Annotated in this window: 53 protein-coding genes, 1 tRNA gene and 1 other RNA gene (1 of these 55 only partly in view); 12 read left to right on the forward strand and 43 right to left on the reverse strand. The window is 63.0% G+C overall.

Annotated features, from left to right (window positions below; translation table 11 throughout):
• Nucleotides 1-13: 13 nt before the first annotated feature.
• A non-coding RNA gene (gene ssrS / locus CK228_RS28115) (6S RNA) lies at nt 14-168 on the reverse strand.
• A gap of 136 nt (nt 169-304) precedes the next feature.
• Here ssrS and CK228_RS28120 point away from each other — a divergent pair.
• From CK228_RS28120 to msrB, 4 genes are all read left to right on the forward strand, one after another.
• Entirely contained in the window at nt 305-1,144 is an 840-nt protein-coding gene (locus CK228_RS28120) for a MoxR family ATPase (RefSeq protein WP_027047501.1), read from the forward strand.
• Between the two features lie 91 nt (nt 1,145-1,235).
• On the forward strand, nt 1,236-1,682 hold the full coding sequence (locus CK228_RS28125; RefSeq protein ID WP_095789917.1) for a GNAT family N-acetyltransferase: 447 nt from the start codon (nt 1,236-1,238) through the stop codon (nt 1,680-1,682).
• A 7-nt stretch (nt 1,683-1,689) separates the two neighbouring features.
• Nucleotides 1,690-2,880 carry a VWA domain-containing protein gene (locus CK228_RS28130; RefSeq protein WP_095789918.1) on the forward strand — a complete coding sequence of 397 codons (1,191 nt, stop codon included), beginning with the start codon at nt 1,690-1,692 and terminating at the stop codon, nt 2,878-2,880.
• 222 nt (nt 2,881-3,102) lie between these two features.
• The gene (gene msrB, locus CK228_RS28135; protein WP_095789919.1) at nt 3,103-3,507 is read left to right on the forward strand and encodes a peptide-methionine (R)-S-oxide reductase MsrB; all 405 of its coding nucleotides are present in this window, start codon (nt 3,103-3,105) and stop codon (nt 3,505-3,507) included.
• A gap of 54 nt (nt 3,508-3,561) precedes the next feature.
• On the opposite strand, the gene CK228_RS28140 is transcribed toward msrB, so the two are convergent.
• The 15 genes from CK228_RS28140 to CK228_RS28210 all read right to left on the reverse strand — a co-directional run bounded on the left by CK228_RS28140 (nt 3,562) and on the right by CK228_RS28210 (nt 20,708).
• Nucleotides 3,562-3,858: a hypothetical protein gene (locus tag CK228_RS28140; RefSeq protein ID WP_095789920.1), complete on the reverse strand. Its 297-nt coding sequence runs from the start codon at nt 3,856-3,858 to the stop codon at nt 3,562-3,564.
• Nucleotides 3,859-3,868: 10 nt separating this feature from the next.
• On the reverse strand, nt 3,869-4,309 hold the full coding sequence (locus CK228_RS28145; RefSeq protein WP_095772016.1) for a hypothetical protein: 441 nt from the start codon (nt 4,307-4,309) through the stop codon (nt 3,869-3,871).
• Nucleotides 4,310-4,522: 213 nt separating this feature from the next.
• Nucleotides 4,523-5,251, reverse strand: a complete 729-nt coding sequence (locus CK228_RS28150) for a haloacid dehalogenase type II (RefSeq protein ID WP_095789921.1) — start codon at nt 5,249-5,251, stop codon at nt 4,523-4,525.
• A gap of 80 nt (nt 5,252-5,331) precedes the next feature.
• Nucleotides 5,332-6,084, reverse strand: a complete 753-nt coding sequence (locus CK228_RS28155; protein WP_095789951.1) for an AraC family transcriptional regulator — start codon at nt 6,082-6,084, stop codon at nt 5,332-5,334.
• A gap of 417 nt (nt 6,085-6,501) precedes the next feature.
• Entirely contained in the window at nt 6,502-6,762 is a 261-nt protein-coding gene (locus tag CK228_RS28160; protein WP_095772329.1) for a DUF2312 domain-containing protein, read from the reverse strand.
• A gap of 159 nt (nt 6,763-6,921) precedes the next feature.
• On the reverse strand, nt 6,922-10,380 hold the full coding sequence (pyc, locus tag CK228_RS28165) for a pyruvate carboxylase (RefSeq protein WP_095789922.1): 3,459 nt from the start codon (nt 10,378-10,380) through the stop codon (nt 6,922-6,924).
• A gap of 293 nt (nt 10,381-10,673) precedes the next feature.
• Nucleotides 10,674-11,789, reverse strand: a complete 1,116-nt coding sequence (locus CK228_RS28170) for a branched-chain amino acid ABC transporter substrate-binding protein (protein ID WP_095789923.1) — start codon at nt 11,787-11,789, stop codon at nt 10,674-10,676.
• A 137-nt stretch (nt 11,790-11,926) separates the two neighbouring features.
• Nucleotides 11,927-12,274: a DUF6867 family protein gene (locus CK228_RS28175; RefSeq protein WP_010912085.1), complete on the reverse strand. Its 348-nt coding sequence runs from the start codon at nt 12,272-12,274 to the stop codon at nt 11,927-11,929.
• A 110-nt stretch (nt 12,275-12,384) separates the two neighbouring features.
• Entirely contained in the window at nt 12,385-13,113 is a 729-nt protein-coding gene (locus CK228_RS28180; RefSeq protein ID WP_095772012.1) for an ABC transporter ATP-binding protein, read from the reverse strand.
• Entirely contained in the window at nt 13,113-14,588 is a 1,476-nt protein-coding gene (locus CK228_RS28185; protein WP_095789924.1) for an ATP-binding cassette domain-containing protein, read from the reverse strand. The genes CK228_RS28180 and CK228_RS28185 overlap by 1 nt, the downstream gene beginning before the upstream one ends.
• Nucleotides 14,588-16,183, reverse strand: coding sequence for a high-affinity branched-chain amino acid ABC transporter permease LivM (livM, locus tag CK228_RS28190; RefSeq protein WP_095789925.1), 1,596 nt, complete (start codon nt 16,181-16,183; stop codon nt 14,588-14,590). The genes CK228_RS28185 and livM overlap by 1 nt, the downstream gene beginning before the upstream one ends.
• Before the next feature lie 4 nt (nt 16,184-16,187).
• Nucleotides 16,188-17,090 carry a branched-chain amino acid ABC transporter permease LivH gene (locus tag CK228_RS28195; RefSeq protein WP_095772009.1) on the reverse strand — a complete coding sequence of 301 codons (903 nt, stop codon included), beginning with the start codon at nt 17,088-17,090 and terminating at the stop codon, nt 16,188-16,190.
• 336 nt (nt 17,091-17,426) lie between these two features.
• On the reverse strand, nt 17,427-18,428 hold the full coding sequence (locus CK228_RS28200) for a 4-hydroxyproline epimerase (protein WP_095789926.1): 1,002 nt from the start codon (nt 18,426-18,428) through the stop codon (nt 17,427-17,429).
• Between the two features lie 16 nt (nt 18,429-18,444).
• Entirely contained in the window at nt 18,445-19,758 is a 1,314-nt protein-coding gene (locus CK228_RS28205; RefSeq protein WP_179296070.1) for an FAD-binding oxidoreductase, read from the reverse strand.
• Nucleotides 19,759-19,772: 14 nt separating this feature from the next.
• On the reverse strand, nt 19,773-20,708 hold the full coding sequence (locus CK228_RS28210) for a dihydrodipicolinate synthase family protein (protein WP_095789927.1): 936 nt from the start codon (nt 20,706-20,708) through the stop codon (nt 19,773-19,775).
• A 69-nt stretch (nt 20,709-20,777) separates the two neighbouring features.
• Here CK228_RS28210 and CK228_RS28215 point away from each other — a divergent pair, with 69 nt between their 5' ends.
• A complete protein-coding gene (locus CK228_RS28215) occupies nt 20,778-21,470 on the forward strand; it encodes a GntR family transcriptional regulator (protein ID WP_179296071.1) in 693 nt (230 codons plus the stop codon).
• A gap of 8 nt (nt 21,471-21,478) precedes the next feature.
• Here CK228_RS28215 and CK228_RS28220 read toward each other — a convergent pair whose 3' ends face one another.
• The 3 genes from CK228_RS28220 to CK228_RS28230 all read right to left on the reverse strand — a co-directional run bounded on the left by CK228_RS28220 (nt 21,479) and on the right by CK228_RS28230 (nt 24,102).
• The gene (locus tag CK228_RS28220) at nt 21,479-21,790 is read right to left on the reverse strand and encodes a hypothetical protein (protein ID WP_095789929.1); all 312 of its coding nucleotides are present in this window, start codon (nt 21,788-21,790) and stop codon (nt 21,479-21,481) included.
• A 261-nt stretch (nt 21,791-22,051) separates the two neighbouring features.
• The gene (locus tag CK228_RS28225) at nt 22,052-22,357 is read right to left on the reverse strand and encodes a hypothetical protein (RefSeq protein ID WP_095772005.1); all 306 of its coding nucleotides are present in this window, start codon (nt 22,355-22,357) and stop codon (nt 22,052-22,054) included.
• Between the two features lie 248 nt (nt 22,358-22,605).
• Nucleotides 22,606-24,102: a CoA-acylating methylmalonate-semialdehyde dehydrogenase gene (locus CK228_RS28230; protein WP_095789930.1), complete on the reverse strand. Its 1,497-nt coding sequence runs from the start codon at nt 24,100-24,102 to the stop codon at nt 22,606-22,608.
• A 160-nt stretch (nt 24,103-24,262) separates the two neighbouring features.
• Here CK228_RS28230 and CK228_RS28235 point away from each other — a divergent pair, with 160 nt between their 5' ends.
• Nucleotides 24,263-25,144, forward strand: coding sequence for a LysR family transcriptional regulator (locus tag CK228_RS28235; RefSeq protein ID WP_095789931.1), 882 nt, complete (start codon nt 24,263-24,265; stop codon nt 25,142-25,144).
• 30 nt (nt 25,145-25,174) lie between these two features.
• Here the strand turns inward: CK228_RS28235 and CK228_RS28240 are convergent, their stop codons facing one another.
• The gene (locus CK228_RS28240; protein WP_095789932.1) at nt 25,175-25,747 is read right to left on the reverse strand and encodes a hypothetical protein; all 573 of its coding nucleotides are present in this window, start codon (nt 25,745-25,747) and stop codon (nt 25,175-25,177) included.
• Nucleotides 25,748-25,936: 189 nt separating this feature from the next.
• On the opposite strand from CK228_RS28240, the gene CK228_RS28245 reads away from it, so the two are divergent.
• Together CK228_RS28245 and CK228_RS28250 are read left to right on the forward strand one after the other, a co-directional pair.
• Nucleotides 25,937-26,380 carry a hypothetical protein gene (locus tag CK228_RS28245; protein WP_095789933.1) on the forward strand — a complete coding sequence of 148 codons (444 nt, stop codon included), beginning with the start codon at nt 25,937-25,939 and terminating at the stop codon, nt 26,378-26,380.
• Nucleotides 26,377-28,530 (forward strand): phosphatidylserine/phosphatidylglycerophosphate/cardiolipin synthase family protein, encoded by a 2,154-nt coding sequence (locus CK228_RS28250; protein ID WP_095789934.1) that lies wholly within the window; start codon nt 26,377-26,379, stop codon nt 28,528-28,530. The genes CK228_RS28245 and CK228_RS28250 overlap by 4 nt, the downstream gene beginning before the upstream one ends.
• Before the next feature lie 16 nt (nt 28,531-28,546).
• On the opposite strand, the gene CK228_RS28255 is transcribed toward CK228_RS28250, so the two are convergent.
• The 10 genes from CK228_RS28255 to rsfS all read right to left on the reverse strand — a co-directional run bounded on the left by CK228_RS28255 (nt 28,547) and on the right by rsfS (nt 38,156).
• Nucleotides 28,547-29,803 (reverse strand): D-amino acid dehydrogenase, encoded by a 1,257-nt coding sequence (locus tag CK228_RS28255; RefSeq protein ID WP_095771999.1) that lies wholly within the window; start codon nt 29,801-29,803, stop codon nt 28,547-28,549.
• Between the two features lie 124 nt (nt 29,804-29,927).
• A complete protein-coding gene (locus CK228_RS28260) occupies nt 29,928-30,470 on the reverse strand; it encodes a nucleoside-diphosphate kinase (protein WP_095789953.1) in 543 nt (180 codons plus the stop codon).
• 14 nt (nt 30,471-30,484) lie between these two features.
• The gene (rnk, locus tag CK228_RS28265) at nt 30,485-30,907 is read right to left on the reverse strand and encodes a nucleoside diphosphate kinase regulator (protein ID WP_095789935.1); all 423 of its coding nucleotides are present in this window, start codon (nt 30,905-30,907) and stop codon (nt 30,485-30,487) included.
• 273 nt (nt 30,908-31,180) lie between these two features.
• Nucleotides 31,181-32,326 carry an alanine racemase gene (alr, locus tag CK228_RS28270; RefSeq protein WP_095789954.1) on the reverse strand — a complete coding sequence of 382 codons (1,146 nt, stop codon included), beginning with the start codon at nt 32,324-32,326 and terminating at the stop codon, nt 31,181-31,183.
• Nucleotides 32,327-32,391: 65 nt separating this feature from the next.
• A complete protein-coding gene (locus CK228_RS28275) occupies nt 32,392-32,913 on the reverse strand; it encodes an RNA pyrophosphohydrolase (protein ID WP_095789936.1) in 522 nt (173 codons plus the stop codon).
• Between the two features lie 30 nt (nt 32,914-32,943).
• On the reverse strand, nt 32,944-34,125 hold the full coding sequence (locus tag CK228_RS28280; protein WP_095789937.1) for a divergent polysaccharide deacetylase family protein: 1,182 nt from the start codon (nt 34,123-34,125) through the stop codon (nt 32,944-32,946).
• A gap of 190 nt (nt 34,126-34,315) precedes the next feature.
• Nucleotides 34,316-35,647 carry a S41 family peptidase gene (locus tag CK228_RS28285; protein WP_095771995.1) on the reverse strand — a complete coding sequence of 444 codons (1,332 nt, stop codon included), beginning with the start codon at nt 35,645-35,647 and terminating at the stop codon, nt 34,316-34,318.
• 1 nt (nt 35,648) lies between these two features.
• Complete coding sequence (locus CK228_RS28290; protein WP_095789938.1) at nt 35,649-37,004, reverse strand: murein hydrolase activator EnvC; 1,356 nt, start codon at nt 37,002-37,004, stop codon at nt 35,649-35,651.
• Nucleotides 37,005-37,210: 206 nt separating this feature from the next.
• Nucleotides 37,211-37,693, reverse strand: coding sequence for a 23S rRNA (pseudouridine(1915)-N(3))-methyltransferase RlmH (rlmH, locus tag CK228_RS28295; protein ID WP_095789939.1), 483 nt, complete (start codon nt 37,691-37,693; stop codon nt 37,211-37,213).
• Between the two features lie 85 nt (nt 37,694-37,778).
• Nucleotides 37,779-38,156, reverse strand: a complete 378-nt coding sequence (gene rsfS, locus CK228_RS28305; RefSeq protein WP_010912111.1) for a ribosome silencing factor — start codon at nt 38,154-38,156, stop codon at nt 37,779-37,781.
• A 242-nt stretch (nt 38,157-38,398) separates the two neighbouring features.
• Between rsfS and CK228_RS28310 the strand changes: the two genes are divergently transcribed.
• Complete coding sequence (locus CK228_RS28310; RefSeq protein ID WP_095771992.1) at nt 38,399-39,250, forward strand: mechanosensitive ion channel domain-containing protein; 852 nt, start codon at nt 38,399-38,401, stop codon at nt 39,248-39,250.
• Between the two features lie 55 nt (nt 39,251-39,305).
• On the opposite strand, the gene CK228_RS28315 is transcribed toward CK228_RS28310, so the two are convergent.
• The 5 genes from CK228_RS28315 to obgE form a co-directional block, all read right to left on the reverse strand.
• On the reverse strand, nt 39,306-40,604 hold the full coding sequence (locus CK228_RS28315; protein ID WP_095789940.1) for an MFS transporter: 1,299 nt from the start codon (nt 40,602-40,604) through the stop codon (nt 39,306-39,308).
• Nucleotides 40,605-40,705: 101 nt separating this feature from the next.
• Nucleotides 40,706-41,293: a nicotinate-nucleotide adenylyltransferase gene (locus tag CK228_RS28320; RefSeq protein WP_095789941.1), complete on the reverse strand. Its 588-nt coding sequence runs from the start codon at nt 41,291-41,293 to the stop codon at nt 40,706-40,708.
• Nucleotides 41,294-41,365: 72 nt separating this feature from the next.
• The gene (locus tag CK228_RS28325; protein WP_095789942.1) at nt 41,366-42,652 is read right to left on the reverse strand and encodes a glutamate-5-semialdehyde dehydrogenase; all 1,287 of its coding nucleotides are present in this window, start codon (nt 42,650-42,652) and stop codon (nt 41,366-41,368) included.
• 3 nt (nt 42,653-42,655) lie between these two features.
• Nucleotides 42,656-43,792, reverse strand: a complete 1,137-nt coding sequence (proB, locus tag CK228_RS28330; RefSeq protein WP_095771988.1) for a glutamate 5-kinase — start codon at nt 43,790-43,792, stop codon at nt 42,656-42,658.
• 4 nt (nt 43,793-43,796) lie between these two features.
• On the reverse strand, nt 43,797-44,828 hold the full coding sequence (obgE, locus tag CK228_RS28335) for a GTPase ObgE (protein ID WP_095789943.1): 1,032 nt from the start codon (nt 44,826-44,828) through the stop codon (nt 43,797-43,799).
• 132 nt (nt 44,829-44,960) lie between these two features.
• Between obgE and CK228_RS28340 the strand changes: the two genes are divergently transcribed.
• Nucleotides 44,961-45,830 (forward strand): endonuclease/exonuclease/phosphatase family protein, encoded by an 870-nt coding sequence (locus CK228_RS28340; RefSeq protein ID WP_095789944.1) that lies wholly within the window; start codon nt 44,961-44,963, stop codon nt 45,828-45,830.
• Nucleotides 45,831-45,993: 163 nt separating this feature from the next.
• On the opposite strand, the gene CK228_RS28345 is transcribed toward CK228_RS28340, so the two are convergent.
• The 3 genes from CK228_RS28345 to CK228_RS28355 form a co-directional block, all read right to left on the reverse strand.
• Nucleotides 45,994-46,581 carry a GNAT family protein gene (locus CK228_RS28345; protein ID WP_179296072.1) on the reverse strand — a complete coding sequence of 196 codons (588 nt, stop codon included), beginning with the start codon at nt 46,579-46,581 and terminating at the stop codon, nt 45,994-45,996.
• 120 nt (nt 46,582-46,701) lie between these two features.
• Entirely contained in the window at nt 46,702-46,971 is a 270-nt protein-coding gene (rpmA, locus tag CK228_RS28350) for a 50S ribosomal protein L27 (protein ID WP_095771984.1), read from the reverse strand.
• A gap of 98 nt (nt 46,972-47,069) precedes the next feature.
• Nucleotides 47,070-47,741: a 50S ribosomal protein L21 gene (locus CK228_RS28355; RefSeq protein ID WP_095789955.1), complete on the reverse strand. Its 672-nt coding sequence runs from the start codon at nt 47,739-47,741 to the stop codon at nt 47,070-47,072.
• Between the two features lie 416 nt (nt 47,742-48,157).
• Here CK228_RS28355 and CK228_RS28360 point away from each other — a divergent pair.
• Nucleotides 48,158-48,247, forward strand: a tRNA-Ser gene (locus CK228_RS28360).
• A gap of 114 nt (nt 48,248-48,361) precedes the next feature.
• Nucleotides 48,362-49,684: an integrase gene (locus CK228_RS28365; protein ID WP_063169217.1), complete on the forward strand. Its 1,323-nt coding sequence runs from the start codon at nt 48,362-48,364 to the stop codon at nt 49,682-49,684.
• Nucleotides 49,685-51,137: 1,453 nt separating this feature from the next.
• On the opposite strand, the gene CK228_RS28370 is transcribed toward CK228_RS28365, so the two are convergent.
• From CK228_RS28370 to CK228_RS28390, 5 genes are all read right to left on the reverse strand, one after another.
• The gene (locus tag CK228_RS28370) at nt 51,138-53,039 is read right to left on the reverse strand and encodes an EAL domain-containing protein (RefSeq protein ID WP_082826564.1); all 1,902 of its coding nucleotides are present in this window, start codon (nt 53,037-53,039) and stop codon (nt 51,138-51,140) included.
• 175 nt (nt 53,040-53,214) lie between these two features.
• Nucleotides 53,215-54,396, reverse strand: a complete 1,182-nt coding sequence (ubiM, locus tag CK228_RS28375) for a 5-demethoxyubiquinol-8 5-hydroxylase UbiM (RefSeq protein ID WP_024502870.1) — start codon at nt 54,394-54,396, stop codon at nt 53,215-53,217.
• A 280-nt stretch (nt 54,397-54,676) separates the two neighbouring features.
• Nucleotides 54,677-55,294: a hypothetical protein gene (locus CK228_RS28380; protein ID WP_063169219.1), complete on the reverse strand. Its 618-nt coding sequence runs from the start codon at nt 55,292-55,294 to the stop codon at nt 54,677-54,679.
• Nucleotides 55,295-56,022: 728 nt separating this feature from the next.
• A complete protein-coding gene (gene ccoS / locus CK228_RS28385; RefSeq protein ID WP_081714250.1) occupies nt 56,023-56,178 on the reverse strand; it encodes a cbb3-type cytochrome oxidase assembly protein CcoS in 156 nt (51 codons plus the stop codon).
• A 5-nt stretch (nt 56,179-56,183) separates the two neighbouring features.
• Nucleotides 56,184-56,720, reverse strand: partial view of a cation-translocating P-type ATPase gene (locus tag CK228_RS28390; protein WP_063169220.1) — the final stretch only. Its footprint extends 1,743 nt past the window's final position; only the last 537 of its 2,280 coding nucleotides appear in the window; the start codon falls outside the window, past its right edge; its stop codon occupies nt 56,184-56,186.

Consider the following 56,720-nt stretch of genomic DNA (forward strand, 5'->3'; position numbering starts at 1 on the left):
GCGCAACAAGAAGTGACGATCCACACAACCGGTGGAGAGAGCGATCCCGGGAACCTACAAAGTAGGTGGGCGCCGTGTGAGAAAACCCACGGGTCTTCCCAGGGACAGCTCCCTAAGGATCGTTAAGGCCCCGGGGAAATGTTCTCCTGCCGGGAAGCACAGACCGTCGTGACCAATATAGGCCGCTCATCGGTCAAGCGCCAGTGACGCAGGCAGTCTCGGCGGCTTTATTCGCCATCCGCGCCGCACCCTTGCGCAGGCCGGGCGGCGTCCTTACGGTCACCGGGTGAACCAAGGAGCAACAATGCGTTTCGAAGGTACGGCGGCCTATGTCGCCGACAAGGATCTGATGGTGGCCGTCAACGCAGCGATCGCGCTGGAGCGGCCCCTGCTGGTCAAGGGCGAGCCCGGCACCGGCAAGACCGAGCTTGCCCGCCAGGTGGCGGCGGCACTTGGCCTCGATCTCATCGAATGGCACGTCAAATCGACGACGCGAGCCCAGCAAGGCCTTTACGAGTATGACGCCGTGTCGCGGCTGCGCGACAGCCAGCTCGGCGACGCCAGGTTCAACGACATCAAGAACTACATCAAGCGCGGCAAGCTCTGGGAGGCGTTCGCTGCGGGCAAGAAGGTCGTGCTCCTCATCGACGAGATCGACAAGGCCGACATCGAGTTCCCCAACGACCTGCTGCAGGAACTCGATCGGATGGAGTTCTTCGTCTACGAGACCGGCGAGACCATCCGCGCTGCTATCAGACCGATCGTCATCATCACCTCCAACAATGAGAAGGAACTGCCGGACGCCTTCCTGCGCCGCTGCTTCTTCCACTACATCCGCTTTCCCGACGTCGACACGCTGCACAGGATCGTCGACGTCCACTATCCCGGCATCAAGCAGAATCTGGTGCGCGCGGCCCTCACCCAGTTCTACGAGATCCGCGAGGTACCGGGCCTGAAGAAAAAACCATCGACCTCCGAGGCGCTCGACTGGATCCGCCTGCTGGTCGCCGACGACATCGCGCCCGAGGATTTGCGCGCCGACCCGAAGAACGCATTGCCCAAGCTGCATGGCGCGCTGCTGAAGAACGAACAGGACGTGCATCTGTTCGAGCGGCTGGCTTTCATGGCCAGAAGGCAGCAATAGGGCCGCAGCAATAGCGCTTTCCCTTCCGTGGACCGTTGCCGCCGGCCGGACGGGAAGGCAGCTTCGGCCGCAATCTTTCGCAGGAGATGAAATGTCTGAGATTATTGTCCGCCCGCTCGCGCAGTCCGACCACGCCGACTGGAAGCGCCTGTGGACCGACTACCTGACCTTCTACGAAACCAGGCTGCCGGAAGAGGTCTATGCTGTCACCTGGAAGCGGCTGTTCACGGCAGGCGAATTCGAGCCGAAGGGTTTTATCGCCACGCTCGACGGCAAGGCCGTCGGCCTCACCCACTATCTCTACCATCGCTCGGGCTGGTCCGAGAAAAACAACTGCTATCTGCAGGATCTGTTCGCCGACCCGGACGTGCGCGGCAAGGGCATCGGTGCCGCGCTGATCAATGCCGTAAAGCAGGAAGCGGCAAAGATCGGCGTCAAGAACGTCTACTGGATGACGCACGAAACCAACACCACGGCGCGCAAGCTCTACGACCACGTGGCGCGCCGCACCGGCTTCATCGAGTATGATCTGCTATAAATAGAAAATGTTCATCCCTTTCTTCCTCGAACTGAAGGCTGCACGCGTTCCCGTCTCGCTCAGGGAATATCTGTCGCTGCTGGAAGGGCTGGAAGCCGGGCTGGTCGACTATGACGTCGAGGGTTTCTATTACCTGGCCCGCGCCGCTCTGGTGAAGGATGAGCGCCACATCGACCGCTTCGACCAGGTGTTCGCGCATGTCTTCAAGGGCATCGAGGCGCTGGGCGGACCGGATGCGGTCGATGTCGCCAATATTCCCGAGGAATGGCTGCGCCGGCTTGCCGAAAAGCACCTGACCGAGGAGGAGAAAAAGCTGGTCGAGGCGCTCGGCGGCTTCGAAAGGCTGATGGAGACCCTGAAGCAAAGGCTCGAGGAGCAAAAAGGCCGCCACCAGGGCGGCTCGAAATGGATCGGCACCGGCGGCACCTCGCCCTTCGGCGCCTATGGCTACAATCCCGAAGGCGTGCGCATCGGCCAGCACGAAAGCCGCAACCGCCGCGCGGTGAAGGTCTGGGACAAGCGCGAGTTCCGCAATTTCGACGATGCCGTCGAGCTCGGCACCCGCAACATCAAGATCGCGCTGAAACGCCTGCGCCGCTGGGTGCGCGAGGGTGCCGAGGAGGAATTCGACCTGCCCGGCACCATCCACGCCACCGCCGAACATGGCTATCTCGACGTGCAGACGCGGCCCGAGCGGCGCAACGCGGTGAAGCTTTTGATGTTCTTCGATGTCGGCGGCTCGATGGACGACCACATCAAGAGCGTCGAGGAGCTGTTTTCAGCGGCCCGCGCCGAATTCCGCCAGCTCGAATATTTCTACTTTCACAACTGCCTCTACGAGGGCGTGTGGAAGGACAACCGGCGCCGCCATGCGGAGGTGATGCCGACCTTCGACCTCCTCCACAAATACGGGCCGGACTATAAGGTGATCGTCGTCGGCGACGCCTCGATGAGCCCTTACGAGATCGCCCACCCCGGTGGGTCCGTGGAGCACTGGAATCCGGAGGCCGGCGTCGTCTGGCTCGGCCGCCTGCTGCGGCAATGGCCGAACGCGGTATGGCTGAACCCCGAGAGCGAAAAGAACTGGGGTTTCACCCATTCGATCGCCATGATCCGCGATATCTTCGGCGGCCGCATGTTCCCGCTGACGCTGGCCGGACTCGAAGGCGCGACGAAGCAGCTTTCCAGAAAGCATTAGTTCAAGACGTGCGGGACTATCGCTCCAGGGATCACCAATCGTGGAAGTTGGCGCTGCCCCTCACCGTCCTGCCGGCGAGGGGCGGCGCCGACGCCTGAAAAAGGCCAAAGGGGCGAATTCGACTTTGGAATGCCAGGCACTGGGCAGGTCTGTAACAAACGCCTATCTTCAGGCGAACATAGCTTGCAACCAAGAACGAGCCGCCAAGGCTGAGGAGATCAAATGGACACCCAAACCTACCCCGTCACCCGCACCGATGCCGAATGGCGCGCCCGGCTGACGCCGGAGCAATATACGGTCATGCGCAATCACGGCACCGAGCGGCCGGGCAGCTGCGCCTTGCTCTACGAGAAGCGCGCCGGCACATTTTCCTGCGTCGGCTGCGACCAGCCGCTGTTCGAATCCAAGCTGAAGTTCGAGAGCGGCACCGGCTGGCCGAGCTTCAACGACCCGGTGCCCGGCTCGATCGAGACCACCGTCGATCGCAGCTACGGCATGGTCCGCACCGAGTGCCATTGCTCGCGCTGCGGCAGCCATCTCGGCCACGTCTTCGAGGACGGCCCGCCGCCGACCGGCCTGCGCTACTGCATCAATGGCGTGGCGCTGAAATTCGAACCGGCGGCTTGATGCCTCGGAAAAGACTTCGCAAAGGGCGGCTTCAGCCGCCCTTTTTCGTTTGGCTCATGCCACGACCGTCGCGATCAGCCAGAGCGCCGCACCCAGCATCATCAGCTGCGCCTTCAGGCCGCCGCCCTTCTCCACCGTCCACCAGACGGCGATGGTGAGGAAGATATTGTAGGGAACGGGGAGGAAATGCACCACCAGCACCAGCCAGAGCGGCAGCTTCAATCCAAGCAGGATCAGCGCCAGCGCCGAAGAGGCGATGCTCAAGATCGTCCCGACGAGCAGCATGTCGCGCCAGAACAGCCGGTCGAGCGGCGCTTCACCTCTCCAGCGCGTACGGAAAAAGTCCGTCATCGCCGAAGCGTCACCCCTGCCCCAGAACGTCGGTCACGGCCTCTTCGAAGCGTGTGCACTCCCTCACCAGCCAGTCGGTCATGGCCGGCCAGTTGTCTTCGGCGTAGCAGTTCACCCGCCACACCGAGTTGATGCCGAGACCCTGGCAACTCTGTTCGGGCTTGAGCTTCAGCCTGGCCTCGATCGCCGGCTGGAACGGCTTCAGCCGCGACCAGGACTCCGTGGCGCCGAACTTTTCGTTGCGCCCGAAGAAGACGCCGACTTGGTTCTGCGCCGGCGCGACATACATCGAAAGCACCAAAGCGAAATCCGGCAGCCCGCGCTGCCAGAACCACGGCCCCCGCCTTGCAAGCGTGGCTCTTTCTTGCGGATGCCGCTCGGCGAACAGCGCCCAGAAGCCGCGATGGCGGAACTCCGAGGCACGGCGGCCACCGAAGTCGAATTCGTTCATGGCCGGCTGCCCCGCTGCCCGAGGCTGTTTCGAAATTCGTTCTGGCGAGTCATATGGTGGCGTTTTGAGAACGTAGCGTAGCGGACATTTGGGTCCGCACGCAACGCAGGCGCAGAAAACGCCAGGACAGCCAATGCGGCAGACGCCGCATTTGGTCGCGGCCGAGGACGGCGTGTACCGTCAGATCTCGTCGCCCGTATCTGGCGAACGGGATCAATGCTTCTCCTTCGCTGCGCGATGCATGGCGGCAAAGTCTGCCAAGGTTGGAAAATGACCTCCGACCTTCGGCTGGGCAAGAGGCCGCTTCGTTGCACCTGACCCCTCCATCCCAAACCTGCGGTCGATCCAAACGCTGGCGAGCCCGATGCTCTCTGCCGGCGCATGATCATGAAACAGACTCTGGGCCACATGAAGGACTTCGTCCTGCTGAATGCCCAGATCCTGCTTCAGCCTGCCGAACAGGAAACGGAAGTTGCCCAGATCCGGCTTGTAGCTGCCTATGTCTTCCGCCGTGTAAACGGCATCGAAGCTCACACCGAGCTTGCGGTTTGAAGCCGCGAAACTCTGGCCGTCGACATTGGACAATACGACCAAACGGAAGTGCTGGTTCAGATAGGCCAGCGCCTCCCTGGAATCCGGAAAGGCGGGCCAATCGGGCACCGAGGTGCCGAAACGTTCATGCAGATCAGCCTGCGCGGTGATCTCCCAATGTCGAGCCAGCCTTGCGTGCACTGCCGCCAACAGTGTTCTGTAGTGCAAGGAAGGAGTCTCGGCTTCCTGCCGCGTCTCTATTTCCCCATAGGTTTCCAACGCTTCGTTTCGGCTGATTTCGCGATTTGCCATGCTCAAAAGCGGCTGAAGCGCGTTCCAGATGCCGGTTTCCCAGTCGATGAGCGTGCCATAGACATCGAATGTCAGCGCTTTGAAACGAGTCAAATCCATATCGGTGATCCTCACACACGCGTAATTTCCGTATCCGTAGCGCCGCGCGAGGCCGATATCTCGGCAGAACCTTCCGGATTTTAGGCTTTTCCTCCCGTTCTTCCGAGCAGATTTCGGCGAACTTCGGCCGGGGTTGAGTTTCGCTCCCGCCGCATTGCGCGCGTCAAGGCGCTCTGGTCAGAGTGACCACTGAACATCGCGATATCCGCGATGGAAAGGCGCGGATCGGCAAGCATCCGTTCAGCCGCATTGAGGCGCATCGCAACCAAATGCGCGTGCGGCGTGGTCGCGCGCCGTCTGGTGAAGGCTTCATGCAGACGGGTTGGGCTCATCCCTGCCGCTTCCGCGATATCCGCAATGCGGATTGGGTCGGCAAGCTTTCGTTGCATGAACGCCGTGGCTCTTCTGACAGCAAGCTCTGCGCGATCCGGACGATCCCTTGCAGGAGCGATGCGATCCAGCAGCAATGTGGACCAGGCGTGTCGAAGCGAGGCGGAAAGCTCCTGCGATGTCGCCAGCACCGCCATGTAGTCGATCAGGCCGTGAACCTCCCGGCCGATCGCAAAAAATGCGGGTATGTCTTCATCCGGCTCCCGGATGCCGAGGCGGGACGGCAGGTCGAGGACAACGAAAGAGTCCGTTTGTTTGGCGTAGAACGCGTGCTGGCAACCGGCAGAAACAAAGACGCCAGTGCTGCCCGAAACCCGTCCTGAACGGTGCCCCAGATCGATTTCGAGTGCTCCGGAAACCGGTAGGACCACTTGGGGATAGTCATGCTGGTGCCTCTCGACCTCCCCGGAATATCTTCGGATTTCAACGACGGTCTCGTTCATCGACAAGTCCTGCGTAAGCGTGGGCATCGCTCTCGGTGATGCGACGCCGCCGAAGACGGTTCGTTTGGATTTAAACCCCGTGTGCTGAACGACCAGTCTTTTGTGGAGAACATCACTCGGCTCCGTTGTAGCGGAGCACAGCGCCGGCGCGAAGAGCGTTTATCCGCGCACAACTTTCAAGACTTGCTCACAGCCCGAAGGATCGCGACGCGCTTTAAGCAGCGGTCCAAATTTAGATGCGCTCCGCCCTCGATATGCCGATCCGAAATCGAGGGGCCTCGGCTTCACGCGGCGGCCAGGATCGATTTCGTCATCCTGAGCCGCCCGGCCTGCTCATGTGACGCCACCGCCATCGCTGGCCGAGGCGCGGCGGCCGCCGACGTCAAACCACTCATGGCCGGTTTGCGGCCACGCGCCTTACACCATGCCGAGCGCGGCCATGTACAGATCGAGGATCGCATCCTCTTCCTGGCGCTCGGCCTGGTCCTTCTTGCGCAGGCGGATGATGGTGCGCATCGCCTTGGTGTCGAAGCCGGTGCCCTTGGCCTCGGCGAACACTTCCTTGATGTCGTCGGCGATCGTCTTCTTCTCTTCCTCGAGCCGCTCGATGCGCTCGATGAAGGCACGCAGCTGGCCGGCGGCAACAGTCTGGCTGGTCTCGGTGATATCGTCGGCCATGTTTTTCTCCAAAAGGGTTCGGCGCCGCGACTCGGCGAAAGACGGCGGCAAATTTGAGCCGGTTCGATGCCCGACCGGCGGCGGCGGGTCAAGCCGTTATCGAACAAGGCATGGGGGCTGCCGACAGAAGCCGACAGCCTGCCCGCCCTTTGCCGCTTCTCAAGCGAAGGCGATCAGCAGATCCTTGGCATCGATCTGGTCGCCGGCCTTGACCAGCACCTCGGCGACGGTGCCGTCGCGCTCGGCATGCAGCGCCGTTTCCATCTTCATCGCCTCGATGGAGAGCAGCACGTCGCCGGCCTTCACCGCCTGGCCGGTGGCGACCGAAAGCGCGGAGACCACGCCCGGCATGGGCGCGCCGACATGCGCCTCGTTGCCAGGCTCGGCCTTGCGGCGCGCCTTGGCGGCGGAGGCGCCATGCGCCCGGTCCGGCACCTTCACGCGCCGCGGCTGGCCGTTGAGCTCGAAGAACACGGTGACCAAGCCCTTCTCGTCGACATCGCCGATGGCGAGGCACCGCACGACCAGCGTCTTGCCCTTCTCGATGTCGATGAAGATCTCGTCTTCGGACTTCATGCCGTAAAAATAGGTCGGCGTCGGCAGGACGCTGACCGGGCCGTAGGTCTCTTGCGCGCCGGCGAAGTCGGTGAACACCTTCGGATACATCAGCCAGGAGGCGAATTCGTATTCCGAGAGCTTGCGCTCCAGCTTCTCCTCGATCTCCTTGCGGCTGGCCTTGAGATCGGCGGGCTTCAGCAGCGAGCCGGGCCGCGCCGTGATCGGCCTGTCGCCTTTCAGCGCCTTCTTCTGCAGCGCCGCCGGCCAACCGCCGGGCGACTGGCCGAGATCGCCGCGCAGCATCGAGACGACCGAGTCAGGGAAGGCGATATCCCTGGCCGGGTTCTCGACATCGGCGACGGTGAGGTCCTGGCTGACCATCATCAGAGCCATGTCGCCGACGACCTTGGATGACGGCGTCACCTTGACGATGTCGCCGAACATCAGATTGACGTCGTGATAGGTCTGCGCCACCTCGTGCCAGCGCGTTTCCAGCCCGAGCGAGCGCGCCTGTTCCTTGAGGTTGGTGAACTGTCCGCCCGGCATTTCATGCAGATAGACTTCCGAGGCCGGCCCCTTGAGATCGCTTTCGAAGGCGGCGTACTGGTTGCGCACCGCTTCCCAGTAGAACGAGATCTTGCGGATCCATTGCGGGTCGAGGCCGGGGTCGCGCTCGGTGCCCTTCAGCGCCTCGACGATCGAGCCCAGGCAAGGCTGCGACGTGTTGCCGGAGTAGGCATCCATCGCCGCGTCGATCGCGTCGACGCCACTCTCCACCGCCGCCAGCACGGTCGCCGCCGACAGGCCAGACGTGTCGTGGGTGTGGAAATGGATCGGCAGGTCGGTCGCCTCGCGCAGCGCCCTGAACAGCACGCGGGCGGCGGCCGGCTTCAACAGGCCCGCCATGTCCTTGACGGCGATGATATGGGCGCCGGCAGCCTGCAATTCCCCGGCCAGGCCGACATAGTATTTCAGATCGTATTTGGCCCGCGCCGGATCGAGAATGTCGCCGGTGTAGCACATCGCCGCTTCGATCAGCTTGCCTTCGGCACCGACGGCGTCCATGGCGACGCGCATGTTCTCGACCCAGTTCAGGCAATCGAAGACGCGGAACAGGTCGATACCGCCGGCAGCCGCCTGCTTGACGAAATGCTGCACGACATTGTCGGGATAGTTGGTGTAGCCGACGCCGTTGGCGCCGCGCAGCAGCATTTGCAGCAACAGGTTGGGCGCCGCCTCGCGCACCAGCGACAGCCGCTCCCAAGGATCCTCGGTGAGGAAGCGCATGGCGACGTCGAAGGTCGCGCCGCCCCAGCATTCGAGCGACAGAAGCTGCGGCAGGGCGCGGGCATAGGTGCCGGCAATATTGGCAATGTCATGCGTGCGCATGCGTGTCGCCAGCAGCGACTGGTGGCCGTCGCGCATCGTCGTGTCGGTGACCAGAACTTGCCTTTGCTCGCGCATCCAGCCGGCGAATTTCTCAGGACCGAGCACGTCCAGCTTCTGCTTGCTCCCGCCCGGCACATTGCCGTTGAGGTAGGGCACGACCGGTGCCGCCGCATCGGCCTTCGGCATCGGCCGGCCGCGCGTCTCGGGGTGGCCGTTGACGCTGACATCGGCCAGATAGTTGAGCAGCTTGGTCGCGCGGTCCTGCCGCTTGACCTGCTGGAACAGTTCCGGCGTCGTATCGATGAACTTCGTCGTATAGGAATTGTCGGCGAAGCTCGGGTGGTTGATGATCGCTTCGAGGAAGGTGAGGTTGGTGGCGACGCCGCGGATGCGGAATTCGCGAAGCGCCCGGTTCATGCGGGCAATCGTCTCGGCCGGCGTCGGTGCCCACGCCGTCACCTTCTCCAGCAGCGGATCGTAGAAGCGAGTGATGACCGCGCCGGAATAGGCAGTGCCGCCATCCAGCCGGATGCCGAAGCCGGTGGCGCCGCGGTAGGCGGTGATGCGGCCATAGTCCGGAATGAAATTGTGCTCGGGATCCTCGGTGGTGATGCGGCACTGCAAGGCGTGGCCGTTGAGCCTGATGTCCTTCTGCGCCGGCACGCCCGATTGCGGTGTGCCGATGGCGAAGCCGTCGAGGATGTGGATCTGCGCCTTGACGATGTCGATGCCGGTCACCTGTTCGGTGACGGTATGCTCGACCTGGATGCGCGGGTTGACCTCGATGAAATAGAATTTTCCGGTATCGGCATCCTGCAGGAACTCGACCGTGCCGGCGCCGATATAACTGGTCTCGCGCGCGATCTTCAGCGCGTGGCCGCAAAGCTCCTCGCGCTGCGCCATTTCGAGATAGGGCGCCGGCGCCCGCTCGACGACCTTCTGGTTGCGGCGCTGGATCGAGCAGTCGCGCTCGAACAGGTGCACGGCATTGCCATGCGTGTCGCCAAGCACCTGCACCTCGACATGGCGGGCGCGCTCGATCAGCTTTTCGAGATAGACCTCGTCCTTGCCGAAGGCGGCCTTCGCCTCGCGCTTGCCTTCCGTGACCTCTCGGGCGAGATCGGCCTCGGAACGGATGGCGCGCATGCCGCGCCCACCGCCGCCCCACGAGGCCTTCAGCATCACCGGATAGCCGATCTCCTTGGCCAGTTTCTTGACCGCCTCCATATCGTCCGGCAACGGATCGGTGGCGGGAATGACCGGCACGCCGACCTCAATGGCGAGATTGCGCGCCGCGACCTTGTTGCCGAGACGGCGCATCGTGTCCGGCTTCGGCCCGATGAAGGTGATGCCCGCTTGCGCGCAGGCTTCGGCGAATTCGGGGCTTTCGGACAGGAGCCCATAGCCGGGATGGATGGCATCGGCGCCGGAAAGCCTGGCGACGCGGATCACCTCCTCGATCGACAGATAGCTCTCGATCGGCCCCATATCCTTGGCGAGATGCGGACCACGCCCGACCTGGTAGCTCTCGTCGGCCTTGAAGCGGTGCAACGAATATTTGTCTTCCTCGGCCCAGATCGCCACGGTTTTGAGGCCCAGCTCATTGGCCGCGCGAAAGACGCGGATGGCGATTTCTGACCGGTTGGCGACGAGGATCTTCGTGATGGCCAAGGACTGGGCTCCAGCAGCGGCAGGGACAGGAAATCGGTGCAATGATTAGCGTGAAAATGCTGCAGTGCAAACAAAATCAACGCCGGTTTAAACCGATTTAAATCAATTATCCGGCCAACACTCGCATGCCTTGGCCCGAACGGACGGAACAATGACGACAATTTCGATCCTGGATGCGATCTCTCCGCCCGAGAGGTGCCGGCAAGAAAGATCATCGCCGACCCGAACGCACCAAAAGAAAATGCCCGGCGCGTCGCGCCGGGCATCTTGGATTTCAGACCTGCCAGAGCAGCTTATTTCGGGAACCAGGAATACTTGCCGTCGTCCTTCTTCTTCCACTCGTACATGATGTAGCCCGGCAGCTTCGGGTCGCCCTTGGCGTCATAGGCAAGATCGCCCAGCACGGTCGGGAACGGGCCGCTTTCATGCATCGCCTTGGCGACGGCCTGCGGGTCGTTCGTCTTGGCGGCAGCGGCCGCCTCGGCGACCACCTGCACGGCAGCGTAGGCGTAGAGCGTGTAGGCTTCCGGCTCGAAGCCCTGCGCGCGGAACTTCTCGACGAGTTCCTTGTTGGCCGGGATCAGGCGCGGATCGGGTCCGAACGTGTTGAGCGTGCCGGCGACGGCGTCGCCCGCGATCGCGGCGAGTTCGTCCGTCACGATGCCGTCACCCGACATCATCGGCGCCTTGAGGCCCTGGTCCGCCGACTGGCGGATGATCAGGCCGGCTTCGGTATGGAGGCCGCCCCAGTAGATCAGGGTGACGCCGGCTTCCTTCATCTTGGCGATGAGCGCCGAGAAGTCCTTGTCGCCGACATTGACGCCTTCATACATCACTTCCTTGACGCCCGCGGCGTTCATCGCCTTCTTGGTTTCATCGGCGAGGCCCTGGCCATAAGGGGTCTTGTCGTGCACGACGGCGACCTTGGCATCCTTGAAGTTCGCGGCGATGTAAGCGCCGGCGATGCTGCCCTGCTGATCGTCGCGTCCGCAGGTGCGGAACACGTTCCACAGACCGCGCTCGGTGAACTTCGGGTTGGTCGCGGCCGGCGTGATCTCGACGATGTTGTTTTCGGCGTAGACTTCCGAGGCCGGGATCGAGACGCCCGAGTTGAAGTGGCCGATCACGAACTTGACGCCGTCGCCGACGAACTTGTTGGCGACCGAGATGCCTTGCTTCGGGTCGGAGACGTCGTCGCCGACTTCGAGCTTGATCTGCTCGCCGTTGATGCCGCCCTTGGCATTGATCGCGGCGACCGCCGCCTCTGCGCCCTTCTGCAGCTGTGCGCCGAAGGCCGCATTCGGACCGGTGATCGGACCGGCAACGCCGAACATTACATCAGCCCACGCGTTGCCGCCGAACGCGACAAGCGCGGTCAGGGCGACGGCGGACAAAAGTGACTTTTTCATTTAAACGCTCCCATTAACGGAGTGGGCGTGGATGAAGCTTTCATGCGATGCCCACCCTTATCGCAGAAAGCATAGTTTGCCGATTTTCAGGCACTTGTCACGCCGATTCATCCCTGACCCGGCGTTAATGATGAACGTCAACCTTTCGGTTTCCAGCTCAAGATTGAAGCTCTTTCGTAGAGCCAATTATACTGTGTGACCATCTGGTTGGTTCGTGTGTATTGATAGCCGACGAAGCCCAATATCATCAGCACGATGGTGTCGACGATATAGTACTGCAGCGAGAACATCGTGCCGTCGAACAGCGCGTGATGGATGAAGCGGATGCCGATGCCGAGACCCAGCAGATAGGCGAAAAGCTGGATGAAGGAGCGCCATGTCTGGGCGCTGGCCTTGCCAGTCATCCAGGCCGCCCAGCCGCCGAGCAGACAGGTGACGAAGAAGAACTGCCAGATCGAGGGTTCCTCATAGAGAATGCCCTGCATGATGAAGTCTCCCTAGCATGATCCCGAAAAGTTGCAGACTTTTCGGACAAGGATCATGCGACAAACAAACAAGTTGGAGCGGGATACCGGATGCACATTCCGCTCCAAACTCAGTGATGTCCGCCTTCGAGATAGGCGGCGCGCACTTCCGGATTGGCGAGCAGTTCCTTGCCGGTGCCGCTCATCGTCACATTGCCGTTGACCATGACGTAGCCGCGCGTGGCGAGCTTCAGCGCGCCGAACGCGTTCTGCTCGACCAGGAACACGGTCAGCCCTTGCGTGCGGTTCAGCTCGCGGATGGCATCGAAGATCTGCTTGACGATCAGTGGCGCCAGGCCCAGCGACGGCTCGTCGAGCAGAAGCAGCTTCGGCCGCGCCATCAGCGCGCGTCCAATCGACAGCATCTGCTGCTCGCCGCCCGACAGCGTGCCGCCGCGCTGCGCGATGCGCTCCTTGAGCCGCGGGAACAGCGCGAACACCTTCTCGACGTCCTCGTCATAGTGTTTGAGGTTGTCGAGGCTGGCGCCCATCTGCAGGTTTTCCATCACCGTCATGCGCGGGAAGATGCGCCGGCCTTCGGGTGACTGGGCGATGCGCATGCGGGCGATCTCGTGCGTCGGCAACTGGGTGATGTCGGTGCCGGCGAAGGTGATGGTCCCCGTGCGGGCGCGGGGAGCGCCGAAAATGGTCATCATCAGCGTCGATTTGCCGGCGCCGTTGGCGCCGATCAGCGCCACGATCTCGCCCTCCTTGACGGTGACATCGACGCCGTTCAGCGCCCGGATGTTGCCGTAATAGGTCTCCACGCCCTTGATATCGAGCAGCGTTGTCCTGGCCATTATTTGCCCCCTCCACGCTTGCCCGACACAGGCTTGGCCGCACCGGTAGTCTTGGCGGAAGCATGGCTGGTCGCCACCTTGCCGGCGTCGACGCGGCGCGAGAATTCCGTGTCTTTGCCCTGACCGAGCAGCTTGGCCTGCTTGACCCATTCCTCGCGCGCAATGCGTCCGTCAAAGGCGAGATAGGCTTCGGCAGCCTCGACATCGGCCTTCTTCCAGGCGCCGATCTGGTCGAAGTGGAAGATGCCGTGCTCGTTGAGCTTCTTCTCGTTGACCGTGCCGATGCCCTTGATGCGGGTCAGGTTGTCGGCCTTGCCGCCACGAGGGGCGGCGAGGCGGTTCGAAATGCCTTCGGCCTTTGCCGCGGGCGCCTTGGCGGCCGTTTTCTTCGGTGCCGCTTTCGCCGCCGGCTTGGCCGGCGCGGCCGGTTTTGCGACGGGTTTACTCGCCACGGTAGCCGCGCGGGCATCGACCTGTGCCGCCTTCGAGGCGCCTTTCGACACCGTGACGCGCTCGCCATCGCTGTGTCCGACGGTGTCGGTCACGGGTCCGGCCAGGTATGACGACGATGTCCCCGGGCCATGTGCGGCATCCGGCCCAATGTCGAGTTGCTCGATGACGTCCTCGTCGCCGACTTCGGTCAGCACGGTCTCGACCTCCTCGTCGTCGACGCCGAGATAGGCGGCGATGACGCGTGGATCGGTGCGCACCGACTGCGGATTGCCGTCGGAGATCTTGCGGCCATACTCCAGCACCACGACATGGTCGGAAATCTGCATGACCACCGACATGTCGTGCTCGATCAGCAGGATCGAGGTGCCGGTGTTGTTCTTGATGTCCATCAAGAGCTCGTTGAGTGCCGCCGATTCCTTCGGGTTGAGGCCGGCCGCCGGCTCGTCGAGGCACAGAAGTTCCGGACCCGTGCACATGGCACGCGCGATCTCGAGGCGCCGCTGCGCGCCATAGGGCAGATCGCCGGCCGGATCGTCGGCGCGATCGACGAGATCGGCCTTCTCCAGCCAATGCCTGGCCAGGTCCATCGACTCTGCCGATGCCTTGCGGTAACCGCTGAAGCCGAACAGGCCGAGCACCGTATAGCCCGAGGCCTTCATCAGCTTGTTGTGCTGGGCAACCAGAAGGTTCTCCAGCAGCGTCATGCCCGAGAACAGGCGGATGTTCTGGAAGGTGCGCGCCACCTTGGCGCGCGCCGGGATCTCATGGTTGGGCAGCCGTTCCAAGAGATAGGTCGAGCCGTCCGAACGGTTGAGCGTGATCATGCCTTCGGACGGCTTGTAGAAGCCGGTGATGCAGTTGAACACGGTGGTCTTGCCGGCGCCGTTAGGCCCGATCAGCGCCGTGATCTCGCCGCGTCTGGCTGTGAAGGAGAGGTCGCCGATGGCGACCAGCCCGCCGAACTTCATCGACAGATGTTCGACCTGCAGGATGGCGTCGTTCATTTGCGTGGTCGCGTTCATCAGCCGTGGCCCTCCTTGGTGAAGGAGCTTGAGACAGCCCTTCGCTCTTTGAGGAAGGCGGTCGGTTCACGACTGCCGACGAAGCCGCGCGGCTTCCACAGCATGACGATGACCATGGCCATGCCGAACAGAAGCATGCGGTAGAGTTCGGGGGTGAAGTCCGGCCCGAAGATCTGCTTGAGGAAATCGAGTTCGCGCAGCGCCTCGGTGCCGCCGATCATCACCATCGCGGCGACCGCGATGCCGACCAGCGAGCCCATGCCGCCGAGAACGACGATGGCGAGGATGATGGCCGATTCCAGGAAAACGAAGGATTCCGGGCTGACGAAGCCTTGCCGCGCGGCGAAGAACGAGCCGGCGAAGCCACCGAACATGGCGCCGGTGGCGAAGGCGGTCAGCTTGGTGGTGGTGGTGTTGATGCCGAGCGAGCGGCAGGCGATCTCGTCCTCACGCAAGGCTTCCCAGGCGCGGCCGACCGGCAGACGGCGCAGCCTGATGGTGACGAAGGCGGTAAGCAGGCACAGGCCGAGGATCAGATAGTAGAGGAAGATCTTGTAGTAGGCGCTCGATGTCGCCAGATGCAGAACCTTGGCAATGTAGTTGGGGTCCGACACGTTGAAGGTCATCAGGCCGAAGAAGGAAACCTTGGGAATGCCGGAGATACCAGCCGACCCGTTGGTGACGTCGCGCCAGTTGATCAGCACCAGGCGGATGATCTCGCCGAAGGCGAGCGTCACGATCGCCAGATAATCGCCACGCAGGCGCAGCACGGGGAAGCCGAGCAGCACCCCCCACAGGGCGGCCATGCAGCCCGCAGCCGGCAGCAGGATCCAGAACGACAGGCCGTAATGCGTGGCAAGAAGCGCATAGGCATAGGCGCCAAGTGCATAAAAGGCGACGTAACCGAGGTCGAGCAGGCCGGCGAGGCCAACGACGATGTTCAGTCCCCAGGCCAGCATCACATAGATCAGGATCTGGATGCCGAAATTGTCGACCCATTTCAGCGAGCCCTGCAGCCCTCCAGCAATCGACCATGCGTTCAGCGACAGCACCGCGACCACGAGGATCGGGTACAGCACCAGCGCGGTGATGCCCAATTTGGTGAAGTTGGCATGGATGAAGGCGCGGAAGTAGTAGATCACGCAAGCCAGCAGATAGATGACCGCCAGGGCGCGCAGGAATTGCAGATAGCCGGCCGGTTCTGCTCCCACCCATCCGGCGAGGGAGCTGTTGAACACGAACAGCAGCACCGCCGCGACGACAGCCACGATGAAGGCCGGCAGCGTGAAGAACCGTGACCCCACGCTGGCCGGCAACAGACCGGTGGCGACGTTGGCGATCTTTTGGTTGGCCATGAAGGGCTGGCCATAGGCGACATAGAGGAAACGGCCGACGGCCGTGGCGATCACCACGGCGGCGAGCAGGCCCCAGCGCTGAGTCAGGACCAGTTCATTGGACATGTTCTGACCGGTCTTCAGCCCGATGAACAGCACGAACAGGCCAAGCGCGATGGCGCCGGCATAGAACGCTTCCTTAAGCGCGCGTTGGGTGGGGGTGGCGACGCTGTCGCTCTCGCGAGATACGGTCACGGCCATGATCTCAGACCTTTTCGACTTCAGGCCGGCCCAATATGCCGGAAGGCAGGAAGATCAGCACAATGGCCAGGATCGAGAACGCCGCGACGTCCTTGTAGTCGATCGAGAAATAGGCCGACCACATGCTCTCGATGAAGCCGATCAGCAGCCCGCCGAGCACGGCGCCCGGCAACGAGCCGATGCCGCCAAGCACCGCCGCGGTGAATGCCTTCACACCCGGCACAAAACCGTCGGAGAAAGCCACCACGCCATAGTACATCAGGAACAGCGTACCGGCGACGGCGGCAAGCGAGGCACCCATGATGAAGGTGATCGAGATGGTGCGGTCGACGTCGATGCCGAGCAGTGCGGCCATCTTGCGATCCTGCTCGCAGGCGCGTTGCGCCCGGCCAAGCGAGGTCCTGTTGACCAGGTACCAGAACACCACCAGGAGCAGCGCGGTGACGATGACGATGATGATCTGCTTCAGCGACACGCTGACGCCGTCGATGTTGTAGACTTGGCTGACCATCGGCGGGATCGGCTTGTTGCGCGGACCTTGCGTCACCTGGACGAAGTTCGACAGCGCGATCGACATGCCGATGGCGGTGATCAGCGGCGCCAGCCGGAACGAACCGCGCAGCGGCCGGTAGGCCACCTTCTCGATCGTCCAGTTGTAGAGGCTGGTCAGCAGCATCGCCACGATCATCATGACCAGCAGAGCGATGACCACGGGCACCGAATAGAACAGCGCGCCGAGGATGAGGAAGACGATCAGCGCCGTGAAGGCGCCCACCATGAAAATGTCGCCGTGGGCGAAGTTGATCATGCCGATGATGCCGTAGACCATCGTGTAGCCGATTGCGATCAGCCCATAGATCGATCCCAGCGTCAGCCCGTTGATAAGCTGCTGGACAAAATACTGCATGTGTACGTGGCTCCCCTGGAATGTCGCCCATGCAGACGCATTCCTTTTCGTATTTCCCCTAGTCGTAAAGTTTCGAGCCCGGATTGCAACGTGATTTTTTTGACCGCCCCGCGTGTTTCCGATTCACGTCGTTCCGACCGCCCGTTTTCTGCACCCGACCCCTGGACTATCGCGGACCCTATCATTGGCATAACGCAATGTCTTTGACGATTCGGCCGTATCATGCGCCCCGTTTCGAAGAAATCATCGTCAAAATTAGGTGACAAGAGGAATCGTTGCGTTCCTGACAAGGTTGGTCTTTTCGTCACACTCCTTTCCGCGGCGTCAGGATTCTCCTCACTTGACCACGAAACCATGCGCGAACGGATCGCGGTCGTCGATGAAGATCGTGTTCAGTCCGGTCATCCGCGCCCAGCCGCCGATCGAAGGAATGATCGCCGGTCTGCCCGCCACGGTGATCTCCTTTTCGACCTTGCCCTTGAACAGCGAACCGATGATCGATTCATGCACGAAGGCGTCGCCTGCCTTGAGCTTGCCCTTGGCATGGAGCTGCGCCATGCGCGCCGAGGTGCCGGTGCCGCACGGTGAGCGGTCGATCGCCTTGTCGCCATAGAATACGGCGTTGCGGGCGTCGGCCCCTTCCACCGTCGGCTTGCCGGTCCACAACATGTGCGACAGTCTGTTGATGCCGGGGTTCTCCGGATGCACGAAGGAATACTTCTCGTTGAGGCGCTGCCGCACCACCGGGCTCCAGGCGATGAGGTCGCCGGCGGAATGATCCGCCATGTCGAGGTAGTTCTCCTGCGGCTCGACGATGGCGTAGAAATTGCCGCCATAGGCGACATCGACGGTGATCTCGCCGAGCCCGGGACATTCGACCGTCAAACCTTCGGCATGGAGGAACGACGGCACATTGGTGATGCGCACCTCTTCGACATATTCGCCGACCTGTTTGTATTCGGCGATGACCAGCCCGGCTGGCGTATCGAGCCTCAGCACACCCGGCGTCTTCGGCTTGATCAGCCCGTGTTCGATGGCCATCGTCACCGTGCCGATGGTGCCGTGGCCGCACATCGGCAGGCAGCCGGAGGTCTCGATGAACAGAATGGCGATGTCGCAATCCTCGCGCGTCGGCGGATAGAGGATCGAACCCGACATCACGTCATGGCCGCGCGGCTCGAACATCAGCCCGGTGCGGATCCAGTCATATTCGGCAAGGAAATGCGCGCGCCGTTCCATCATTGTCGAGCCCTCGAGCAGCGGGCCGCCGCCGGCGACCAGCCGCACCGGATTGCCGCATGTGTGGCCGTCGATGCAGAAGAAGGATTTCTTGGCCATGTCGTTCCTCGAAAATTCAAAACCGTTGTGGACTGAAGGGGGCGAGATCAACAGACGCAACCTGCCCCAGGATGATTTCCCGGATCAACCGTCCGGTCGCCGCGGCCTGGGTCAGGCCGAGATGGCCGTGGCCGAAGGCATAGACGACCGGCCGGCTTCCCGATGCCTTGCCGATGACGGGCACCGAATCCGGCAGCGAGGGCCGGAACCCCATCCATTCGCGCCCGCCCGAGGGATTGAGCCCGGGCAGGAACTGCTGCGCCTTCTGCAGGAGCGCCTTCGATCTGTTGAAATTGGGCGGCCGCTCTATGCCGCCGAGTTCGACGGCGCCGCCGACGCGCAGGCCCGTCTCCAGCGGCGTGATGACGAAGCCATGGCCGGAGAAGATCAGCTGCCGCTTCACATCGAAGGCGCTTTTGGGCAGCGTCGTGTTGTAGCCGCGCTCGGTCTCCAGCGGAATGCGGTCGCCAAGCTGCTGTGCCAGGAGGTGCGACCAGGCGCCGGCGGCGACGATCAGGTGCCTTGCCTGCCTGGTCGTGCCGTCGGCCAGCGTCAGCCTCACGCCATGCTGGTCCGCCGCGATCCGGTCGATCCCAGCCCTTTCGAAGCGGGCACCCCTGGCCTCGGCGTAAGCCCACACCGCCTTGCCGAGCAGCTTTGGATCGGCGACCGTCTTCCAGCCCGGCACGAAGGTGCCCTTGATGAAGCGCGGGGAGAGGCCCGGCTGCAGACCCGCCAGGCCTTCACCCTCGACATGGCGAAAGCCGATGCCGAAGCGCTCGCGCGCGGCCCAGCCGGACAGCGAGGCTTGGAACTCGGCTTCGCTCTCGTAGAGCTCCAGCGAGCCGTCCTCGCGCAGCATCGGCCGCGCGCCGCAACGATCGAGCAGCCCCATCCATTCGGTTTCGGCGAGCTTCATCATGCCGGCCTGGGCGGCGAGGCTGGCTTCGTATTTCGCCGGCGCGCCGGCGCGCCAGAAGCGGATCAGCCACGGCAGAAGCCGCGGCAGGTAGGCGGGCGGAATGCTGAGCGGGCCGAGCGGATCGGCCAGCCATTTCGGCAGGTGCTTGATCATGCCCTTGTGCGCCAGCGGCAGCACGTCCGAGAAGGCGAAGGCGGCCGCATTGCCGGAGCTCGTCTCCTCGCAGATGCCGGTACGGTCGAAGATCGTTACGCCGCGCCCCGCCTCGGCGAGGAAGGCCGCGGCACAGATGCCGATAATGCCACCGCCGACAATGGCGATATCTTTCCCTTCTCCCCGTTCACGCGGAGAAGGTGCCCCAGCGGCGGAGCGCTGCTCCTGTTCCGGCAATTTGGGATTTCCTGGCACGTCGATGCTGTCCCTTATTCGGCTGCCACCAGTCTGTCCGCCGATAGAGGAGACGTCTGGAGCGAAGGCAGCTTCGGCCGCGCCGCCAGCGCATCCCGTATGATCTTCTCGACCGCCTTGCGGCGCTCGCCCGACAGCGGCTGGCGTGGCATGCGCACGCGGTCATTGGTATCGATTGCCAGCACTTCGGCAAGCTTGATGTTCTGTACCAGATAGGTCGAGACGTCGAGGTCGAGCAGTGGCCGGAACCAGCGGTAGATGGCGAGCGCCTCCTCGCGGCGGCCCTGCTTCATCAGCTGGAAGATGGCGACGGTTTCGCGCGGGAAGGCGGTGACCAGGCCGGCCACCCAGCCGATGGCGCCGACCGACAGCGCCTCGAAAGCAAGATTGTCGACACCGGTGAACAGATCGTAGCGGTCGCCAAGCCGGTTGATGATCTCCGTCGAGCGCCTGATATCGTCGGAGGATTCCTTGATGGCGACGAAGCGCTTGTCCGACGCCAACTCCTCCATCTGGTCGACGGTGACGTCGACGCGATAGGCGAGCCGGTTGGAGTAGATCATGACCGGCAGGTCGCCGGCCTCGGCGACCGCGCGCAGCGCCGCGACGGTCTCTTCCGCATTGGTGTGGTAGATCGGGCTCGGCACCACCATCAGGCCATCGGCGCCTTCCCTGGCGGCGCGCCTGGCAATAGCGGCGGCCTCACGGGTGCCCGCCTCATTGACGGTCAGCAGTACCGGCTTCTTGCCGGCGACTTTCTGCGCTGTCTTCAGCACCTCGATCTTCTCGTCAGGCGACAGCATCGGCCCTTCGCCAAGCGAGCCGCAGACGATGATGCCATCGCAACCGGCCTCCATCTGCAGGCCGAAGCAGCGCTCCATTTCGGCATGGTCGAGCCGGTCGTCGGCGGTGAATTTGGTCGTGACGGCGGGGAAAACTCCGGTCCACATAGTCGTGTCTCCATCTGATATATCAGTCGTATATCTGTTAAGAAACTCGCTGTCAATGCGGAATCCGTTATGATATATTTAGAATATATCAGGAGATCGCCTTTGATATCCATGGAAACAACCATGACCTCCGAGCCGGCGGCGGCCAGGGCCTATCGCGTGCTCGAGCATATGATCGTCACGCTGGAACTGGCGCCGTCGAGCTTTGTCACCGAGGGGGCGCTTATCGAGAAGCTGGACCTCGGCCGCACGCCGGTGCGCGAGGCGATCCAGCGGCTGGCCTGGGAAGGGCTGCTTGATGTCAGGCCGCGCGCCGGCATCGCGATCGCGCCGCTGCATCCCGGCGACTGGCTGCGCGTGCTCGACGCCCGGCGCGGTGTCGAGGTGGTGCTGGCCCGTTCGGCCGCCCGCTTCGTCACCCGCGAGGCGGCCGACCTGTTTCACGAGGCGGCGCTCGCCATGCAGAAGGCGGTCATCTCGGGCAATGTGCTTGCCTTCATCCAGGCCGACAAGGCGCTCGACGAGGCGCTGGCCATGGCCGCCGACAACCCCTTCGCCGCGCGGCTGGCGGCGCCGCTGCAGACCCACAGCCGCCGCTTCTGGTTCCGCTACAAGGCGGACACGGGCCTCGCCGAGTCAGCCGAGCATCACGTCGCGCTGATCCGCTCGATCCTCGACGGCGACGAGGATGCAGCCGCCAAGGATGCCAAGCGGCTGATGGCGCTGCTGCGCGGCCATGCCGAGGTCGCCGCGACACGCTGATCGGGCGATCAAATCCCTCGCGCGGCGGCGATGGCGGTATTCTCCCATCCCTCACCGGTCGCGAAAATGCAGCTTCGACCCTGCACGTCGGTCACCAGCATCGACCAGGTCCCGCTTGCCGAGACATAGATCTCCACAATGGCGGATTGCCCGACCACACCGTAGCCGATCTGCTTTTGTTCAAAGGCCTGCGCCAGTCCCGTGACAAGGTCACTGTGGCCGCCGCAGATAAATTGCGCCTGCGCCGATAGCGTCGACAACGCCAGCACGGCGCCGATCGCGGCTATCCTGATCCATCGAAACGAAAATTTGTGTGCCATTTGGCACCTCCTTCGCCTTGGCGTTCCGGCAAAGGGAGGCACATGGGGCAGCCTCAATACACCGGGACGCTCCAGGCCGGATTCGACGTCTTCATCACGTCACTCCTTCTGGTTTCCGGTCTGTCGTCAGGGAATTTTATCATTTCCCTGGAATCGATATGGTGAGGCCCCGATCTGAAAACAAGCCACACTCAGACCGCTGCAAAAAGGGCCTGCCGTCACGGCGTGACCTGCCGAGGGGCCGCGAACGCGCCGGGTCGCTCAAGCACCCGGCAGGGCCGCTTTCATCATTGTACTGTCCCAGCCTTCACCGACGGACAGTATGCAGCTCTGGCCCTTGGTATCGGAGGCCAGAACGGTCCAACTGCCTTGCTCGGAAACAAAGACCTCGAGAACCACGCTGGAATTGATCAGGCCACGCCCGGCCTCGATCTCATGGAACTTCTCGCCAAGTGCCTTGATCAGATCGGCCCGCGGTGCGCATTGTCCAGCCGCATTCGCCTGCGCCGCACCGGCTGATATCGCAAGCGACATCAAGATCATCGTCGCCACAAGACCTCGTGTCATCTGAGACCTCCCTGCGCCAGACGCAAAACCCCAGCTGCTACCGGCGCTGTTGATTGGCCTGCAAGCGCTGCAGGATACAGCGTAAGACGTATGGCGCCCGCTTGGTTCCATCACATTAGCGATTTGGCGGATAACGCCGCGACCACAACGAAAAGGCCCGGGCATGCAGCCCGGGCCTTCGATGTCGGATATGTTGCCGCGCGCCCGCCGCCGAGGGCGAGAGGCGCGCAAGCAAGAAAACCGTCAGCTCAGTTCATCGTCGGGATGACGAATTCCGCACCGTCCTTGATGCCGGACGGCCAGCGCGAGGTCACCGTCTTGGTCTTGGTGTAGAAGCGGAAGGCGTCCGGGCCGTGCTGGTTGAGGTCGCCGAAGGACGACGCCTTCCAGCCGCCGAACGTGTAATAGGCGATCGGCACCGGGATCGGCACGTTGACGCCGACCATGCCGACCTGGACACGGCTTGCAAAGTCACGCGCGGCGTCGCCGTCGCGGGTGAAGATGGCGACGCCATTGCCCATCTCATGGTCGTTGGCGAGCTTGATCGCGCTCTCATAGGTCGGAGCACGAACCACCGAGAGCACCGGCCCGAAGATTTCTTCCTTGTAGATGCGCATGTCCGCCGTGACGTTGTCGAACAGGCAGCCGCCCATATAGTAGCCGTTCTCATAGCCCTGCATCTTGAAGCCGCGGCCATCGACGACCAGCGTGGCGCCTTCCTTGACGCCGGTATCGACGTAACCTTTCACGCGCTCCAGCGCCTGAGCCGTCACCAGCGGGCCGAAATCGGCGGCCGAATCCGTCGACGGGCCGACCTTCAGGCTCTCGACGCGCGGCACCAGCTTTTCCATCAGCCGGTTGGCGGTGTCGTTGCCGACCGGGACAGCCACCGAGATCGCCATGCAGCGCTCGCCGGCCGAGCCGTAGCCGGCGCCGATCAGCGCGTCGACGGTCTGGTCCATGTCGGCGTCGGGCATGATGATCATGTGGTTCTTGGCGCCGCCGAAGCACTGCACCCGCTTGCCCGCCGCGGTGCCGCGCGAATAGATGTAGTGGGCGATCGGCGTCGAGCCGACAAAGCCGACGGCCTTGATGTCGGGATCGTCGAGGATGGCGTCGACGACTTCCTTGTCGCCGTTGACGACGTTGAGAATGCCGGCGGGCAGGCCGGCCTCGAGGAACAGTTCGGCGATGCGGATCGGCACGCCCGGATCACGCTCCGACGGTTTCAGAATGAAGGCATTGCCGCAGGCGATCGCCGGCGCGATCTTCCACAGCGGGATCATCGCCGGGAAATTGAACGGCGTGATGCCGGCGACGACGCCGAGCGGCTGGCGCATCGAATAGACGTCGATGCCGGGGCCGGCGCCATCGGTGAATTCGCCCTTCATCATGTGCGGCGCACCGATGCAGACTTCGACCACCTCCAGGCCGCGCTGAATGTCGCCCTTGGCGTCGGCGATGGTCTTGCCGTGCTCGCGCGCCAGAATGTCGGCCAGTTCGTCATAATCGCGGGCGACCAGTTCGAGGAATTTCATCAGCACGCGCACGCGGCGCTGTGGGTTGGTGGCGGCCCATTTCGGCTGCGCCGCCTTGGCATCCTCGACCGCCGCGCGCAGTTCCGCCTGCGAGGCCAGCGCCACCGTGCCGCGCACGGAGCCGTCCATCGGCTGCATGACGTCCTGCTTGCGGCCGCTGGTGCCGGCGACACGCTTGCCGCCGATGAAATGACCGTATTCGATCATGATATCTCTCCCTTGTTTGTGATGGCGCATTGTCCGCCTTTGCGGTGGCGAAGGCAACGCGAGGGAGAACGCAACCGTTGTGCGAAAATTAGATATCGGTTGACGGGCGAGCATCAATTCTCGCAAATGAATGACGACAAGATATCTCCTGGGGATTCCCATGAACTGGGATGACGTCCGCATCTTTCTCGCCGTGGCACGCGCCGGCCAGATCCTCGGCGCCGCCCGGCGGCTGGAGCTGAACCACGCCACAGTCTCGCGCCGCATCGCAGCGCTCGAGGAAGCGCTGCGCACGAAGCTCTTCCGCCGGCTGACCACCGGCAGCGAACTGACGCCGGCCGGCGAGCGATTCCTTGATATTGCCGAGCGCATGGAGAGCGACATGATCGCCGCGCGCTCGACCATATCAGGCGAAGGCGACGATATCTCCGGCACCGTGCGCATCGGCGCGCCGGACGGGTTCGGCGTCGCCTTCCTGGCCAGGCGCCTCGGCGAACTGACCGCGCTGCATCGCGAACTGACGATCCAGCTCGTGCCGGTGCCGCGCTCCTTCTCCCTGTCCCGACGCGAGGCCGACATCGCCATCACCGTCGAGCGGCCGACCGAGGGCCGGCTGGTGGCGGGAAAGCTGGTCGATTATTCGCTGGGCCTGTTTGCCTCGCGCGCCTATGCCGATGCCAATGGCCTGCCCAAAACCGCAGCCGAACTCGGCCGGCACACACTCATCGGCTATGTACCCGATCTCATCGTCAGCCCTTCGCTCGACTACGCGGCCGAATTCAGCGCGGACTGGCGCACCAGCTTCGCCATCTCCTCGGCGCTCGGCCAGGCCGAAGCGGTGCGCTCGGGCGCCGGCATCGGCATCCTGCACACCTTCGTCGCGCGGTCGATGCCGGAACTGGTGGCTGTCGACATGGTGGCGCCCATCCGCCGCGCCTACTGGCTGGTCTATCACGAATCGGTCAGGCCGCTGCGCCGCATCCAGATCGTCGCCGGTTTCATCACCAAGGCGGTGGAACGGGAGCGGGGCCTCTTTGCCTGATTTCGCAAACCGGCAGACGCGATGCGCTGTTCAAGGTGGGTCGAGAACGAACGAATTCACGACATGCTCGGCCTTGTCCGCCAGTGGCGCCCACATCTGCTCCACCTGCTCGGCGCTCTCGCTCATCACGCTGCAATTGACATAGCCATAGCGCGCTCCCCGCAACGAGAACGCAAATCTGGAATGGCCGTGCACGCGAACACCGTTGTCGACAACCGTAAAATCCAGATCGGCAAGTCGCACAGGGTAGCCGTCGGGAAACCTTGCAAGCTTGTCATTGCTGAAATCGGCTGTGCTGAACGATTTGCCCATCATCATCTTCCATGTTTCCATGGACCAGCCCTCGATGAACTTGCTCGGATCGGACGGAGAATCCGGTGCGGATGCATCGTAAAGCGACGTCGACACCATGCAGGTAACGGTCCGATCGGGGGATTGCACGCTCAGCCGCATCGCTTCCCCGGAAGGCGGCTCATTGATCCATTCCGGTGGAAAGGTTAGTGCGAACCCATTTTCCCGGTCGTGGACGGTCTTGTCGGCGGCATTGGCCGCTGTTGCGCAGAATAGAAATCCGACGGCCGTAACCAGGAAGCAGATACGCATCACCGCTCGCGAATGTGAGGCGCAGGTGGCGCCATGGGCAGATTGTGCCGCCACGATATATCAGGATCGGTCAATAGGCGACGCCTTTTCCTTGCCACAAAACCGGCCACTGTGGCATCAGGCGTGCAGCGCCGACCACGGGCAGGTCGCCGGGTGGGAATATCGTTCAGAAAGCTGGCGCGGATAGACATGCGAGCCGTTCTTGCCATCCTGCCGCTGATTTTCGTTTCGGCCTGCGCCAACCCGTGGGCAAAAGTGCCGGAAGCCGAACTGCCCAAGCCGATCCGCTACGCCATGGCGCGCCCCTCGCCTTTCGTCTTCGGCAATTATTGCGGCCCCGGCACCCGCACCGGCGATCTGTCGGCCCGGCCGGTCGACCGCCTCGACGCGGTGTGCCGGACCCACGACGCCTGCTACATCGCGCGCCACGATCATTGCGATTGCGACGGCGCGCTCGTCGCCTCCGCCAGGGCGATCCGTGATGACAAGACGGCGCCACGCAAGATGCGCGGCGAGGCGGAATTGCTGATCGCTACCTTCGCCATTCCCGTCTGCAAGGTGTTTCCCCAAGGCTTCATGCCGCCGCGCGACCCGGCTCAGTTGAGCGCCATGAAGGCCGGAGCCACCGGGTGAATCGCCACGCATTTGTCATCCTTGCCCTGTTCGGGCTGATCGCCCTTGCCGGTTGTGCCGGAACAGGCCGCGATGCCTGCGATCTCCTGCCGGGAGAGGCGGCCTGTGCGCGGCCCTGGCTGTCAGCAAGCATGCCTGCGCCGCAGGTCGCCGCGTCGCAGTTTTTTGGCGACGCCGGCGCCAGCGACTACGAAAGGCGCTTCCTGGCGCTGCTCGCCCACAATCAGCTTGGCGCCATGGACCGCGCCAACGGCACCGGCCCGTTCGGGCGCAACCGCCGCGACGTACGGAACAGCGACTTTCAGGCGACCTATTCGAAGCTGCAGCAACTGGCCGGACCGGTCACCAGGACGCATCTGCCGCCGGCCAATGGCGGCAGCGGCGAGGGTCGTTTCGACGGACGCTGGCGGGTCTCGCGGCAGACGCTCTACATCGACGCGGCGGCGCGGCCCTCGTCACCCAAGAGTTTCGATTTCTCCGGCCTGCAGGCGCGCAGTACCGAGATCGTCGTGCGCCAGGCCGGCGAGCAGCCGGCTGAGATCGAGGCTACTTGCGACGGCGCGTTGGCGATCCGCGCCGCCGGCGCCGCGCGCACCATCGCCGTCGGCGCGGCATTTCGCTTCCGCCTGTCGGGTGAGGACGACACGGTCAGCCTGTTTCCAAGCGACAGCCTGAACCGCTGCACGGCAAGGGTCCGCTCCAGCCTTGCCCCGGCCGGCGCGCCGCTCACCATCCGGCGCGAAGAGGCCGCGGATCCCTCACTCGCCAGCTTCGACAGCCGCTACGAGCGCTGCCCGGTCCCCGACAGAGCCGGCCTCGACGCGCTTGAGCGTGCCTTCTATGCCAGCCGCTGGCTGTCGCAGACCTGCGCCCTGCCAATCGGCGAGCCTCGGCTGCTGCGCAAGTCGCGCGACGGCTTCAACGCCAAGGTCGAGGCGCTGATGGGCGCACCGCTTTCCGATGCGGCGATAGACAAAGGCGACCCGGAGCTGCCTCTCGATTTCTCCAGGGCGCCCAGGCTGAAGCTGATCTATCTGTCGTCGCTCGAATTCAAGGCCGACTTTTCCGGCCGCATCATCGAGCGGCTGATCCGCCATCATGCCGCCCTTGGCACCAAGGTGCGCATCCTGGTCACGGACGTGCTGGAGCGCGAAAAGGACGACGCCATGCTGCACCGGCTGGCGGCGGAGTTCCCCAATGTCGAATTGCAGGAATACCGCTGGCGCGCCGATCACGGCGCGCCGATCGACGAGCAGATCTCACAGATGCACAAGACCCATCATATCAAGATGCTGGCGACGCTGGCTTTGGACCCTGCGCGCTCGCGCGTCATCATCGGCGGCCGCAACATCCATGACGGTTTCCTGTTCCACAGTCCGATCGACCTGTCGCGCTATCCGGACCTGCAGCAATACGGTAAGACCGATGGCTTTTCGCTGAACTACTATTCGAACTGGAGCGACTTCGACATCGAGTTCGCCGACAGGGCGACGGTCGAGACGCTCGCCGCGCATCTGTCGACGATATGGTTGCGCGACGCCGACACCAATCTGGCGCGCCCCTTCTCCATCCCGGTCCGTGGAGATGGCCACCCCCAGGGCAATGCCCGGCATTTCATTTCCGTGCCCTATGAGGACGACCATGCGCTGGAGGACTATTTCGTCGAACTGGTCGACGCCGCCCGCCACCATATCCAGATCGTAAACCCCTACCTCAATCTGACGCCGAGCCTCACCCAGGCCTTCGACCGGGCGCTCGCCCGCGGCGTCAAGATCGACATTGTCGGCCGCATCGACCTCAAGGGCGACATTGGCGGCAGGTTCCTCACTGCGCTCAACAAGCTGTTCGTCGAGAAATATGGCGACCGCATCAACATCCGCGAGTTCAAGGCGCCCGACGTGGTGCTGCATTCCAAGATCATGATGATCGACGAAAGGCTGGTCGCCATCTCCTCGGTCAATCTCAACAACCGCAGCTTCTTCCACGATTCAGAGAACGGCATGATGGTGCTCGATCCCGCCTTCTACGTCAGGATGAAGCCGATCTATGACGACTATCTCGCCCACTCGAACCCGGTCGCCGCCAACGTGACGATCCCTTGGGCCTATCGGCTGCTGTTCGACGAGGCTTGGGTCAGGCAGGCGTTCTGATCTTCCCGCGCCGCGCCTATTTCAGGTAGCGCTCCTGAGCCAGCGCTCGGGCATCGATGTCGGGCACCTTGTTCGACATGATGTCGGCCAGCACCTTGGCAGAGCCGCACGCCATGGTCCAACCGAGCGTGCCATGGCCGGTGTTGAGGAAGAGATTGGAAAGCTCGGTGCGGCCGATCAGCGGCGGCCCGTCCGGCGTCATCGGCCGCAGGCCGCACCAGAAGGTCGCCTCGCGCATGGCGCCGGCGCCCGGAAAGAGATCGCCGACCGAATGTTCGAGCGTGCGCCGCCGCGATTCGTGCAGCCTGAGATCGAAGCCTGAAATCTCGGCCGTACCGCCGACGCGGATGCGGTCGCCCAGCCGGGTGATCGCCACCTTGTAGGTTTCGTCCATCACTGTCGACACCGGCGCCAGGGCGGCATCCTTGATCGGCACGGTGATCGAATAGCCCTTGACCGGATAGACCGGGACCGACCGCTTCATCCGGCGCATGAAGCCGGCCGAGTAGCTGCCCAGCGCCATCACATAGGCTTCGGAGGCCTTGAACCCCTTGCTGGTGCTGATATTGGCAATGCGGTTGCGGCTGCGCAGGACGCGCCAGATCGTCGTGTCGTATTCGAACTTGACGCCGCGCGCCACGCAGAGCTCGGCCAGTTTCTCGGTGAACATCTTGCAGTCGCCGGTCTCGTCATGCGGCAGCCTGAGCCCGCCGACGAATTTCTCGCGCACGCCGGCCAGCGCCGGCTCCGCCGCGATGCAGCCGTCCTGGTCGAGGATCTCGTAGGGCACGCCATATTTCTTCAGCACATCGACATCGCCACCGGTGCCGTCGAGCTGTTTTTGCGTGCGAAACAGCTGCAGCGTGCCCCGGCTGCGCTCGTCATAGGTGATGCCGGTCGCCTCGCGCAGCGCCTTCAGCGTGTCGCGGCTGTATTCGGCCAGCGGCACCATGCGCGACTTGTTGAGGGCATAGCGCTCCGCGGTGCAGTTGCGCAGCATCTTGACCAGCCAGGTCCACATATGCGGATCGAAGGCCGGCCGCACCACTAGCGGGCCATGCTTCATCAACAGCCATTTGATCGCCTTCAGCGGAATGCCGGGCCCGGCCCAGGGCGAGGCATAGCCGGGCGAAATCTCGCCGGCATTGGCGAAACTGGTTTCCAGCGCCGGGCCTTTCTGGCGGTCGAGCACCGTCACCTCGTGACCGGCCTCGGCAAGATAATAGGCCGTGGTCACCCCAATGACGCCGCCGCCCAGCACCATGATCTGCATCGTTCACTCCTTGCCGCGCCGCGCGTCCTCAGGACGCCCGTGGACGCCACCGCATTTCTCGATTTGCGCATGATCCCAAATGAAAATCGATGCCGATTTTCGAGAACCGTGCGCTGTTGCCCATTCACGCCGCCGAGGGACCGGGGTCGTCATCTTCTGTCTGCCGCATTCCGGCCGTCTCGCCAAGAGGTCGCCAATCGTCCGCGGCGCTGTAGACGAGAGTGAGCCCGTGCGGTCGCCGCCCGTCGGTCCGGTCTTTCTGCCTGACCGCGCGCCGGGCAGCCTCCGGCTGGTAGAGCACGGCCTTGATCAGGATCGACTCCCGCCGGCCGTCGACATGCTCGATCGAAGCCGCTTGGCCCTGCGCCATGCCAAGCATGCACAGCCCACGCCTGGTTGCCACCGACAGGCTGGAGCCCACCGGTCCGCGCACCTCGTTCTGCACCAGGGTGCGCGTCTCGGCGTGACCGGCATCGACGCTGAACACCACCCTGCTGTTCAGCGTGACGATATCGGGGCCGACCGAATCGATCGGGACGATATCGGCGCTTGAAAGCTTGTGTTCGAGCATCTGCACGATCGGGTCCGCGAATGCGCGCCGGCGCTCCAGCATGATTTCGAGGACGGCGCGGTCCTTCGTCGTCAGGCAGCAATTCGTGCTTTTCATCACCGCCTCCACGATCAGCGCCGCTGCGCGCCGGAGGCCGGCGTGTCGACGGCCTCGACCGTCACCGACAGTTCACGGCCGCCACGACTGCTCCAGCACACCGCCTGCCCGATCGCCGCCCCGATGAGCGCCGTTCCCATCGGCGTCAGCACCGAGATCCTGTTTTCGGCAATGTCGGCTTCGCCGGGATAGACCAGCATGATGCGCTGGGCCTCCCCGCCTTCGCCGCGGACCGTCACGATCGAACCCATACGCACCACGTCGGCCGGCATCGCCGCCGCGTCCGTGACGATGGCGCGGTCCATTTCGAAGAGCAGTTCCTCGGCCGTCTCCGGGGCGCGGTCGAGCAAGGCTCTCGCCAGGCCGGTCAACCTGTCATGGTCGGTGTCGCTGATCAGAATTCGGCTTGGCGGACGAAGTCCTGTTGCATGTTGCATGGCAAACCTCTTGGATCGGCGCATCGAATGGATGCGCGCTTGCCACCGCACTGACGGCGGCGTTATGAAGCCGGCAGCCACGAAGGGCTGTACGGTTTGATGGCGGTTTTGGATGTATGGATGCCCCGATACGGACGGACGCCGGAAGGCGGCCGCGCCGGGGCTACGATCCCGCGATCGGGCAGACCCTGAACAAGGTTCTGGTGTAGGCGAGGTTGCTCATGCCCCGAACCTTGCCGACAGGCGCACGCTTGTCAAGCGCGGCCAAACCGCTCAACCGCCGACATAGCGGCGGTGAAAGCGCGGGCCGAGACTGGCCAGGATTTCATAGCCGATGGTGCCGGCATGGCCGGCGGCGTCGTCGACGCTCTGCGAGGGACCGAGCAACTCGACCAGATCACCCTCGCGCAGCCTGCCGGGCGGCAGGGCCGATATGTCGAGAATGATCGAATCCATCGACACACGCCCGAGGAAAGGCAGGCGCACGCCTTCGAACCAGCCCGCCGAAGCGGAGCGGCGCAGCCAGCCATCCGCATAGCCGAACGAAATCGTCGCCAGGCCCAGCGGAGCGTCCGCGTGATAGCTGTGGCCATAGCCGATGCCGGCGCCCTTTTCGACGCGGCGCGTCTGCGCCACCTTGGCCTGCAGCCACACCACGGGCAGCATCGGATTGGGCTCGCCGGGCGTCGGGTTGATGCCGTAGAGCGCCGCTCCCGGCCGAGCGAGATCGTGCTGATAGGACGGTCCGAGAAAGATGCCGGAAGAATTGGCGAGCGAGGCGGGCGCCTCAGGCAGCATGGCGCGCAGCCGTTCAAAGGCCAGCCTCTGCTGTTCGTTGGCCGGATGGCGCGGCTCGTCGGCGCAGGCCAGATGGCTCATGACATATCTAACGTCGATGCCGTCGAACGCACTGCTATCCCCGGCCAGCGCCTCGACCTCGATCGGCGCCATGCCGAGCCGAGACATGCCGCTGTCGACCTGGATGGCCGCCGGCAGCCGGCGACCGGCATCGTGCGCCGCCGCGCGCCAGGCTTTCAACTGCGCGCCACTGTTGATGACCGCGCAGAGCCCGGCCGCCACCGCTTCCGGCTCGGAGCCCGGCGGCAGCCCGTTCAGCACGTAGATGTCCGGTCCGGTTCCGATCGTCTTGCGCAGCGCAACGCCTTCTGCCAGGAGCGCGACAAAGAAGATGTCGCAGCCTTCCCGGATCAGGGCCGCAGCCACCTGGGCCGCGCCGAGGCCGTAGCCATTGGCCTTGACCACGCCGGCGCAGGCCACGCCGCCCAGCCGCGCCTTCAGCCGCCGGTAGTTTTCACGGACCGCGCCGAGATCGATCGTCAGGATCGCTCCGGCCGCCGCTTCGCTGACCGGCCAACCGGTGACGGTTTTCGCAGCGGACCGGTTGACGGCGTCGTTCATGGCGACCCTCATTGCATCGGCCATCAATACGACCCTCGCACCAACGCGGCAACCTCGACGCGCGATTACCGCGCCAGATGGCTGAACGCCGCCACCACGTCTTCATAGACCTTGCGCTTGAACGGCACGATCAGGTCGGGCAGGTCCTGCATCGTCCGCCACGACCATTTGTCGAATTCGGCGGTGTGGCCGCCGGGCGGCGGATTGATCTGGATTTCGCTGCTCTCGCCATGGAAGCGGAAGGCGAACCATTTCTGCGTCTGGCCGCGGTACCGGCCCTTGAAGGCAATGCCGACGAGATGGTCCGGCAGGTCGTAATTGATCCAGTCCGGCGCTTCGGCGAGCAGCGAGACGCTGCGCATGCCGGTCTCCTCATAAAGCTCGCGCTCGGCCGCCTGCAACGGTTCCTCACCCTTGTCGATGCCGCCTTGCGGCATTTGCCATAGCTGCGTCGTACCGGCAAATTCGCTGTCGGGTTCGGCAATGCGATGCCCGACCCAGACCAGGCCCTCGCCATTGAGGATCATCAGCCCGACACAGGGACGGTAGGGCAGCGTTTCGCGGTCGACCATTTTCGTCTTCGGCATCAGTCAGTCTCTCCAGCCATCTTGCGATGGCTAACCCTTTTGTGGATCGATCGCCACCGCAGAAATCGGCACGATCTCGATGCCGCGCTTCCTGGCCTCGGCAATCCAGGATGAGACGATGTCGACCGTGAGATCAAAGGCCGAGCCGATGCCGACGGCAGTGCCCTTGGCCCGCGCCGTGGCTTCGAGACCGTCGAGTTTCTTCAGGATGGCGCCGCGATCCTGCACGGCGTCGATCGCCGTATCGCCGGCGACGAAGGGCACGCCGTCCTTCAGCGCCAGGTCGGGCGCCAGGCTGCGCGCCGACGAGCCGTCGTCTATATAGGCGAGACCCCGTTTGCCGAGTTCGGCCATGAATGGCTCCATCGCCGCCGGGTCGGCGGAGAAACGCGCGCCCATATAGTTCATCACGCCGGTATAGTTCGTCGTCCGCGACAGCGCCCAGTGCAAACTCTTGAGGTTCTCCTCGGCGCTCGCCGCCACGGTCAGCGTGTTGCGGCCGGGATTGACGTTGGGATAGTCGAACGGTTCGAGCGGTACCTGCATGACGATCTCGTGGCCGCTGTGCCGGGCGGCTTGCATCCAGCGGCCGATGCTGTTGCCTTGCGGCGCGAAGGCGAGCGTCACTTCCGCCGGCAGCTTGGCGATCGCAGCCTGGGTGCCGGTCTGCGAGACGGCCAACCCGCCGATGACGATCGCCACCCGCGCCCCGCGCCCACCGGACCACGGCCGTGCATAGACGTCGAACGGCCGCCTTCCATCGGCGGAGCGTATCGGCAAGGGTCCGGCGTCGCTGGCTTCGATCAGCGCCTTGTCGGGAAGATGCGCGATCTTCAGGTTCTGCCCGATACCAGACGGATCGCGGATGACGATGGCCGCCTGCGGAGGACCATCGCCCTCCTCCTTCTGCACATGGATGATCTGGGGACCACCGGCCTTGGACGGCGCTTCAACCTTTGGCGCCGCGACCGGGGCCAGAGCGGATGGCGCGGCGGCGGGTGGGCCCGCGGCAGTCACTTTCGGCGTCGAAACGGCGACCTCTTGCGGCTTGCGAAACGGCTTTTCCCTGAGCGCGATCGCGGCCGAGACGCCGACCAGCGCCAGCACGACAACGGTCGACGCGACCACGCCAGTGCTGACCTTGCGGGCAGCGCGCGGCGCCCGGAGCGACTGTCCAAGCGGGCGTTCGATGTCCTTGCCGATATCAGCCAAGCCCTGTCCCCGGACGCATGGTTGCGAAGGCGATCCCTTCGACGACATGCGCGAATTCATCAACCCTGGCGCCCCTGGCGCCGCATCCGGAGGCTTGATCTTGCCTCCCCGAATCAAACTGCCGGAACCTTTCGGTCCCGGCAGCATCGCATTGCTTCGTTCGGGCGGCCAGACCCGGCCGACCAAACCATTACTGGTTGAGCACGGCCTTTTCCGGATTGGGCGGGAAGGCCGGATCGGTCTTCTCGCCGCGCAGCAGCTTCTCGGCAAAGATCAGTTGCAGATCGTCCTTCGGATCCGGCGGCACATAGGCGGCCGAGCCCGAGCCGGTCGCGCTCTCGTCGGCGCCCTTGATGTGGCCCTTGAGATCGGATTCGCCGCGCGTCAGGTCCCTGCCCTGCAGTTCCGGCGGCAGCGGCTGGTCGACCTTGATGTCGGGCGTAATACCCTTGCCTTGGATCGACTTGCCTGACGGCGTGTAATAGAGCGCCGTCGTCAGCCTGAGCGCGCCATTCTCGCCGAGCGGAATGATGGTCTGCACCGAACCCTTGCCGAAGGACTGCGTGCCCACCACCGTGACGCGGCGCAGATCCTGCAGCGCGCCGGCGACGATTTCGGACGCACTGGCCGAGCCGCCATTGACGAGCACGATCATCGGCTTGCCGTTGATGTCGTCGGTCTGCTTCGGCTTGGCGTCGAAGCGGGTGACGTCCTTCGGATCGCGGCCACGCGTCGAGACGATCTCGCCGCGCTTCAGGAAGGCGTCGGACACGCTCACCGCCTGGTCGAGCAGGCCACCCGGATTGAGGCGCAGGTCGAGCACATAGCCCTTGAGCTTGTCGTCCGGCACCTGCTTCTTGATGGTCTCGATGGCGTTCTCGAGGTCGTCATAGGTCTTTTCGGTGAAGGAGGTGATCTTCATGTAGCCGATGTCGTTCTCGACCCGGAACTTGACCGCCTTGACCTTGATGATGTCGCGCACCACCGTCAGCTCGATCGGCTTGTCGGCGCCCTGGCGCAGGATGGTGAGCTTGATCGGCGTGTTGACCAGGCCACGCATCTTTTCGACCGCGTCGTTGAGCGTCAGGCCGCGAACCTCTTCGCCGTCGATCTTGGCGATGTAGTCGCCAGCCAGAACGCCAGCCTTGGCGGCCGGCGTATCGTCGATCGGCGTGATCACCTTGACCAGGTCATTCTCCATGGTGACCTCGATGCCGAGGCCGCCGAACTCGCCCTTGGTCTGCACGCGCATATCCTGCGCCTGTTCGGCATTCATGTAGGAGGAGTGCGGATCGAGAGAGGAAAGCATGCCGTTAATGGCGTTCTCGACCAGCGACTTGTCGTCGGGCGGCGTGACATATTGTGCCCGCACCCGCTCGAAGATGTCGCCGAAGATCGCCAGCTGCTTGTAGGTCTCCGATCCCGCAGCGTTCGCCGACGAGCCAGGAGCACCATAGACAAGGCTCATGGCGGATGCGCCCATCAGCGCACCGGCAAACAGAAGCGACAGTTTCCGCATCATTTCACGTCCTTCCAGAAAAACGGTCCGCCCACCATGGGGTCGGATCGACGGGTTTTCCATCCTTGCGGAACTCGACGTAGAGTTCCGGCGTGGCATTTCCATTCTTCGAAACCGAGGTGCTTGCCACCCGGGCCTCTCCCATCGCACCGACCGGCTCTCCTGCGAGCACTGACTGGCCAGTCACGACGCTGATTCTGCTCATCCCCGCCAGAACGACATGATAACCGTCGCCAGCATTGAGGATCAAGAGTTGACCATAGGAGCGAAACGGCCCCGCATAAAGCACATTCCCATCCGCCGGAGCGGTGACGATGGCTCCCGATTGTGTCGCAAGCATGTCGCCAAGCATCGCCGCGCCATTACCGTCGTCCGCGCCAAACCGGCGTTTGATGCGGCCTGTGACCGGCAGCGCGATCTGCCCCTGCAGCGCCGAAAAGGGCGCGGTCGCGGTGAGCCGGTTGCCTTCGGGAACCGGCAGCGACGCCAACGATGCCGTTTTGTCGCTGTCCGTCTGAACGTCACCCGGCTGGCCCGCGGCGGCTGCCTTTGCGGCATCCGCGGCCTTGCGGACCTTGTCGGCCTGCGCTTCGAGCGAGGCGATCAGGTCCTTCAGGCTGGAGGCCTTGGCCGCCAACTGCGCGGAACGCTGCTGTTCGGCCGCCATTTGCGCCTGCGTATCGGCCTCGAGCTTCTGCTTGGCTTCCAGCAGCATGCCGAGCCGCTTCTTTTCCGCCACCTGCTCGCCGACAGCGTCCGTCAGCCGCGCCCGCTCGGCCTCGATCGAGGCCGTCACCCGGGTCTGCTCCTTGAGGTCGGCCAGCAGGCTGTCGGTCTGCTGGCGCAATTCCGGCACCACGGCGCCGAGCAGGATGGCGCTGCGCACCGACGACAGCGCGTCCTCCGGCTTGACCAGGATCGCCGGCGGCGGGTTGAGCCCCATGCGCTGCAGCGCGCCCAGCACTTCGGCCAGCACATCGCGTCGCGCCATGAGCGAGCCGCGGATTTTCTGTTGCTGGTTCTTCAGCCCTTCCAGCTTGGCGCCGATATCCTCGATGTCCTGGCCAAGCTTCTGCTCGGTCATCGCCGACTGGATCAGCGCGGCGGTAATCGAGGCATGGTCCTTCTTGACCGCGGCGATATCGGCGGCGAGCTTGGCAAGCCGTTCGGACGACAGCGTTATTTCCTTGGAAACCTGCTCGTACTCGGCGCGGCTCTGGTCCGGATCGGGCGCCATGTCGAGCGTGTTTTCGGCCCGCGCCGAGTGGAGCGACAGGAACATCGCCACCGCAGCCATGCCGCAGCGCGCGCGCCAGGAGCCCCCTGTCGGGCCCGTTGTCGATTTCCAGCCCTCAAACATTCGCGATCTATACTATCCGCGGCTTCGTTAACGAACCATCAACCATGTTTGACCAGCCCGTCCCCGAATGGATGTTGCCCCAAGTGGTCCCCGTTTTGGGCAACGACATGCATCAAAACCACAGATTCTCAATCTAGCTCGGCATTGGGGCGGAAATCCGGGCAATGGGCGACGAATCACTGCTGATTGCAACTCTAGCGGCAGGCTCACGCGCGATGATAGGGGTGGCCGGAAAGGATCGTCGCCACTCGGTAGAGTTGCTCCCCCAGCATCACCCGCACCAGCTGATGCGGCCAGGTCAGCGCACCGAACGACAGCACCAGATCGGCCTGGTCGCGCAGCGGTGGATCGTGGCCGTCGGCGCCCCCTATGGCCAGAACCAGCGCCTTGCGCCCACCGTCGCGCAACTGCCCGATGCGATTGGCTAAATCCTGAGAGGAAAGGCTCTTGCCGCGCTCGTCGAGCAGGATCAGCGCCGTGCCCGGCTGCAGCTGCGCCTGCAGTCGGGAGCCTTCGTCACGCTGGCGCTCGATAGCGCTCTGCGCCCGGCCCTCGGTGATCTCGGTTATCCCGGCAAATTCAAGCCCGACCGCCGGCCCGCTCTTGGCGAAGCGCTCGAAATAGCGGTCGGCCAACTCCCGCTCGGGGCCGGCTTTCATTCGGCCCACGGCATGAACTGAAATCTTCATCCTCGCCTCTATAAGCCGCTAATGCATGTCACCCAAAAGTGGGAAGCGGTTTTGGGGCAATGACATGCATCAAAACAAAGGCGGCTTAGTGGAGGGTCTCTTCCTCGAGATCCGGCGCCTGCCACATCTTTTCGAGATTGTAGAATTCGCGGACTTCGGGGCGGAAGACGTGGACGATGATGTCGCCCGAATCGATCAGGACCCAGTCGGCGCCGGACAGCCCTTCGACGCGCGCCGTGCCGAGGCCGGCATCCTTGAGCGCCTTGAGGAGATGGTCGGCGACAGCCGAGACATGCCGGTGCGATCGGCCCGACGCGACGACCATGTAGTCGCCGAGGCTCGATTTCCCCTGAATGTCGATTGAGACGATGTTTTCGGCCTTGGAGTCTTCCAGACTGGCAAGGACTGTGTTGATGGCGCGGGACACGGCGTCGTTTACGCTGATCCCGGCCGGCGAAGGCACGATGTCGGCCTTCTTCCGCAGTGCTGTTCTCAGTGTATTTCCTTTCGCAGCAAGAACAACCAAATCACCCCAAAAGCAGGTGACACCACTTAGATAGGCAGAGTTCCGTTGCAGTTTCAAGACGCAGCCACAACTGACGCGAACTCGCCGATTGCCAGCCTGTTCCATGCGGGGCGCAAAAAAGATCGGAACCCTGGCGTCTGGCATGGGTTATCGGCTGACCGACCAACCGGAATCCCGCCATGCCGATCGACCCGCAAAACACGCTTCTCACAGTCCAGGCCGGCCTGGCGCAGCTCAGTACGCTGATCGTCTCCTATTCCTTCTCGGCTATCGGCGCCATCATCCTGCTGGTGGTCGGCTACATCGTCGCCGGCCTCGCCGAGCGCTCGATCTTTGCCGGCCTCGGCCATATCCACGGTTTCGACGCCACGCTGCGGCATTTCTTTTCCAAGATCGTCCGCTACGCCATCCTGATCCTGGTCGTCATCATGGTGCTCGGCCAATTCGGCGTGCAGACCGCCTCGATCATCGCCGCGATCGGCGCCATCGGCCTGGCCATCGGCCTGGCGCTGCAAGGCACGCTGCAGAACATCGCCGCCGGCATCATGCTTCTGGCGCTGCGGCCGTTCCGCATCGGCGAATCCGTCGAGGTCGGCGCCATTTCAGGGTCGATCGAGGAAATCGGTCTGTTCGCCACCAGGCTCAGGACCGCCGACGGCGTCTACATACTGGCGCCCAATTCGACGCTGTGGAACCAGCCGGTCCGCAACTTTTCGCGCAACGGGGTGCGCCGCTCCGACATCAGCCTGAGCATCGGCTCGTGGAACGACATCGACGGCGCCCAGAAGACATTGCTTGCCCTTGCCGGTGCCGACAAGCGCATCCGTCGTGAACCGGCGCCGATCGCCTTCGTGGCCAGCCTCGGTGATACGACCGTTTCGCTTACCTTGCGCTATTGGACCTCGGCGGCCGACTATTTCTCCACGAATATCGACATGACGAAGCGCGCAAAGCAGGCTTTCGACAGCGAGGGCATCTCCATCCCGCTGCCGCCGCCGGAAGCGCCTGCACAAGAGACCCGTAAGCAGTAAGCAGCCGCGAGGCGTCCAGAGCGCTTTTCCCCCCGGCCGTGCGAAGGAAACCGGTTCAGTCCTTGGTCCGGCCTGCGGTCTCGTCCGGCGCATAAGCGAGTTCGACCGGCAGCGGCGCCTGTGCCGTCATCGGCGCGAAGCTGCCGGTGTCGGTGGCTGGTACCGCCTGTGTGGTGAACACACGCAACAGCACGAACAGGCAGAAGGCGCAGGCGATGACGACAGTAACATAGATGAAGGCCTGCGTGCCGAAGAGGGCCGACAGCGCCGTGACGATACCCGGCACCACGAACCCGGCCAGCGACCAGGCGAACAGGAGCGAGCTGGACAGCGCCACCATGTCGTCCTTGCCGGCCCGGTCGGCGGCGTGCGCGCTGGACAGCGAATAGATCGATTCCGAGGCGCCGTCCCACAAGACATAGATCACCAGCAGCGCCGGCAGCGCACCGCCGTCGAAACCGAGCGCGAACATGCCGGCCACCGCGGCCAGCGCGGATGCCCCGATCAGCACGTAACGGCGATCGGTGCGGTCGGAAATCCAGCCGAAGGGAAGCTGCAGGATCAATGTGCCGAGCGGCATCACCGAAAGCAGCAACGCCACATCGGCCTGGCTGTAGCCCTTGGCCGTGGCATGGATCGGCGCAAAACCTGAAATCGACATCGACAGGCCGCCGACCGCCAGCATGCCGGCAACGCCGACCGGCGAAATCCGCCATGCCCGGCGCAGCGCCACGGATGCGGCCTGCGGCGCCGGTGGCTGCGCCAGCCGTGTCATGCCGACGGGCAGGATCGACAAAGCGGTGAAGGCAATGCCGATCAACGGCGCTTCCGCGGTTTTGATGTCGACCAGCGCCAGCGTCGCATAGCCGACGCCGAGCCCGGCGACATAGGCGACGTAGAAAAAGGCCATCACCCGGCCGCGTATGGTGTTGGCCACGGCATCGTTCAGCCAGCTCTGCGCGACGATGAACAGGCCGCATATGGCAAAGCCGTAGAGAGCGCGCGCGCCGATCCACGGCACGGGATGCGGACCGGCGCCGATGGCCGCGTTGGACAGCGCGATCAGCGCAGACAGCACCATGAAGGCGCGGGCATGGCCGACCCTGCGCACCAGCGGCCCGGTCAGGATGCAGCCGGCAAGACCGCCGGCCGACAGGCCGGTGACGATCAGCCCGGCCCAGGTCGGATCGAAGCTTTCGACGCCGAGCCGGACCGGGATGTAGGCAAACATCAGCCCGTTGCCGATGGCGATCAGCGCCATCGACACGATGACACTGGCGATCGCGATCAGCGGCGTCGGCGCGCTGCCATGCTCCGGTTCGATTTTGGTATGGTGCTTCACGGGAGTGGCCATGTTCAGACACGATCGCCCATTCGGCGGCGAAAAGCCCCTGCAAAAACGACATCAGCGATCTTCCTTCTCCCGCAAGGGAAGAAGGAAGATCCGTGCAAGCCCTACCCCTTCGCCATCTTGCGGATCGCGCTTGACGACAGCGATGAGCGCGGGCCGTGGATGAAGGTCCAGGCCGGCGCCTTCATGTGGGCGAGCAGCGGCGCGTCGCCTTCGTCGATGCGGGCATAATCGAAGGTCTTGGCGACCACCGACGACAGGAACGACAGCGTCGCGCCCGGCCGGTCGATGACCGCGATGGGGAAGGTCAGCACGATCTCGCGCCAGCGCTGCCAGTGGTGGAAATCGCGCAGACTGTCCGCGCCCATGATCCAGACGAAGTCGACACCCGGATTGCGCGCCTTGACCAGCGCCAGCGTGTCGGCGGTGTAGCGCACATGATGCGCCGCCTCGAAGGCGGTGATCTTGATCTTCGGGTTCTTGGCGATCTGCTCGGACAGTTGCAGCCGCTCGGCCAGCGGCGCCAATTCCCGCGTGCTCTTCAGCGGATTGCCCGGCGTCACCATCCACCACAGCTGGTCGAGCGCCAGGCGCCTCAGCGCGATCTCGGCGACCAGTGCATGGCCTGCATGCGGCGGATTGAACGAGCCGCCGAACAGGCCGACGGCCAGGCCTTTCTCGGCATGCGGCATTTTCAGGTAGGCGGAGTGCACTGGCGGTCCGGAAGATGCCAGCATCGCCTCAGGCTCTGATAACGAAAAACGTCAAGGCCTCACCTGTCCCGACCCGCGCACGCGATATTTGAACGAGGTCAGCTGCTCGACGCCGACCGGCCCGCGCGCATGCATCTTGCCGGTGGCGATGCCGATCTCGGCGCCCATGCCGAACTCGCCGCCATCGGCGAACTGCGTCGAGGCATTGTGCAGCAGGATCGCCGAATCGATCTCGTTGAAGAACCGCTCCACGGCTTTCGGATCCTCGGCGATAATCGCCTCGGTGTGATGCGAGGAGAAGGTCTCGATATGCTCGATCGCGCCACCGATGCCGTCGACCAGCTTCACCGCGATGATGGCGTCGAGATATTCGGTCACCCAGTCGGCATCGGTCGCCGGCTTGGCGTCGAAAAACACCTTCAGCACCTCTTGATCGGCATGGATCTCGCAGCCGGCGGCGCGGAGCGCATCGAGGATCGGCACCAGATGCGTGGACGCCACCGCGCGGTCGACCAGCAGCGTCTCGGCGGCGCCGCAGACGCCGGTGCGCCGCATCTTGGCGTTGACGGCGATCTTGACCGCCATGTCGAGATCGGCGGAGCGGTCGATGTAGAGGTGGCAGATGCCTTCGAGATGGGCGAAGACCGGCACGCGCGCCTCGCTCTGCACCCGCCCGACCAGGCTTTTGCCGCCGCGTGGGATGATGACGTCGAGCGTGCCGCCGAGCCCCTTCAGCATCTCGCCGACAGCGGCGCGATCGGTGGTCGGCACCAGCTGGATAGCGCCTTCCGGCAGGCCGGCCGCCTTCAGGCCCTCGACCAGGCAGGCATGGATGGCAGCGGACGAATTGAGCGAATCCGAACCGCCGCGCAGGATCACCGGATTGCCTGCCTTGAGGCAGAGCGCACCGGCATCGGCCGTCACGTTCGGGCGGCTCTCATAGATGACGCCGACGACGCCGAGCGGCGTCCGTACGCGCTCGATCCGCAGGCCATTCGGCCGTTCCCATGCGGCGATCACGTCGCCGACCGGATCGTTGAGTTCAGCGATTTCGCGGATGCCGTCGGCCATGGCACGGATGCGCGCCGGATTGAGCTTCAGCCGGTCCATGAAGGAGCCGGAAAGCCCTGACTCCTGGCCATTCGAGATGTCGATGGCGTTGGCGTCGAGAATGTCCTGTTGCCCGGCGACGATCGCCTCTGCCATGGCAAGCAGCGCGGCGTTCTTGGCGGCGGTGGCGGCGATGGCCAGCGGTCGGGCGGCGGCGCGGGCGCGGCGGCCGATATCGGCCATCAGCGCCACGGTGTCATCCCCGGATTTTTCATGCAGCTTCAGCATGGCTCATCCTCCGCTTATGTCGCCTCCCGCGTGACTCACCACGAGATCATCGCGGTGGATCATCGCCGAACGCGCTTCGTAACCGAGCACGGTTTCGATCTCGGCCGTCTTCAGGCCTGCGATCCTTACGGCATCGGCGGCATCATAGGCAACCAGCCCGCGCGCGATCTCGCGGCCCTCGGGCGACAGGATCGCCACCGTATCGCCGCGCGAAAAATTGCCGCTGACCAGTTTGACGCCGGCCGGCAGCAGCGATTTGCCCGATGCCAGCGCACCGACGGCGCCGGCGTCGACCGTCAGCCGGCCTGCCGGTTCGAGCTGGCCGGCGATCCAGGTCTTGTAGCCCTTGACCGGATTGGCGCTCGGCCGGAAGAAGGTGGCGCGTTCCCCGCGCTCGATCGCCATCAGCGGCGACAGCCGCGTGCCCGAGGTGATGATCATCGCCGTGCCGGCGGCGGTGGCGATCTTGCCGGCATCGAGCTTGGTTCGCATGCCGCCGCGCGACAGTTCGGAGGCGGCAGCCCCCGCCATCGCCTCGATGTCTGATGTGATGCGGTCGACCACCGGAATGAACTTGGCTTGGGGGTCGCGCACCGGCGGCGCCGTGTAGAGCCCGTCAATGTCGGAAAGCAGCACCAGAAGGTCGGCGCCCATCATGGTGGCAACGCGCGCGGCCAGCCGGTCATTGTCGCCATAGCGGATTTCTGAGGTGGCCACCGTATCGTTCTCGTTGATGACCGGCACCGCCTTCATCTTGAGCAATGTCGAGATCGTCGCCCGCGCATTGAGATAGCGGCGGCGCTCCTCGGTGTCGCCAAGCGTCAGAAGAATCTGGCCCGATTTCAGCGCGCCCCTGCCGAGCGCATCCGACCAGGCGCCGGCGAGCGCGATCTGCCCGACCGCCGCCGCCGCCTGGCTTTCCTCGAGCTTCAGCGCCCGCTTGCCGAGGCCAAGGATGGTGCGGCCAAGCGCAATGGCGCCGGAGGAGACGACGAGGATTTCGGCGCCACCCTGGGCAAGCACCGCGATGTCGTCGGCGAGCGAGTCCAGCCAGTCGCGCTTCAGGCCGCTCGCCCGGTCGACGAGCAGCGCCGAGCCGATCTTGACGGTGATGCGCCGGTATTTCTTCAGCGACTGCATGGCCTTACTTTTCCCAGCGCGTCTCGACCGGCGCGGCAATCTGCGCCCGCGCCTCGGCAACGACGGCCATCAGCGCCCGAAGCACCGCCTCCACGCCTTCGCCGGTGACGGCGGACAGCAGCATCGGCGCCCGGCCCGCGGCGCGCTTCAGCGAGGCGACCTTCTTCTTGCGTTCATCGGCATCGAGCGTGTCGACCTGGCTGAGCGCCAGGATCTCGACCTTTTCGGTCAGGCCGTGGCCATAGGCCTCGAGCTCGGCGCGCACGGTCTTGTAGGCCTTGCCCGGATTTTCCTCCTGCGCCGAAACCAGGTGCAACAGCACGCGCGTGCGCTCGACATGGCCGAGGAAACGGTCGCCGATGCCGACGCCCTCATGCGCGCCCTCGATGAGGCCCGGAATGTCGGCAATGACGAATTCGCGCGCATCGATGCGCGCGACGCCGAGGCCGGGATGCAGCGTCGTGAAGGGATAATCGGCGATCTTCGGCTTGGCCGCGGTGACGGCAGCCAGGAAGGTCGACTTGCCGGCATTGGGCAGCCCGACCAGCCCGGCATCGGCGATCAGCTTCAGCCGCAGCCAGATGTTGAGTTCTTCGCCGGGAAGGCCGGGATTGGCGCGGCGCGGCGCCTGGTTGGTCGAGGTCTTGAAATGCTGGTTGCCGAAGCCGCCATTGCCGCCCTTGGCGAGCAGGAAGCGCTGGCCGACCACGGTGAGGTCGCAGATCAGCGTCTCATTGTCTTCCTCGAACACCTGCGTTCCTGCCGGCACCTTCAGCGTCACGTCGGCGCCCTTGGCGCCGGTCATGTTGCGGCCCATGCCGTGGACGCCGGTCTTGGCCTTGAAATGCTGCTGGTAGCGATAATCGATCAGCGTGTTCAGCCCGTCGACCGCTTCCAGCCAGACATCGCCGCCGCGGCCGCCATCGCCGCCGTCCGGCCCGCCGAACTCGATGAATTTCTCGCGCCGGAACGACACCGAACCGGCGCCCCCGTCACCCGAGCGGACATAGACCTTGGCTTGATCGAGAAATTTCATGGGATTGCAGTTTCTTTTATTGGCCTTGCGGCATTGCTCTAAACCTTGGGCCTTGCTCTAAACCAAGGCGCGGCCAAGGGCGAGGCCGTTTTGTGACATTGGCCGCGTGGGGTCGGCCGGAGACATGTCGGCATGAAGCTTGTAACCTACAACATCCAGTACGGCATCGGCCTTGATGGACAATACGATGTCGCCCGCATTGCCGACACGGTGCGCGGCGCCGATGTGATCGCGCTGCAGGAGGTCACCCGCAACAATCCAAGGAACGGCGGGCGCGACATGGTCGCCGAGATCGGCGAGGCGCTGCCCGACTATTTCGCCGTCTATGGCAGCAATTTCGAGGCCAATATCGGCTCGCGCATCGAGAACGGCCGCGCCATCACCACCACCTTCCAGCTCGGCAACATGATGCTGTCGAAGACGCCCATTCATCTGTCGCGCAACCTGCTTTTGCCGCGCAGCCGCAGCTTCGAGATGATGAATTTCCAGCGCGGCGCGCTGGAGGCGCTGATCGAGACGCCGCTTGGTTTCATCCGTTTCTATTCCATCCATCTCGATCACCGCAGCCCGGTCGAACGCGCCAGGCAGATCCAGTTCCTGCGCCGGCGCCTTTTGAACTATGCGCTCGAAGGCGGCGCATTGTCCGGCGTCGCCGAGATCGGCCTGCCGGAACTGCCCCATCCCGAGGCCTTTGTCGCCATGGGCGATTTCAACATGCTGGCCGGCTCGCCCGAATATGTCGAACTCGCCGGCCGGCCGGACCATGAATTCGGCATGCCGCTGACCGCCGACTTCGCCGTTGACGCCGCCGTGCGCCTCGATGTCACCGGCGACGATCTCGCCAGCTGGGTCGACCCCAAGGATCCTACCAACACCAGCCGCCACAAGCGCATCGACTACGTCTTCACCAGCGCATCGCTGGCCAGATCGCTGCAGCGCCTGTGGGTCGACCGGCAGGCAACCGGTTCGGACCATCTGCCGGTGTGGGCCGAACTGGGCTGATTCAGTCTTCGGCCTCGCTCCGATGTGTGTTGAGATTCAGGTCAGGCCGCGCCGAGAGTGGTGGCTTCCGAGAACCGGAGCGGAGCGTACTTAAAGTACGTGAGCACCGGAAGCGCAGGAAGCCGCCATTCGCAGGCCGGCCTCACCTGAATATCAGCACACATCAAAAATGCACCCAGTTGCGCAGGCTCGTCCAGGTCTTGCGGTCCAGCCTGTAGCGCTCGACCGGCACCTGGCCGGCGACGATCGAATTCAGCATGCCCTGCCCGGCATACTGGAATCCGCACTTGTGGATCACCCGGCGCGAGGCCGGATTGATGACCCGTGTCGAGGCATGCAGCACCTGGATCGAGGTCCTCTGGAAAGCGAGGTCGACCAGCGCGTGGGCGGCTTCCGTCGCATAGCCGCGCTTCCAGTAGGGTTCGCCGATCCAGTAGCCCAGCTCCAGCCCGCGATCGGTGGTGTTGAGCCCCGCGCAGCCGACGAACGTGTCGGTGCCGGCCAGCGTCATGGCATAGACAATGCCGGCGCGGCGGGACTTGGCCATGGCGAGGAAGGCGCGCGCCTCGGCCTCGCCATAGGGGTGCGGCATGCGCGCCAGCATCTCGGCGACATGGCGGTTGTCGGCAAGCTCGGCCAGCTGCGGAATATCCCGTTCATCAGGAGCCCGCATCACCAGCCGCTCGGTGGCCAGCACCGGGCAGTCTATCGCGTAACTTTCGTCTTCTGAGTCTTCCGCTTCTGCAACCATTTCAAAGTCCTCCAGGCACAAGAAAAAGGGGAGATGGAAACCCATCTCCCCTGATCCTTTTCCTGGCGTTGCCAGACACCGGTTCCCGAGATGGGTGCCGGTGTTCTAGTGCGGAACCGGCTACTCCGCGGCTTTGGCGATCGGATTGACCGATACGTAGGTTCGGCCGTTGGCTTTCTTGTTGAAGGTGACCGCGCCTGATTCGAGCGCGAAAAGCGTATGGTCCGTGCCCATGCCGACATTGACGCCGGGATGCCACGTGGTGCCGCGTTGACGAATGATGATGTTGCCCGGGATGACGGCTTCGCCGCCGAACTTCTTCACGCCCAGACGCTTGGAATGCGAGTCGCGACCGTTGCGCGACGAGCCGCCAGCTTTCTTGTGTGCCATCTAACTAACTCCGTTGCGCCGCAAGGCGCCTAAAAGGCCTTATGAACGCGTTCGCGTTCCGTTTCAAGTCCGATCCGGCGGATGTTTCGCCGGAAAAATTACTTCTTCGCCAGTTCCTTGGCCTGCTCGCGCCAGTCCTTGATCTGGTCGGCGCTGAACGGCATGTGCTCGTCGATCTTGGCGACATCCTTGTCGGTCAGCTTGGCGAGTTGCGCGAAGGTGATGATGCCCTGCTCGTTGAGGTCCTTGGCGGCGACCGGGCCGATGCCCTTGATCACGGTCAGGTCGTCCGGCTCGCCCTTCGGCGCCTTGAACAGCGGCGCGGCGGCCGTCTCGGCCGTCACTTCCGCCTTGGGGGCGGCTTCCTTCTTGGCCTTGGCCTCCTTCGGCGCGGCCTCGGCGGCAACCTCGGCCTTGGCTTCCGCCTTCACGGCGGCCTTCTTGGCCGGCTTGGCGCCACCCAGCAGGATCTCGGCGATCCGCACGGTGGTCAAAAGCTGGCGATGGCCGATCTTGCGGCGCGAATTCTGGCGGCGGCGCTTCTTGAAAGCGATGACCGTGCGGTTCTTGCCCTGCTCGACGACTTCGGCGGTGACCAGAGCGCCATCGACGAACGGCGCGCCGAAAGTGACATTCTCGCCCTCGCCATGCGCGAGCACGTGGCCGATCTCGACGATATCGCCGACATTGGCTTCGACTTTTTCGATCTTCAGAAGATCGTTGGCGGCAACGCGATACTGCTTACCGCCCGTTTTAATGACTGCGAACATTTTTTGCCTTTCGCTGTTCGGTCGGCCTTGATGAACCGCCTGAGGCGAATCGGCCGTCTTTTTGTCAGTCTGCGGGTTCAAAAAACAAGCGGCGCGGAAGAAGCCTCCACGCCGATTGCGCGCTGTCCCTAACCGAAGGTTGCGTCGGAGTCAAGGCAACAGCCGTTGCCGGGACCGTCATTGGCCGGCAAGGACCAGGCATTTCGACATGACCGCCCGGCGTCGCCGTCGCCTGGCGGCGAGGATGCGAGGTTGGCCCATGAAACCGCATCGGCTCGCCTGCAAAGACCTGCCCTGTTTCAGCCGCTTGTCCGGCAGGCTGGATGACAAGCCAAATATCGGTGGATTTGGCCTTGTAACCTGCCCGTTCAGCCGTTATCTAGTGCGCCGCGCCGGCAACGGCCGACCATGACCGCGGAGAGGTGGCAGAGTGGTCGAATGCACCGCACTCGAAATGCGGCATGGGTGCAAGCCCATCGGGGGTTCGAATCCCTCCCTCTCCGCCATTTAGCTTCCATAAAAATCCTTTCCTTTCAAAAGCTTCCTTGTTGCGCTTGACCAGCACGAAGCGAAACATATCTTAGACTGTGTAACAAACTGTGTAACATTAGAGAAAGATAATGCGACGTTCCGCAGCGCCAAAGCCGCATAAACGTGAAGGCATCTGGTATCTCGTCCGCAGGGTGCCGAAGGAATTCGCGGCGTTTGATCGCCGCTGCCTAGTACGCATTTCCACGGGCGTCGCCGTGGCTGACGATCCCCGCGGTGTACGGGCGCGAGATGCAGTGCAAAGCCTCGGCGCGGGGCTGGAGGCGTATTGGCGTAGACTGCGGGAAGGCCAATCCGCCGAGGCGGGGCTGCGTTTCGAAGCCGCGAGGAAGCGCGCGCGGTCATTTGGATTGGCCTATCGCACTAACGAGGAACTAGCAGCGGGGCCGCTCGACGAACTCATGGCCCGTATCAAGCTGCTCCTCGACAAAAAATCGATCGAGGACGCGCAGGACGTCTCGGCCGTCATGGGTGGGGAGAAGCGGCCAGCGGTCCGCCTGAGCGGTCTTATCAAGGAATTCGAGACGATCGAGCAACAGAACTTGCTGACCATGTCGCCCAACCAAATCAAGAAATGGCGTAACCCCAAAAAGCGCGCAGTTGCCAATCTGGTTGGAGTCATTGGCGACAAGGAGATCGCAAGCCTCACTCGGGACGACGCAATCGCGTTCCGCGAGTGGTGGCAAAAGCGGATCGTTGAGGATGGACTTGATATCGGTACGGCCAACAAGGACATCGGCCATGTTTCGAAAATGCTGCGCGTCGTCGATCTGACTCACCAGCTCAAGCTGGAGCCGGTTTTTCGAAACCTGCGTCTTTCCGGCGCCGTCCCCGGGCAACGCGCTGCGTTCACAGCGGAGTTCATTCAGGAGAAGATACTCGCTGAAGGCGCGCTCGACGGACTCAATGACGAAGCCCGCCATCTAATCTATGTGATTGCCGATACCGGACTCAGGCTTTCTGAAGCGGCAAACCTCACCACCGAAACAATCCACCTCGATCGAGAAATCCCGCATGTGCGGGTGCGCCCCAATGGCCGTCGCTTGAAGACCGGTCATTCAGCCCGTGACATTCCCTTGGTTGGCGGCGCACTTGCAGCCATCAAGCTCCATCCGGACGGCTTTCCTCGTTATCGCGACAAGGCCGCGTCACTTTCAGCGCTCGTCAACAAGGTGCTCGCCAGCAAGGAACTTCTGCCGACTTCCGAGCATAGTCTTTATAGCCTGCGACACACTTTCGAGGACCGGCTGACGGCAGTTGAGGCGCCGGAGAAGGTAATTGCTTCTCTGATGGGCCACAAATGGATCCGGCCCAAATACGGCGCGGGACCTTCGTTAGCGCAAAAGCGCGAGTGGCTCCAAAAAATCGCTTTTACCCCGCCCGGGCGAATGTGATTGCGGCGCCATCCAGGCCTTGAGAACCAACCTCACGGCTCCAGCTGTCCGAGCCATTTAGGTTGAGCGTGGCCAGCACGCGCTGCGCTCGCTCGCGATTTCCGAGCTTCCGCCGCATTTGTTCGACCTCGTATTCCAGCCTTTCGAAGGTCGGTATATAGGCATCTCCATGCCGGATGACCAAGTAGGCGGCAACAGCTAGACACCATTCTAGCTCCGTGGCCGATGGATCGGAAAAAGGGGCGACGCCATACCAAGACGAGCAACGCCTCTCGAGGGCTTCCGAACTAGGCAAACGGCCAGCATGTGGCATGGGAAAGAAACCTATGCCTGATCGACGAACCTAAAGTGCTCACGAAGCTTGACCGGTACGCGGGCCATCGGAGGGTTCTGCCTAAAACCGCCAAAAATTTTGAAACACCCATTCATCCGGCTCGAATTCAAAGGGATCGGCGATTTTTGGGTTATGGCTTGCAAGCATAGTTCAGCCCAGACAAGAACGCCTGATATCTTGTCGTGCACTGTCACCCTGCCAAATATGGTGCCGGCGACAACGGCAGTTTGGCGAGCAGAAGAATTCCCGAGACTGAGACGTTCTACGGCTTGGCCCATGTTCGCGCTCCTCCTCGATTGGAGACAGGATGGGCCATATGGAAGCGAATAAAAGGAGGTTGGTGACGAGTCTCGGTAGTGGAGTAGAAACGGGTGGAAAAGCTTGCGCTATTCGCCATCGGCGCCGCTAAGCGCATTTGAGAGAAGGGGCAGCGATCGCCAAGAGATGACGTCCGATCGCAAGCCGGCTAGAAATGCGACAGTGACGCGCCTTTTTTGGCACGACCTTAGCACCCGATCGGGCCTCAGCTGGTCGTCGTTGCGCAGCCGATCGGGTGCGATTTTTATAAAGCTCTCTTGGCTTTAGCTTTGAGAGCCCGTCATCGAGACAAATGCAAGGGAACGGTCCGCCCCCTGGGGACATTCGACATGCCGTGGCAGCTTCCTATGGTGAGCCAGCGCATTCCGATACACGTTTTCCGCGCTCTACCGTTGCTCCAGCACCTGTGCTGAGGCTGAGCGCTTGATCAGGACCCGACCGCTGCTGTTGCGGGATGGTGACTGGGTTGAGGTCGCGAAGACCTTGACCGCGGGTACGTTGTTCATCCCGATGAGCGCTGAGCCGAGAAGCAGCCAAGAACGCTTCCCGTAATCGAATCCTACGGGAACCGCGAAACCAGCGTCCAAAGGACGCAATTCTCCGACGTCGTTCACTCAAGCTCATCTCGCAACTTGAACGCTTGTATGAAGCCGCTGCATGTGCGCCGGTGGACCGGATTGCTGCTATCCAAACCACGTGCTCAGTTTCGCCCCCGTAATAACTCTACCGTCCGAAACGGCTTTCGCGCGTCAGGTCCACCCCACATGAAAGTTCCGCGAGCAGCACGGACGGAGAGGCCGGTCACAACTCCTTCGCGTGCTCTTTTACTACCGAATCAAGTGCCAAATGGAGAGGCACTGCCTTAGAGAACAGGAAGCCCTGCGCGGTTCTGCAGCCAAGCTTGTACAGAGTTTGCCGATCTGCCTCTGTTTCAACGCCCTCGGCCATGACCTCGATCCCGAGCGTCCTACCAAGATCAATCACCGCTTTGACAAGCAGCCGATTCTCCCGGGACTTGGCTAAGCCGCGAACGAAGCCCTGATCTATTTTCACCTTCCTGATCCGACTGTCCTTGAGCGATGCCAACGTCGAAAAACCGGTGCCGAAGTCATCGAGCGCGATAGAAATGCCAGCATGTGAAAGCCGGGCGAGCTTTTCATCCACTCTGTCCGGATCCACTGGGGCTTCTTCGGTAATCTCGATGTCGAACATCGTTGCAGGGAGGTCTTTTGCCGCCAGACCATTAAGAATCATCTCGTCAATATCGCCAGCTTCCAACTCGCACGGTGAAACATTCATCGCCACACGAACATCACGACGGTCAGCTTTGACCAAGCCCTCGATAAGAGCGCAACAGTCGGCGAATACCGTTTGAGTTAGCAGCTGAAGCATTCCAGTTTCGCGTGCCGCTGTCATGATCTCGGGCGGAGAAATGGGACCGTGAAGCGGGTGAGACCATCTTAGCAAGGCTTCAAAACTGACGACGGCTTCAGTTTCGAGTCTTACGATTGGCTGAAACCAAGCGACCAAGCTTCTCATCGTTATCGCCGAATGAAGATCGCGTTCGATTGACTGGCGGCGTTGCAACTCCCGGGCTAGCTCGGCATCGAACAGACAAAATTCATTCCTGCCGCGGCGCTTAGCTGTGTAAAGGGCGATGTCGGCCCGCAACAACATTTCCGTTAGTCCGGGGTTTTCAGCCAAGTAGATTCCTATAGACGCTCCAATGCGGACTGATGCGATCCCAGGATAGGGGCGAGCAAGCTTGGCTATGAGATTGGACGCGAGATTGGTGGGAGAAGGAGAATTCTTTCGCGAAGAAAAAACCAGCACGAATTCATCCCCACCGATGCGGGCGAGCGTTGAGCCCTCCGGTGCTTCTTCCTCTATTCGGCGGGCGATCCTGGCAAGCAGCTCGTCACCCGTTCTGTGACCGTAGGTATCGTTGACAGATTTGAACCCGTCCAGATCAATCAGCATGGCCACAAAGGGTCCATCGGTGTTCTCAAACTGATCGATTGCATGTTCGAGGCCCCGCCTGTTGAGGAGCGCGGTAAGATGGTCCTCCCTGGAATTGCGCTCCATTTCCGCGGCAAGCCGCTCGGCTTGATGTCTCAGGCGGCTCGCGTCACGGAAGCGCGCTTGTCCAACGAACGAGGATCGAACCAGGCCGCCCTCGAAAAGCAGGACGGCAAAAGCCAGAATGTAGTTTTCCGGGGCTCCCTTCGTCAGCAAACATGCGGCGGCAATGAGGAGTGGCGGTGTGATGAAGCATATCGCTGCCGCAGCATATGAGCTGCCGTACGTGACCGCGCCAGCTGAAATGCCCGCCAGAATTATTAGATGCAGCGATGCTTGAGACGTCGTGTATCCAGCCGTTAGGACGGCAAGGAATGACCAGGTGAATCCCGCCAGAAGAGCAAGCCTGCCAAACCAGCGAAGCCGCAGCCAAACCCGTGTCAGATCATCCTGGACTCCGGGTTCCTTCAGCTGATGACGGGCGAGTGCAAGGCGGGCGGCATTTATCGCATTAACGACCGAAAACCAGGCCGCGCCAGCAAGACCGTTCCCGGAAAGGGCCTGCACGGTCAAAATCAGCCCGGACAGCACAATGCTTATCGGCATTGAGACGAAAAGGCCTGCCCTCAGATCAGCGAGCTGGTCCTGAAGGATTCTCGCCTCCAGCGGATCTTCTTTTTCCAAGGCTGGACGGGTCAGCTTGCTTACTCCTGCTTGTCCGCAGCCTATGCAGCCCCCCTGAAGGACGGGTTAATTCTTCAATCGGAGATCAGCGTCGGGGAGCAGGATTACTCCGGTGCATCATGCACTCTCTCATCGCTCGCCCAGCACGCGCAAAAATGCGACTGCTGGTGCAGTATCACCGCTGGAGCTCCGCCGAAATCCCATGCCGGACAAGGGGAACATGTTGGGCAAAGCGAAGCCCCAGATGCCTTGCAAGCCGTGCCGCCAGGTGGTCTCTGGAGTAGAGTCCAACCAATATGTTCGTTGCATGGTAGAGCGGCGCCGCCGACAGGCGCAGCCGCCTTTCGTATATATGCAGCATGTCGGGGTCGCCAACATTGCGGCCGTCGCGGCACGCAGTCATGATTCCACGGGCGAGTTGCTTCTGGCTGCTGAGACCGATGTTGAATCCGTGAGCGGTCACCGGGTGCATGCCGATGGCAGCGTCGCCGATGAGTGCGGCGCTCGGCGCCCGGAATTTGTGCGCCCAGGTCGTGACCAGCGGATAGGTGTGGCGCTTGCTTGCCAAGGTCATTTTTCCAAGGCGCCCTCGACACCGTTTCGTCAACTCCGACAGGAACAAATCATCATCGAAGGCAAGCAGTCTATAGGCCTCGTTTGAGCGCAATGTGAGCAGCAGCGACGACATGCCCTCCGCGAGGGGCAATATCGCTATCGTCTGATGGTGATCGAACCATTCGATGGCGATCTGGTGGTGGGCGCGCTCGTGCCTCACTCGGCAAATCAGCATCGAGTGGCCAAGCCGGTTGATATCGGCGCCGATGCCTAGCAGATCACGCGTGGCGGACAAACGCGAATCCGCGGCAACAACCAGCCGAGCAGTTAAACGCGCGCCATTAGAGAGCGTTACGACTGCTCCTTCTTGGCTGTTTGTTGCATCGACGACCGAGTGGCCGCACAACAGCCGGGCGCGATCCTGCAAGCGGACGATTTTGAACAGCGCCTCGCGGATCCGGCAATTTGGAACCAAAACCCCCAGCGGTTCTCCAGAGTTGCTGGGAGGATCGAAACGAAGAGCGAATGCGCTCGAGCCGTTGAGCACGCGCGCGCCTTGAAGTGCTGATTTGTCCGAAGCCGGGATGACATCCCAGGCGCCGAGCTCGCGAAGGGTTCTGATCGAAGCGTTGGTCAGCGCGATTTCGCGACCATCGAAAGCCGGATTCGCCAGACTATCGAATGTGTTCTGTTCAACAACTGCCACCTTGAGTTCGCTTTGGGCAAGCGACGCAGCGAACGAAAGGCCGACCGGGCCGGCTCCAACGACAACGATGTCAAAATTATCGTCAGAGCCCATCAGCGTGCCGCCATCCGGTCGCCTATCCTCGTGTAACGGTGGAACTGAGCCGAGTGACATGAGCTCCGTGCCCGCCGCATTGCCTAAAGGCGCTGGGCCGGGAGATTCGCATCGATCGGCAACGAAGCACTCAAAGCGCTCAGAGGTGGATGCGGCTAACCGATCCCGCCCTTTCGCCGCGCAGCCGCGCAGATCGCCGCCAGCAAGCGAGACACTCGCGACGCTGGTCAGCGACGGCCGCGCCGCATCGATCGCCACATTCCACCTGGAACCCTTGCGCATACTACTCACGCTCCACGACGTCGAAGCGGGCTCTCTTGCGAGGGTGAGGGTATCGAACGTAGCGCTCTCTCTCGTCATCCCAGCCAAGGTAGCGGAAACTTTTATCCACGACCGCGCATATCTCATCAAGAACCTGCTGCATGGCTTCGATGTCGATGTCCTTGCAATTCAGTCGCCGATAGAGCAAAGCCCACGCGGCGACATAGTCGTCGAAATAGCGCGCGTCACTCGAACCAATGATCAACTTCGGACGGTTGATCGATTTCGAAAACGCACGTCCCAACCCCGATGATGCTCCGCAGCACGTTGACATCACGAGGATCTTCGGCGCTGGATGCGAGCCCTGGAACATTTTTACGAAGTCAGCCCAAAGAAGGCCACTTCGCCCACTGGACGAAGCGATCCCGTCACCATTGCCGTGCCCGGCGATGTGAAGCACGTCGCACTCCGCCTCCATCGCTCGTACTACAGCCTCACCAAATTTCGTTCGGTTCAACGCCATTTGGAGCTCCGCGCGGATGTTGACAGCCTTTAACAAGTGCTGCACGATCGGTCCCTCTTGCCTGTCGGCGAAGTAGTCATTTGCATTGTGGCAGTCGATGATGTGTACGGTGTTCATGGTACTCCAGCCGCTTGTTCGTTCATCGTCGTGACGAGCGGACACCACGCGCGCGGAACCGCGTGACGTGCGCTGGGTTCCGGTACCGTCGCATAGCCTCAAGGCGCGGGCCGGGAATCGGGATGGATCGGCAACGACGCACACAACCCATCAAAGGCGAAAGCTGTTGATCGGCCCCCTGTCCGCGCAAGCCACGCGGATGGTCAGCCAGCAAGCGAGATACACACGACGCCGGTCAGCTAATGGCTGCGCCGTAAGCACAAGGCATGGCCGACCACACGACAGAAAACCCAGAACCGTGAAGGTGCTGATAATGACGACCAATCTTTCCGTAAGTCATGCATTTCTCCGTCGAAGACTGGTCAATAGACCACGCCGATGAGTATGACCCTGATCTGGATCAGCCAGACATGACCAATCGGCACTGGCGGTTCACGGTCAGGTGATCGACCGTGACGTTCCACTTTGGAACCCGTGCGCACATTGCCAAGCTCTCGTCCGGCCACGCGAGGTACTCTCGTGGCATCACACGCCTCATACTGGGTGCAATGGGAGGCAGTCCTTCGCACGACAGAGGCTTTTCACAAATGTAGTGTGCAGCTTAGGTCAAGATGGTCATGGAGCATGGAGCATGGAGCATGGAGCATGGAGCATGGACAGCTTGTTCCCGACCGAGCCGGCTCGACTGACGAGCGCGATCCGCGCATCTTATGCACAGCGGATTGAAATCAGCGTTCCGGTTTGTCGTCCCGATCAATTAGTATCCGCTCGGCGGCTCCGTCGAGATCTTCGTATTGACCGCTTCGCAATGCCCAGACGAAGCCGGACACACCCAGTGCACCCAGAAAAAGGGCCACTGGTATGAGATAGAGCAACGTCGTCACGAGGATTATGCCGAATAGCTGACTGCGGAGCGTCCGACTTTTTGAATAACTTGCAGCGTCGCATTCGCCCCGAAGCCGTGCAAGCGCAATGCGTTTCCAATAACAAGCACCGATGAGGCAGACATGGCAATCGCCGCTAACAAAGGCGTGGCGTGGCCCAGGATGGCGATCGGCACGGCGACGGCATTGTAGACGATCGCAATCGCGATGTTCTGGCGGATCAGGTGTCCCGCCTTGCGCGAGACGTCCAGCGCGAGAGGCACTGCCAGAAGGCTTTCGCGCAGGAATACGAAGTCGGCGGCATTGCGGCCAATGTCGGCGGCGGTGGCCGGAGCGATCGAGACATGCGCCGCGCTCAGCGCCGGCGTGTCGTTGAGGCCGTCGCCAACCATCAGAACCTTGTGTCCGTCTTTCGCCAGGGTCTCGATGCGCTCGACCTTGCCCGACGGCAGCAGGCACGGAACGAAGTCCTCGACACCCAGCATTCTTGCAACTTCACCGCAGGCACCTGCGGTATCGCCCGACAGCATTTGCATCGACAC

The sequence above is a fragment of the Mesorhizobium sp. WSM4312 genome (genome assembly GCF_002294875.1).
Classification (GTDB): Bacteria; Pseudomonadota; Alphaproteobacteria; order Rhizobiales; family Rhizobiaceae; genus Mesorhizobium.

What these genes read in the sequence shown, in the direction of transcription:
- CK228_RS28120 (WP_027047501.1), top strand. Translation starts at nt 305, where the DNA reads ATGCGTTTCGAAGGTACGGCGGCCTATGTCGCCGACAAGGATCTGATG.
- CK228_RS28125 (WP_095789917.1), top strand. Translation starts at nt 1,236, where the DNA reads ATGTCTGAGATTATTGTCCGCCCGCTCGCGCAGTCCGACCACGCCGAC.
- CK228_RS28130 (WP_095789918.1), top strand. Translation starts at nt 1,690, where the DNA reads ATGTTCATCCCTTTCTTCCTCGAACTGAAGGCTGCACGCGTTCCCGTC.
- msrB (WP_095789919.1), top strand. Translation starts at nt 3,103, where the DNA reads ATGGACACCCAAACCTACCCCGTCACCCGCACCGATGCCGAATGGCGC.
- CK228_RS28140 (WP_095789920.1), bottom strand. Translation starts at nt 3,858, where the DNA reads ATGACGGACTTTTTCCGTACGCGCTGGAGAGGTGAAGCGCCGCTCGAC.
- CK228_RS28145 (WP_095772016.1), bottom strand. Translation starts at nt 4,309, where the DNA reads ATGAACGAATTCGACTTCGGTGGCCGCCGTGCCTCGGAGTTCCGCCAT.
- CK228_RS28150 (WP_095789921.1), bottom strand. Translation starts at nt 5,251, where the DNA reads ATGGATTTGACTCGTTTCAAAGCGCTGACATTCGATGTCTATGGCACG.
- CK228_RS28155 (WP_095789951.1), bottom strand. Translation starts at nt 6,084, where the DNA reads ATGAACGAGACCGTCGTTGAAATCCGAAGATATTCCGGGGAGGTCGAG.
- CK228_RS28160 (WP_095772329.1), bottom strand. Translation starts at nt 6,762, where the DNA reads ATGGCCGACGATATCACCGAGACCAGCCAGACTGTTGCCGCCGGCCAG.
- CK228_RS28170 (WP_095789923.1), bottom strand. Translation starts at nt 11,789, where the DNA reads ATGAAAAAGTCACTTTTGTCCGCCGTCGCCCTGACCGCGCTTGTCGCG.
- CK228_RS28175 (WP_010912085.1), bottom strand. Translation starts at nt 12,274, where the DNA reads ATGCAGGGCATTCTCTATGAGGAACCCTCGATCTGGCAGTTCTTCTTC.
- CK228_RS28180 (WP_095772012.1), bottom strand. Translation starts at nt 13,113, where the DNA reads ATGGCCAGGACAACGCTGCTCGATATCAAGGGCGTGGAGACCTATTAC.
- CK228_RS28185 (WP_095789924.1), bottom strand. Translation starts at nt 14,588, where the DNA reads ATGAACGCGACCACGCAAATGAACGACGCCATCCTGCAGGTCGAACAT.
- livM (WP_095789925.1), bottom strand. Translation starts at nt 16,183, where the DNA reads ATGGCCGTGACCGTATCTCGCGAGAGCGACAGCGTCGCCACCCCCACC.
- CK228_RS28195 (WP_095772009.1), bottom strand. Translation starts at nt 17,090, where the DNA reads ATGCAGTATTTTGTCCAGCAGCTTATCAACGGGCTGACGCTGGGATCG.
- CK228_RS28200 (WP_095789926.1), bottom strand. Translation starts at nt 18,428, where the DNA reads ATGGCCAAGAAATCCTTCTTCTGCATCGACGGCCACACATGCGGCAAT.
- CK228_RS28210 (WP_095789927.1), bottom strand. Translation starts at nt 20,708, where the DNA reads ATGTGGACCGGAGTTTTCCCCGCCGTCACGACCAAATTCACCGCCGAC.
- CK228_RS28215 (WP_179296071.1), top strand. Translation starts at nt 20,778, where the DNA reads ATGATATATTTAGAATATATCAGGAGATCGCCTTTGATATCCATGGAA.
- CK228_RS28220 (WP_095789929.1), bottom strand. Translation starts at nt 21,790, where the DNA reads ATGGCACACAAATTTTCGTTTCGATGGATCAGGATAGCCGCGATCGGC.
- CK228_RS28225 (WP_095772005.1), bottom strand. Translation starts at nt 22,357, where the DNA reads ATGACACGAGGTCTTGTGGCGACGATGATCTTGATGTCGCTTGCGATA.
- CK228_RS28230 (WP_095789930.1), bottom strand. Translation starts at nt 24,102, where the DNA reads ATGATCGAATACGGTCATTTCATCGGCGGCAAGCGTGTCGCCGGCACC.
- CK228_RS28235 (WP_095789931.1), top strand. Translation starts at nt 24,263, where the DNA reads ATGAACTGGGATGACGTCCGCATCTTTCTCGCCGTGGCACGCGCCGGC.
- CK228_RS28240 (WP_095789932.1), bottom strand. Translation starts at nt 25,747, where the DNA reads ATGCGTATCTGCTTCCTGGTTACGGCCGTCGGATTTCTATTCTGCGCA.
- CK228_RS28245 (WP_095789933.1), top strand. Translation starts at nt 25,937, where the DNA reads ATGCGAGCCGTTCTTGCCATCCTGCCGCTGATTTTCGTTTCGGCCTGC.
- CK228_RS28255 (WP_095771999.1), bottom strand. Translation starts at nt 29,803, where the DNA reads ATGCAGATCATGGTGCTGGGCGGCGGCGTCATTGGGGTGACCACGGCC.
- CK228_RS28260 (WP_095789953.1), bottom strand. Translation starts at nt 30,470, where the DNA reads ATGAAAAGCACGAATTGCTGCCTGACGACGAAGGACCGCGCCGTCCTC.
- rnk (WP_095789935.1), bottom strand. Translation starts at nt 30,907, where the DNA reads ATGCAACATGCAACAGGACTTCGTCCGCCAAGCCGAATTCTGATCAGC.
- alr (WP_095789954.1), bottom strand. Translation starts at nt 32,326, where the DNA reads ATGAACGACGCCGTCAACCGGTCCGCTGCGAAAACCGTCACCGGTTGG.
- CK228_RS28275 (WP_095789936.1), bottom strand. Translation starts at nt 32,913, where the DNA reads ATGCCGAAGACGAAAATGGTCGACCGCGAAACGCTGCCCTACCGTCCC.
- CK228_RS28285 (WP_095771995.1), bottom strand. Translation starts at nt 35,647, where the DNA reads ATGATGCGGAAACTGTCGCTTCTGTTTGCCGGTGCGCTGATGGGCGCA.
- CK228_RS28290 (WP_095789938.1), bottom strand. Translation starts at nt 37,004, where the DNA reads ATGTTTGAGGGCTGGAAATCGACAACGGGCCCGACAGGGGGCTCCTGG.
- rlmH (WP_095789939.1), bottom strand. Translation starts at nt 37,693, where the DNA reads ATGAAGATTTCAGTTCATGCCGTGGGCCGAATGAAAGCCGGCCCCGAG.
- CK228_RS28310 (WP_095771992.1), top strand. Translation starts at nt 38,399, where the DNA reads ATGCCGATCGACCCGCAAAACACGCTTCTCACAGTCCAGGCCGGCCTG.
- CK228_RS28315 (WP_095789940.1), bottom strand. Translation starts at nt 40,604, where the DNA reads ATGGCCACTCCCGTGAAGCACCATACCAAAATCGAACCGGAGCATGGC.
- CK228_RS28320 (WP_095789941.1), bottom strand. Translation starts at nt 41,293, where the DNA reads ATGCCGCATGCCGAGAAAGGCCTGGCCGTCGGCCTGTTCGGCGGCTCG.
- CK228_RS28325 (WP_095789942.1), bottom strand. Translation starts at nt 42,652, where the DNA reads ATGCTGAAGCTGCATGAAAAATCCGGGGATGACACCGTGGCGCTGATG.
- proB (WP_095771988.1), bottom strand. Translation starts at nt 43,792, where the DNA reads ATGCAGTCGCTGAAGAAATACCGGCGCATCACCGTCAAGATCGGCTCG.
- obgE (WP_095789943.1), bottom strand. Translation starts at nt 44,828, where the DNA reads ATGAAATTTCTCGATCAAGCCAAGGTCTATGTCCGCTCGGGTGACGGG.
- CK228_RS28340 (WP_095789944.1), top strand. Translation starts at nt 44,961, where the DNA reads ATGAAGCTTGTAACCTACAACATCCAGTACGGCATCGGCCTTGATGGA.
- CK228_RS28345 (WP_179296072.1), bottom strand. Translation starts at nt 46,581, where the DNA reads ATGGTTGCAGAAGCGGAAGACTCAGAAGACGAAAGTTACGCGATAGAC.
- rpmA (WP_095771984.1), bottom strand. Translation starts at nt 46,971, where the DNA reads ATGGCACACAAGAAAGCTGGCGGCTCGTCGCGCAACGGTCGCGACTCG.
- CK228_RS28355 (WP_095789955.1), bottom strand. Translation starts at nt 47,741, where the DNA reads ATGTTCGCAGTCATTAAAACGGGCGGTAAGCAGTATCGCGTTGCCGCC.
- CK228_RS28365 (WP_063169217.1), top strand. Translation starts at nt 48,362, where the DNA reads ATGCGACGTTCCGCAGCGCCAAAGCCGCATAAACGTGAAGGCATCTGG.
- CK228_RS28380 (WP_063169219.1), bottom strand. Translation starts at nt 55,294, where the DNA reads ATGAACACCGTACACATCATCGACTGCCACAATGCAAATGACTACTTC.